Raw genomic sequence first — 56,915 nt, forward strand, 5'->3', positions numbered from 1 at the left:
CTCGGGGTTTTTACAACCCTAAACCTTTACCTGCAACCCCCTCCCGATACCCTTCAGCAACTCATCTTCGGTAGCCCCTGGCAACTCATCTGCCACTTATCTTGGACAGCAGTGGGCCTTGGCCGGGACCCAAGTTGCGTGCAGGCCACCGGTCAAACCGACAGCCGACATGGATGATCAGTGACGGAAGTGCCTTACACCCGTATACAACATCACCACGCCACGCTCATCCGCCGCATCGATCACTTCCTGGTCGCGCATCGAGCCGCCCGGATGGATCACGCAGGTCGCGCCGGCATCGACCACCACGTCCAGCCCGTCGCGGAACGGGAAGAAGGCGTCCGAGGCCACGGCCGAACCGCTCAGGGACAGACCGGCGTTCTGCGCCTTGATCGAGGCGATGCGGGCCGAATCGATGCGGCTCATCTGCCCTGCCCCGACGCCGAGGGTCATGCCATTGGCGCAGAACACGATCGCGTTCGATTTCACGAACTTGGCCACGCGCCAGGCGAACATCAGGTCTTGCAGTTGCTGCTGGGTCGGCTGCTTCTTGCTGACCACGCGCAGTTCGCCGAGACCGACATTCTTCGCATCCGGCGCCTGCACCAGCAGGCCGCCGCCGACGCGCTTGACGTCGTAGGCGTTCTGGGCCTCGCCCAGCGGGATCTCGAGCAGGCGCACGTTCTGCTTGGACGCCATGATCCGGCGCGCCTCGGCCGTGAACGATGGCGCGATCAGCACTTCCACGAACAGCTTGGACACGGCTTCGGCCGCGCGGCCGTCGACTTCGACATTGAAGGCGATGATGCCGCCGAAAGCCGAGGTCGGGTCGGTCTGCAGCGCGCGCCCATAGGCGTCCAGGGCATCGCTGCCGATCGCCACGCCGCAGGGGTTGGCGTGCTTGACGATCACGCAGCCCGCCGGCTGGCCCAGGCCACCGAGCGACTTGACGCATTCCCAGGCCGCGTCGGCATCGGCGATGTTGTTGTACGAGAGTTCCTTGCCCTGCAGCTGGGTGTAGGCGGCCAGTGCACCGGCCCCAAGCGTCAGGTCGCGGTAGAAGGCGGCGCCCTGGTGCGGGTTCTCGCCGTAGCGCATGTCCTGGACTTTTTCGAAGCTCATGTTCAGGGTCTGCGGATAGCTGGCGCGGGTCGCGTGCAGGCGGTCTTCGCCCAGGCTGGTCAGGTAATTGGTGATGGCGCCGTCGTATTGCGCGGTGTGCGCGAACACTTTCTTGGCCAGGCGGAACTTGGTTTCGTAGCTGACCGGGCTGGCCTCTGCACCGACGCCCTTCATTTCCGCCAGCACCACGCCGTAATCAAGCGGGTCGCAGATCACCACCACGTCGCGGTGGTTCTTGGCGGCCGAGCGCAGCATGGTCGGGCCACCGATGTCGATGTTCTCGATCGCGTCTTCCAGCGAACATTCAACCTTGGCGACGGTTTGCTGGAAGGGATACAGGTTGACCACGACCATGTCGATCTGGGGGATGCCGTGCTCGTCCAGCTTGGCGACGTGCTCGGGCAAGTCGCGGCGCGCCAGGATGCCGCCGTGCACCTTCGGGTGCAGGGTCTTGACCCGGCCGTCGAGCATTTCCGGGAAACCGGTGTAGTCAGCGACTTCGGTCACCTGCACGCCGTTTTCCTGCAGCAGCTTGGCGGTGCCGCCGGTGGACAGGATGTTGACGCCGAGGCTAGCCAGGGCCTTGGCGAAATCGAGAACGCCGGTCTTGTCGGAGACGGAAATCAGTGCTTGTTTGATCATGGTGTGGCCTGTGGTTGAGAATTGGTGCGTCCGGGCGCGCGGACCTTGTACCGGCCGCGCCCCAACGCACGGCCCACGCCATGCAATGCTTAGAGCAGCCCGTGCTCCTGGAGTTTCTTGCGCAAAGTGTTCCGGTTGATGCCCAGCATCTGCGCCGCGTGCGACTGGTTGCCATCGGCGCGCGTCATCACCACTTCGAGGACCGGTTTTTCCACGGTCAGGACCATCATGTCGTAGATATTCGTCGGCTTTTGCTCGCCCAAATCATTGAAATAATCCTCGAGGCTTTTCTGGACGACTTCCTGGATACTTTCTTTGCTCATGTTCTCTGCTGCTTCATCCTGGTTAATGATTGCTCGCTGCTGGCGCAGCGTGTCCCCGTGTGTTCTAGTTTTTATGCACTGCGTATTACTGCTGCTTGCGCCATCGGTGCGAAGCGCTGGCCGGTTCAGGCCGCCAACGCCTCATCGGCAGGAAGCGCGGGGCGGTATTGTAACCGCTCCCCATGCTCGAGTTGCGATTTGAAGAACAGGTCGACTGCCGTCAGTTGCTCGGCGGTCGATTCCAGCAAATTCATGCGCTGACGGAATTCTTCCCCGCCAGCCAGGTCTTGCACATACCAGCCGATATGTTTGCGGGCCGAACGCACGCCGATGAAGTCGCCATAGAAGGCGTAATGCGCGGGCAGGTGCTCGTTCATCAGCGCGCGCACTTCTTCCACCAGCGGCGCCGGCAAATGCTCGCCCGTGCGCAGGAAATGATCGATCTCGCGGCAGATCCAGGGACGGCCCTGGGCGGCGCGGCCGATCATCACGGCATCCGCCCCGGTGTAGTCGAGCACGAATTTCGCCTTTTCCGGCGTGGTGATGTCGCCATTGGCCACCACCGGGATGCTCACCGCCGCTTTGACGGCGCGGATGGTGTCGTATTCGGCGTTGCCCTTGTAGCCGTCGGCGCGGGTGCGGCCGTGCAGGGTCAGCATCTGGATGCCGGCCTGCTCGGCAAGGCGGGCGATGCGCAGCGCGTTCTTGTTCTGCCGATCCCAGCCGGTGCGAAATTTCAGGGTGACCGGCACGTCGACCGCCTCCACCACCGCGTGCAAGATGCGCTCGACCAGGTCTTCGTGTTGCAGCAGCGCGGAACCGCACCAGCTGTTGCACACCTTTTTCACCGGGCAACCCATGTTGATGTCGATGATCTGGGCGCCGCGCTCGACGTTGAACTTCGCGCAATCGGCCAGGTCTTTCGGGTCGGCGCCGGCGATCTGCACCGCTTTCGGTTCCATTTCCCCCGTGTGGTCGGTGCGGCGCGAGGTCTTTTCGCTGGCCCACAGGCGCGGGTTCGAGGCCGCCATTTCAGACACGGCGTAGCCGGCGCCCAGCTGCTTGCACAGCTGGCGGAACGGCCGGTCCGTCACCCCGGCCATGGGGGCGACAAAGACGTTATTACGCAGGATGTAGGGGCCGATTTGCACAGCAGAAATCTCAGAAGTTTCTCGGGGAACCTATTATTTTACCTCAATCGCTGCTCAAATTATCGGCAGAATTTTTGGGGGGTGTTGTTTGTGTGATATTGGCAGGGGTGGATAGTGGGGGTAAGTGCGGGGGTTATGGGTGCATCGAGGTGATACAGGAGCGCGACGAACCTGGGTTCGCGCGAAGGCGGGAACGCAATTTTGCGCATAACACCCCTAGGTCAAATCATCCAGCACCGCCGGCTGAAGGTGCCCCACCTCGCCCCAGCTCACCAACCGCAACCCACCCTGCTCCACCACGAACCGGTTCACGCTCGCATTGAGCACCTTGAAGTCGCGCGGCGTTTCCAGTGACAGGCCCAGCGCCGCCCGGTAAGCGCATTCGAGCACGCCGCCGTGGGCCACCAGCGCCAGGGTCTTGCCGGGATGGGCTGCCGTCTGCTTGATGAGCACCGACCTCACCCGGTCGAAAAACTGCCGGAAACTCTCGCCGCGGTTCGTTCCCGGCGGCAGGACGCCGTCGACGTCACGCCCCTGCCAGGCGGCGAACTCGCGCGGGAAGCGCACCGCGATCTCGCTGTAGAGCAGGCCTTCGAAGCCGCCATAGCAGCGCTCGCGCAGCGACCGGTCGATGGCGACCGGCATGCCGCGATCACGGGCGATGGCCTCGGCGGTCTGGCGTGCCCGGGACAGATCGCTGGAAACGATGTGGTCGATCCGCTCCGGCGCCAGGGCCGCGGCAAGCAGCGCGGCCTGGCGTTCGCCCTCGGCGTTAAGGGGGATGTCGATATGGCCCTGGAGCCGGCGTTCGGCGTTCCAGGCGGTTTCGCCATGGCGGATCAGGAGGATGGTGGTGGGGTGCGCGTTGTCGTTCGAAAGCATGAGGTCCGTTCGCCCGAACCTCAGGGCGGATCTAAGAGCACCTGACGATTCCAGGTTTTGTCAGGCGCTCTATGTTGTTAATGAAGGCGCGACGGCGGGATTGAGCGAATAGATGCCGAAGGTCCGCGCTTCGTCGAGGATGTGGCCGCGGATGGCCCGCTGCAGCGTGGCGCCGGTAAACGCGCCTTCGAGCGGCAGGCGCGGGACGTCGAGCGCATACATTGTAAACACATAGGTATGGACCCGCTCGTCGTTCCAGGGCGGGCACGGGCCATCGTAGCCGTAGTATTCGCCGGCCATGTCCGGGTCGCCCGCGAACCAGCTGGTGTAGTCGTTGATTCCGTGGCGCAACTGGTGCTCGGTACCGTTCTTGATGGTGAAGGGCACGAGCGGACCGGGCTTTCCGTGGGGAGTGACCATATCGGAGAACACGCCTTCGGGGAAGGATTTCAGCACGATCGGGATATCGACCAGGGTCCAGTGGAAGAAATCGACCCGCGGCAAGGTATCCGGCACGGTCTTGCCTTCCTGGTTGACCCGGTCGCCAATGGAGGGCACGTCGGGGTCGTGGCAGGTCAGCACCAGCGATTTGGTGCCGGGTGGCACGTCGTCCCAGGCCAGGTGCGGACTGCGGTTGTTCGACAGCCTGACATGGCTGACGGGGTCGATCGCCGCAAACGCGCATTCCGGCGGGATCGCTTCGCCTTCGATAAATGAATCGCTCCAGATTCGCATACGTCCTCCCAGGCCATACTGCTATTGACTCCCTCAGCCGGCGCGCGTTTCAACGCAACTGGGCGCCAATCAGCGCAAAACCCCGACTGGATCAACCTGCAGCCAGAAAGTCACAGGGCCATCGTTGACGAGGCCCACTTTCATGTCGGCGCCGAACTTGCCGGTCTCGACGCTGCCATGGCGTTCTCTCGCCTGGCGCACGACATGGTCGAACAGGCGCCGCCCGTCTTCGGGCGCCGCCGCCGGCGAAAACGAGGGGCGAGTGCCCGATTTGGTGTCGGCCGCGAGCGTGAACTGCGGCACCAGCAGCAGGCCGCCGGCGGTATCCAGGAGGCTGCGGTTCATCTTGCCGGCCTCGTCGGAAAACACGCGGTAGCCCAGCAGCTTGGCCAGCAACAGGTCGGCTTCGCGCTCGGTATCGCCCTTCTCGGCGCAGACCAGCACCATCAGACCGGCATCGATGGCGCCGACGACCTTGCCCTCGACGCGTACGCTGGCTTCACTGACTCGTTGCAGTAGGGCAATCATGCGAAGCTGATGCGGGCGAACTTGCGCTTGCCCACTTGCATAACAAAACTGCCGGCCTCTACTTGCAGGCCCTTGTCGCTGACCACGGCGCCATCGATGCGCACGCCGCCCTGGTCAATCATGCGCATGGCTTCCGAAGTCGACGCGCACAGGCCAGCCTGCTTGAGCAATTGCGCTACGCCCATCGGGGCGCCCGACAGGCTGACTTCCGGCACGTCGTCCGGGATGCCGCCCTTGGAGCGGTGGACGAAGTCGGCCAGCGCATCGTCGGCGGCCTGGGCCGAGTGGAAACGCGCCACGATTTCCTTGCCCAGCGCTACTTTCGCGTCACGTGGGTTGGCGCCGCCGGCGACTTCGGCTTTCACGGCCTCGATTTCAGCCAGCGAGCGGAAGGACAACAGGTTGTAATACTTCCACATCATGTCGTCGGAAATACTCATCAGCTTGCCAAACATGGTGTTCGGGGCTTCGGTGATGCCGATGTAGTTGTTTTTCGATTTCGACATCTTTTCAATGCCGTCCAGGCCTTCGAGCAGCGGCATGGTCAGGATGCACTGCGACTCTTGTCCATAATCTTTTTGGAGCGCGCGGCCCACCAGGAGGTTGAATTTCTGGTCGGTGCCCCCAAGTTCCAGGTCCGCCTGCAGGGCGACCGAATCATAGCCTTGCATCAAAGGGTAAAGGAACTCGTGCACCGCAATCGGTGTCCCACTCTTGTAACGCTTGGTGAAATCGTCCCGTTCCATCATCTGGGCAACGGTATAGCGCGAGGCAAGCTGGATCATGCCCCGCGCGCCCAGCGGGTCGCACCACTCCGAGTTGTAGCGAATTTCCGTGCGCGCGGCATCCAGCACCAGCGACGCCTGACGGAAATATGTCATCGCATTTTCTTCGATCTGCTCGCGGGTCAGCGGCGGACGAGTAGCGTTTCGGCCCGACGGGTCGCCAATCATCGAGGTGAAGTCGCCGATCAGGAAGATCACCTGATGGCCGAGGTCTTGCAGTTGACGCATCTTGTTCAGCACCACAGTGTGGCCAAGGTGCAAGTCGGGTGCGGTCGGGTCCAGGCCCAGCTTGATGCGCAGCGGCTTGCCGGTCTGCTCGGAGCGCGCCAGCTTTTGGGCAAATTCGCTCTCGATCAGCAGTTCATCGACACCGCGCTTGGCAATGGCCAGCGCCTCGCGCACCTTGTCCGTCAACGGCAGGGGAGCGGAAGAATTCACCGGGGCGCTGTTACCGGACGAAACAATTAAAGTCATAAAATCTTGTAGGAAATTGGCTAAAGCGGTTGTAGGACCAGATCTTTTGGTATAATGCTCGATCCTGTTTCTATTTCCTGCAAACATCTTTGCAAGATGATAAGAAGTAGGATTCCTGGAAGTTCAGCCGCAAATTTTAACTGATTGCATGAACATTACACATAAAATTACCCCTAAAAGCCTGCTCCAGCTGGTGCCGGTAACCCGCAAGGCGCGTATCCTCAGCGCCGGTGCCGTGTTCCTGAGCGCGTGCGCTTTCAGCGCCATTGGTGTCTCGCCGATCACTGCCGACACGTCCAACGTGCCGGTCAAGTCGATCCAGCAGAACCTGGAAATGCCGAACCTGGCAGACCAGATCGCCGCCCTCCAGCAAAACGAGCAGCAATTCATTCACGAAGAGCGCATCCGCCCTGGCGATTCGCTCGGTTCCCTCTTCAACCGCCTCGGTGTCGACGACGCCCAAGCGCAAAAATTCGTTCGTAGCAATAAAACCGCCCGCCGCCTGCTGTCGCTCAAGACCGGCAAGCGCGTCCAGGCCGAAACCGATGAAAATGGCCTGCTGCTGTCGATGCGCGCCACCGTCACCGATGCCAAGGGCGGCGATGCACGCCAGGTCACGGTCGAGCGCAAGGGCGAAGATTTCGTCGCCATCGAAGCGCCGGCCAAGCTCGAGCGCCGCGTCGAGATGCGTTCGCGCGAGATCCAGAATTCGCTGTACTCGGCAACCGATTCGAACGTGGACGGCGGCAGCATGCCTGATTCCGTCGTTGGCCAGATCATCGAAATGTTCTCGACCAACATCGACTTCCGCTCGGACATCAAGCGCGGCGACCGCTTCTCGGTCGTCTACGAAACCTTCTGGCAGGACGGCGAACTGGTGAAAACCGGCCGCATCCTGGCCGGCGAATTCGTCAACCGCGGCGTGAGCTACCAGTCGGTCTGGTACGAAGACCCGGTCACCAAGCAGGGCGGCTACTACAGCCTCGACGGCAAGGCCCTGAAAAAGGCCTTCCTCAAGTCGCCGCTGGAATTCTCGCGTATTTCGTCGGGCTTCTCGATGCGCGTGCACCCGCTGTCGGGCAAGTGGAAAGCGCACAAGGGCGTCGACTACGCAGCCACCCAGGGCACGCCGATCCGCGCGTCGGCTGACGGCGTCGTCGATTTCGCCGGCAACAGTGGCGGCTACGGCAACCAGGTTGTCCTGAAGCACTGGTCGAACTACAGCACTGCCTATGCCCACATGAGCCGTTTCGCTCCGGGCATCCGCAGGGGCAGCAAGATCAGCCAGGGCCAGGTCATCGGCTATGTCGGCTCGACCGGCTGGTCGACCGGCCCTCACCTGCACTACGAGTTCCGCGTTGCAGGCGACGCCAAGGATCCGAACAAGTTCAAGTCGCTGGCCCAGCAGCCGTTGACCTCGACCGAACTGAACCGCTTCCGCATGGCCGCCGCCGAAATGAACCACCGTTTCTCGCTGCTGGCACCAAGCGGCAACGCGATGGCAGCCCGCTGATCTTCGTCTCCTGACGTAAAAAACGCCCCGCCGCATCTTGCATGCCGCGGGGCGTTTTGTTTGGCGCCAGGCGCATGGCCTGCCTTACCAGTTCGCGTAGGTTCTTCCAGCCAGCCTGGCGGTTTTTCCGGCAAGGACGGCGATCAGGGGAATACAGCAGGCCCAGCCCTGTTGCTGGAATGCCCAGGCAAGGGCTGCGATCCGGCTCGCTGCCAGCGCCACGAGCGGCGACGACAAGGGATTGTGCCAGCCGGTGGCCGAGAATCCTGTTACTGCTGCATAGCCGTGGTCGAGGCGCATATCGGTACTTTCTAGTGAATCATTTCCTGAATTCTCAGCACGAGGTCATGCAAGGGTGGAAATGCCGGAGCGCGTTTTATTAGCAGCGTTTTTGCTTCCGTTGATTCACTATCTACCTCTACAGGAGGCCGTTCTGTTCGGTAGCGCGCTCAGCTTCCTTTATATATTGCGGGCCAGATAGTTGTAGGTGTAAGGTAAGTCGCATGCTACCCTGATCCTTAATCAGGCTTTACCGACTGAACAATAAGGCAACATGCAATCTCGGCAAGACCCCAACCAGAACCAGCTTCTCGCTGCCCTGCTCAACGAAGAGTACGACCGCATCTCTCCTCACCTCGAGCTCATACCACTGCTCCTAGGCGATGTCCTGTCCGAATCCGGTGCCAAACCCGATTACGTCTATTTTCCGACGACTGCCATTATTTCGATCCACTACCTGCTGGAAAACGGCGGTTCATCGGAGATTGCCGGGGTCGGTAACGAGGGCATGCTGGGCGTGTCCCTTTTCATGGGCGGCAGCACCACGCCGAGCCGCGCCGTGATCCAGACCGGCGGCTTCGGCTTCCGCCTGCCAGTGCGGATCCTGGCGGAAGAATTCGACCGTGCCGGTCCGGCGATGCGCATGCTCCTGCGCTACACCCAGGCCTTGCTGACCCATATGTCGCAGACGGCCGTGTGCAATCGCCATCATAGTGTCGAACAGCAATTGTGCCGCTGGCTGCTGCTCACGCTTGACCGACTCGGATCCGGCGAACTCAGGATGACACAGGAGTTGATCTCGAACATGCTGGGCGTACGGCGCGAAGGCGTCACCGAGGCTGCCGGCCGGCTGCAGATTCGTGGCTTTATCAGTTCCCGGCGCGGCCACATTACTGTGCTCGACCGGGTCGGCCTCGAAGGCCAGGTGTGCGAATGCTATGGGGTGGTCAAGAAGGAATTCACGCGGCTGCTACCGGACGTACGGCAACGCCTGCCCGACGGCCGGCCCGTGCGCGCCTCTTGAGCGCTTCTTTATTGCGGTCACCTCCCGGCGCCGGATGGCGTCCGTTGTCCCATTTTAGTTAGCACCAATGCAAAACAAGCGACATCTCTCAGTCGAGCGCCTGATGGCGGCCGGCTTTACTGCCACCTTTATCGTGCTGCTCCTGGTCAGCGCGGTGGCCCTCGACGAGGGCGCCGTCAGCAGCGCGGCTGCACTGCGCATCGGCGCCAGCCTGGGCTTGCTGCTGTGCGTGCTGGCCGGCTTGCTGGTCGTGGCCAGGCGCCAGGCGCGCCAACGCAAGATCATGCAAGAACAGGAGCCGGCGCCGGCCGGGTCCCTGCTGAAAGCCGGCGCGCTGCAGGATGCCATTTTTAACAGCGAAAATTTCTCCAGCATCGCCACCGATGCCGAGGGCGTGATCCAGATCTTCAACGTCGGCGCCCAGCGCATGCTCGGCTATGCCCCGAAGGACGTGGTCAACAAGCTGACCCCGGCGAGCATTTCGGATGCGCAGGAACTGATCGAGCGTGCGGCCGCGCTGAGCCTGGAATCCGGCGCTACGATCCGCCCGGGCTTCGAGGCGCTGGTCTACAAGGCCGTGCGCGGCATCGAGGACATCTACGAGCTGACCTATATCCGCGCCGACGGCACCCGTTTCCCGGCGCTGGTGTCGGTCACCGCCCTGCGCGGCGCCCGCGACGAAGTCATCGGCTTCCTGCTGATCGGCACGGACAATACCGCCCGCAAGCAGGTCGAAGCCGAACAGGAACTGCTCGACCAGCGCCTGCGCGACCAGCAGTTCTATACCCGCTCGCTGATCGAATCGAACATCGACCCGCTGATCACCACCGACCCCTCCGGCATCATCAGCGACGTCAACCACCAGATGGAAATGCTGACCGGCCGTACCCGCGACGAACTGATCGGCGCGCCCTTCAAGAGCTGTTTTACCGAGCCGCAGCGTGGCGACGAAGCCATCGCCCGCGTGCTCCAGGAAGGCAAGGTCAGGAATTACGAACTGACGGTGCTGGCTTGCGACGGCAAGGAGACGGTGGTCTCGTTCAATGCGACCACGCTCCACGACCGCGACCACAAGCTGCAGGGCGTGTTTGCGGCGGCGCGCGACGTTACCGAGCGCAAGCAGTTCGAACACGCGCTGCAGGAAACCAATGTCGAGCTGCACGCCGCCAGGGAAGCGGCCGACAAGGCCAACCTGGCCAAGTCCGAATTCCTGTCGAGCATGAGCCATGAGCTGCGCACGCCGCTCAATGCGGTGCTCGGCTTTGCCCAGCTGATGGGCTCGGAAGTGCCGCCGCCGGATCCGCGCCAGCAGCGCTCGATCGACCAGATCCTGAAAGGTGGCTGGTACCTGCTGCGCCTGATCAACGAGATCCTCGACCTGACCATGATCGAGGCGGGCAAGGTGACGATGTCGCAGGAATCGATGTCGATCAACGAGGTGCTGCAGGACTGCAAGGGCATGATCGAGCCGCAGGCGATCAAGCGCGGTATCGGCATGAGCTTCCCGTCGCCCGACAACGTGTTCTACGTGCATGCCGACCGCACCCGCATCAAGCAGGTCATGATCAACCTGCTGTCGAACGCCATCAAGTACAACGGCCTCGGCGGCAGCGTCATCGTCCAGTGCGCCAACAGCGGCACCGAGCGCGTGCGCATCAGCGTCAAGGATACCGGCGCCGGCCTGTCGGCCGAGCAGCTGGCGCAATTGTTCCAGCCATTCAACCGCCTCGGCCAGCACGACAGCGTCGAGGAAGGCACGGGCATCGGGCTGGTGGTGACCAGGCAACTGGTCGAGCTGATGGGCGGCCAGATCGGCGTCGACAGCATCGTCGACGTGGGAACGGTGTTCTGGGTGGAGTTCGCGGCCTCGGCGCCGCCGACCCTGCTGCTGGACAATATTGACGAAGAATCTCTGGAGCGCCGTCCGGTCGTCCCGAAGGAACTGGGCGACCAGCCGACCCTGCTGTACGTCGAAGACAACCCGGCCAACCTGGCCCTGGTCGAGCAGCTGATCGCGCGCCGTGGCGACCTGAAGCTGCTCACGGCCATCGATGCCCACCTCGGCATCGAACTGGCGCGCGCCTACCTGCCGGACGTGATCCTGATGGACATCAATTTGCCGGGCATGAGCGGCTACGGGGCACTGAAACGCCTGCGCGAGGATCCCCTCACGGCGCACATTCCGGTGCTGGCGCTGTCGGCCAATGCCGTACCGCGCGATATCGAAAAAGGGCTGGAAGCGGGCTTCTTCCGTTACCTCACCAAGCCGATCCGCGTGCACGAATTCATGAATGCGCTCGATCTCGCGCTGGTGCACGCCGCCGCCTACTGCCCGACCCCGCCTGACGAGGTCCCACCTCACCACGACGATCACCACCCAGGGAACTGCCATGCTTGAAGCCAGCGAAATTTTGAACGCCACCATCCTGATCGTGGATGACCAGGAAGCGAACGTCATGCTGCTCGAGATGATGCTGCACAACGAGGGCTACCAGAACATCACCACTACCCAGGATCCGCGCACGGTGCGCGCCCTGCACCAGGAACAGCGCTTCGACCTGATCCTGCTCGACCTGCAGATGCCCGAGATGGACGGCTTCGAGGTGATCGAGGCGCTCAAGGAGATCGAAGACGGCGGCTACCTGCCGGTGCTGGTGATCACGGCCCAGCCGGCGCACAAGCTGCGCGCCCTGCAGGCTGGCGCGAAAGACTTCGTCAGCAAGCCTTTCGATTTCGTGGAAATGCAAACCCGCATCCACAACATGCTGGAAGTGCGCCTGCTCTACCGCAGGCTGAACGACCACAACCGCCTGCTGGAGCAGACCGTGCTCGAGCGCACGGCCGAGTTGCGGCAGAGCGAAGCGCGTTTCCAGCGCTTCACGGAGCTGTCGTCGGACTGGTATTGGGAGCAGGATGCGACGGGCAAGCTGACGCAATTCTCGGGCCCGGTGGAAGAGATGCTCGGCATCAGCCATGGTGCAACAGCCGAGGAACTGGCGGCGGCCGGCTGGAACGTCGAGGAACGGGCCACGCTCGACGCCCGCATTGCGAACCGCCAGCCCTTCCTCGACTTCGTCTATAGCCGTACCCTGCCGGACGGCCGGATCCAGTACCTCCAGGTCAGCGGCGAACCGATGTTCGACGCAGCCAGTGCGTTCGTTGGCTACCGCGGCATCGGGCTCGATATCAGCGAGCGCATGCAGCGAACCGGATAAATGAAAGGCCGCCGCCTGCGTCCTGCACGGCGGCGGTGTTCTGTGTTCGGTTCCGAACGGAACTGCTTCAAGCGGAGGAGCATGATGGTCCTACTCCCCGCTACCGCCCCTCCCCCGGTCACCTGACCTGGGGCAGCGCCTCCCGGCCGATTTCCCCTCCCGCCACGCAACGCTGCCCGACGCCGTCGAGCCGTTCGCCTGCTGCGGCGCACTACCCCAAACAAGGATTTACCATGAAACATTCCCTCATTCTGCTCGCCCTCGCCGCTACCTTCACCCTGTCGGCCTGCCAGCGCGAAGCGCCGCCTCCAGTTGTCCAGGTAATCGCCGGTCCTGCCGGCGCGCCTGGTGCGACCGGCGCCACCGGTGCAACCGGCGCCGAAGCCCAGGCTGGTGCAACCGGTGCGACCGGCGCCACCGGTGACACCGGCGTCACCGGCGCCGAAGGCGTGCAGGGCGACACCGGCGCGACCGGCTACGACGGCGCCAAGGGCAAGACCGGCGACACCGGCGCCCAGGGCTACGATGGCGAAAAAGGCGACAAGGGCAAGACCGGCGACACGGTGATCGTGGTCCCGCAGCGCTGATGGCAAGCTGGCGGCCCCGCCGCCAGCTTCGCATGGCAGAAGCCGAGATGCGCGATACCCGTCCCATACAAGGAGATAAGCATGATATTAATAGCAGACGATGATTCGGACCTGGCAGAAAACTGCTCGATGATGCTGGAGTCCCACGGCTATGACGTCAGCGTCGTATTGAGCGCTTCGGAGGCACTGGCGAGAATCTCGCGCCAGCAGCCCGATCTGCTCATATCCGATTGCTGCATGCCAGGCATGACCGGGCTGCAGTTGAGCGAGCAACTCAAAACGAGTCCCGTCGATGGGCAGTTTCCCATCTTGCTGATGAGCGGTTCCTTGCAGTGCAAGGTTGCTGGCGGAAACGCGTACGACGCCTTCCTGCGCAAACCGTTTTTGGCAGAAGAACTATTACTGCAGGTGCGCACGCTACTACAGAACAGCGCGCGCACCGCCCAGGCACATACAGGAAATCAATGAAATTATCAGACTTTATCCGCAATAATCTTGAATGCATCTTGCAGGAGTGGGAAGATTTCGCGTCGACCCTCGAACCAATGGCAGATGCAGATAAAAAAGAACTGCGGGACCATGCTGCGGCCGTCCTGAAAGTCGTCGCCACCGACCTGGACACACCCCAGGCCGAGCATGAGAGCATTGCCAAGTCCAAGGGCCAGGGCCCGCAGGCGACAGACGATACCGCGGCCGAGATCCACGCAGCCGACCGGGTCGCCTCGGGCTTTACCGGCGAGCAGGTGATGGCCGAATACCGGGCCCTGCGCTCGAGCGTACTGCGCCTGTGGGCGCGCCAGGCCGAGATCACGACGGCCGGCGACGTCCAGGACATGATCCGCTTTAACGAGTCGATCGACCAGGCCCAGACCGAATCCATGGCGCGCTACGCGAAGATGCTGCGCGAAGCCCAGAACCTCTTCCTGGCCATTCTCGGCCACGACGTCCGCACCCCGCTTGGCGCCATCAGCATGGGCGCCCAGGTGCTGCTGCAGGACCAGACCCTGCCGGCGAAAGTCCTGAAGGTTGCCCTGCGCATTTTCAACAGCTCGAAACGGATGGACGCGATCGTCCGCGACCTGCTGGACTTTTCGACGACCCACCTTGGCGACGGCATTCCGGTCGATCCGTACACCGTGGACCTGGCAGAGATCGGCCAGGGTGTTGTCGAGGAAGCGCGCACCTTCCATCCGGACCGCAGGATCGACCTGCTGGTCGAGGGCGACCTGACCGGCGCCTGGGACGGCGCGCGCATGTCGCAGGCCTTCTCCAACCTCATTTCGAATGCCGTCCAGCACGGCCGGCCGGACGCAGCGGTCAAGGTGGCCTTGCGCGGCTTCCCGAAGGAAGTCATCTACGAGGTGCGCAACCAGTCCGATCCCATTTCGCCGGCCAAGCTGCGCACGCTGTTCGACCCGGTCAAGCGTTTCGCCATCCGTCCGGCCAGCGAGCGCGCCAGCGCACGGACCCAGAACCTGGGGCTGGGGCTATATGTGGTGAAGCAGATTGTCGCGGCGCACGAGGGCGAAGTCTCCGTGATCTCGAACGAGGATGAAGGCGTCGTCATTTCCGCGCGCCTGCCGCGCGTCGTGCCCAATCGCAGGAACGATGATTGACCGGTAACTGCTGCACACCTGTACGCGTCAAGGCGACGGATTCGAATAATAGAATAAAAAGGAAAATCACAATGAACAGCACCAAAATCATCGGCATCGTCCTCCTCGTCGCAGGCCTGCTTGGCGCCGCACTGGGCGGCTTCAGCTTTACCCAGGACACGCACAAGGCCAGCCTGGGACCGTTCAACCTGTCGGTCGCCGAAGAAAAAAAGGTCAATATTCCCCTGTGGGCCAGCCTGGCTGCCATCGTGGCGGGTGCGGCGGTATTGATCGCCGGCGGCAAGCGCTAGACGCAACACGACGTAAAACGCCCCGCCGCATCATGCATGCCGCGGGGCGTTTTTCATTGAAGCTGCCGGGAGACCTGCGCCTTACCGCCTGGCGCCCTGCTGCCACTCGCGGATCGCGGCGCTGATCGAGACTGCTTCGCGCAAGATGTCTTTGAGCTCCGCTTCGGGCGGCTTGATCTCGCCATGCAGGATCCAGTCGAACTTCTGCGCCATGGCGCGGGCGCGTCCGGCCAGTTCCGGCGGGCCGCGCCGGGCCAGTTCAGGGTCGTTCATCTGTTTAATCGAGACGCCTTCACGGTGGTAGCCGTAGATGAAACGTCCAAGCACCTCATAATATGGCGCCTTTGGCGGTTCCTGAACCGCAGGCGCAGCGCTGCCGAGCAGCCCGTCGTCCATGTCGGGGCAGGCAGTTGCCACGTTATAGTCCAGCGCAAGCGCGTAAGCATTCGCGGGCCAGGCAGCACACAACTTGTACGGCAATGCCGGCCTTGTTCATATCTCACTCCGGGTAGTTCCGCTCAGGGTAACAGAACGGCAGGCGGGCAAATACGTGGATTACCACGCGGCGACCGCGCCCCGGCCTGCCTTCCGCTTTTCCGGCGCACCGTTTAGTATGCAGGGGCGCCGGCACGGCCGGCGCTGTCCCAAGTCAATCGAGCGAGAACGCATATGAGCCAGTCCCCTTCCCTGTACATCGGCCTGATGTCCGGCACCAGCCTCGACGGCGTCGACGGCGTGCTGGCCGACTTCGCGGGCGGCAGCATCCGCTCGATCGCCGCCGCCTTCACGCCTTTCCCTGCCGCCTTGCGCAGCGAATTGATGGCGCTGCAGGCCGCCAGCGAGAACGAGCTCGAACGCGAGGCGCTGGCCGCCAACGGCCTGGCGCTGTGCTACGCCGAATGCGTGCGCCAGCTGAAGCCCTCCGCCGGCGCGCCGATCGCGGCCGTGGCCGTGCATGGCCAGACCATCCGCCACCGCCCGGAACTGGGTTTTACGCGCCAGACCAATAACCCCGCGCTGCTGGCCGAGCTGACTGGCATCGACGTGATCGCCGATTTCCGCACCCGCGACGTCGCGGCCGGCGGCCAGGGCGCGCCGCTGGTGCCGGCCTTCCACGAAGCCGCCTTCGGCAAGCCGGGCACCGTGCGCGTGGTGGTGAATATCGGCGGGATCGGCAATATCAGCGTGCTGCATGGCGATGGCCGCGTAACCGGTTTCGATACCGGCCCCGGTAATGTCTTGATGGATTTGTGGATCGGCCGCCACCTGGGCAAGCCTTATGACGAAGACGGCGCCTGGGCCGCAAGCGGCACCGTGCATGCGCCGCTGCTCGAAGCGCTGCTCGACGAGCCTTATTTCCGCCAGCCGGCGCCCAAGAGCACGGGCCGCGACCTGTTCCATGACCAATGGCTGGACAGGAAGCTGGCGGGATTCGCCGACGTGGCGCCGCAGGACGTCATGGCGACGCTGACGCGCCTCACAGCCACCACGATTGCGGAATCGATTCGTGGCGAAAGCGCAGGCGTGGAAGCCATCTATGTCTGCGGCGGCGGCGCCTATAATGCGACCCTGCTGAAAGACATTGGCGCGGCGCTGGGCGGGGTGCAGGTGGAGTCGACAGCCGTGCTGGGCGTTGCGCCGAACCGGGTCGAGGCGCTGGCCTTTGCCTGGCTGGGCTACCGCTTCAGCCGGCGTGAACCGGGCAACCTGCCGGCCGTGACCGGCGCACGCGGGCCGCGCATCCTGGGCGCACTGTATCCGGCGTAAGGGGCAGGCCAGAAATAGAAACGGCCCGGATCAACCGGGCCGTCGACTGCCCGGATCACCGGGCGGCCTGGGGAGTGATGGCCGTACAGAGGCCGTCACGCCGAGAACGAGGAGCCGCAACCGCAGGTCGATTGGGCGTTCGGGTTCTTGATCACGAACTGGGCGCCTTCGAGGTCGTCCTTGTAGTCGATTTCGGCGCCGACCAGGTACTGGTAGCTCATCGAGTCGATCAGCAGCTGGACACCGTTCTTTTCCATCGTGGTGTCGTCTTCGTTGACGATTTCGTCGAACGTGAAGCCATACTGGAAGCCGGAGCAACCGCCGCCCTGCACGAAGACGCGCAGCTTGAGGTCGGGATTGCCTTCTTCTTCGATCAGCTGTGCAACTTTTTGTGCGGCGCTGTCGGTGAAGTTGATCGGGACGGGGATCGTGTCAAGGTCTTGCACTTCGACGACTGCGGTCATGGGGAACTCCTGGTGAATTTCGAATTACGCCCATTATAGACCCTAGCCGCAACTCATGCTGCGGACCCTGCCTCGGCGTCGGTCAGATGAAACACCGGCTCGCCGGCTGGTTCGTGGGTCAGTTTCCCCGTCACGAGGGCGCCGCCATGCATCTCGAGCAAGCGGTAATGGACATCACCATGTATGCGGCCTTTCGGCTGTAATTCAAGCAGTTCCGACGAATACACGGAACCGGCGATGTAGCCGTTGACCACCAGGCTGGCGCAGCGCACCTCGCCCTCGATGCGGGCATGTTCGGACACGATCAGCATGCTGTCGGCGCCATCGGCCGCGACCACGTTGCCGTGCACTTCGCCGTCAATGCGCAGTCCGCCGGTAAAGCACAGGTCACCTTCAATCCGGGCCGAGATGCCGACCAGGCTGTCAATCTCGCTCTTTACTTGTCGACCGAACATGTTCCACCCCTCCTGAATGGCGCGCGCGGCGGCTGCCGGGGCGCGGAATCGCCAGTGCATTGCAACCTGTGCATTGGTCAATTTACCGCGCTCAACAAGAGTGGCCTTGATCTAGATCGGGTCGGTAGGAAAGCGCCTTCCCGATCCGGCATTGCGGCAATCCGGCACGAAAAACACCCCGCAATGTGCATGGTCGCGGCGCCGCCTGTTGCTTTCCGGTCGCCCCGTTCCTCCCGACCGCGGCCTTCAGCCCTCGCCCGGTTGCGCCGCCTCTGCTTCCAGCAAGGCAGCGCGCGGCCCCCCTGCCGGGGGATCGAGAATGAAGCGGGGCAGCGAGATCACCAGGCCGGTGTGGGGCAAGCTGGCATCGCGCACACCGCCCGACTGCGCCCGTCTGGCTGCCCCGCCGGTACCGGCCAGCGTGGCGAACCCAAAGTCACGCATGACGTTGGCAAACAGGATGGCCGAAGAATAGGTTCCCGGCCCGATCCGCACGCTCAGCTTGCCGCCGAAATGCAAAGGGTGATCTGCTTGCGGCTCGCGCCACGTGGCGATCTCTCCGTTCGACACTGCGCCGGGGGTGCCGGGCGCGGCGCGCGACATTGCCGTGTACGTCGAGCCGGTACGATACGGCTTGGTGGCTAGATAGGGCATGAGGCCGTCCAGCCACATGGCATCGTCGCCACCGCCGTTGTTGCTGATATCGATGACCAGGTTCTGGATGCCCTCTTGCCGGATCCGGGCGAAGGCCTCGCGCGTGAAGGAAAGGAAGCGCGCCGGATCGGCCGGGCCGAAGGTGCCGACAGTGAGCACGGCGCTGACGCCGGGCTGGATTGCAAGCTGGAACTGGCGTTCGAACTGCGCTTCCTCGCGCATGAAGAGGGGCAAGGCGCGGCTGCCGGGCAGGTCGATGGTCCGCCTCTGTCCGTCCTGTTCCAGGACCAGGCGGTAGTGGCGGGGCGCCCCGTAGGTCTTCCAGTAGAACAGCCACCAACGCTGGGCCAGCAGGTTTGCCCGGAACCGCGGTGTATCGCCATGGACCTTGTTCAGCAGAGTATGCAGCATCGTATCGGCATCGATACCGTTGATGGACACAATGCGCGTCGGCGCAGCCGATGGCGTAGCGCGGCGCAGGTACAAGTCCTTGCCCGGGCCGAGCTCCACGTCGACCGGGAACAGGCTGCCGCCCTTGGCGAGCCACGCACGCGTGTCGCCGCGCCAGTCAGGATAGCCAACGAAGAAATGGGCATCGGCAAATAGCGGGTTGAGCGAGGCCAGCCGCCTCCATGCCTCGTCGCGCGACAGCGTCGGCGGCACGTCCCGGCCCAGCTGGTCGAGTGCCGTGCGCACGGCCCCGGCGTCGACGGAAAAACCCGGATCGGGATGCATCCGCGCGATCGTTTCGCGCATGAAAGCGAGGTCTGCGCGGAACTCGCCGGCGGTGACCTGCCGCGGGATCTCGGCTGCAACCGGCCCTGGCACGCAGAGCGACAGTGCGGCGAACAGCCACAGGAGTTGCATTCGCAAGATGGTCATTCTCGTTTCCTTGTTGTCGAGGCATTGTCGAAGTATCGTTGAAATAATATACTAGTTTTTCAACAATAACCCATCACGAGGAAAATGATGCCGGATGAATATTGGCAGGTGGACGAACCGGCCCTGATCGAGATGCTGGCCTCGCCCATCCGCCAGGAGATCGTCGATACGCTGGGCGCCCTGGGCGGACCGGTCACCGCTGCCGAGCTGTCCCTCCAGCTCGGCAGGCACGCCGACGGGCTGTACTACCACCTGAAGCTGCTCGCAAAGTCCGGCCTCGTCATCGAGTCCGGGGAGGGCCAGGATGATGCGCGCCGCTACGCCTTGCCCGGCGCGCGCACGCAGGCACTGCAGCTCGCCTATCGGACCGATACCGAAGCTGGCAAGCGGGCATTGCGCAAGTTCACGCGTGCGATGCTGAAAGTGGCGCAGCAGGATTTCGACGACGCGCTCGAGTTGCCGGGTGTCGTCACGAGCGGAGCCGCGCGCCAGCTATGGGCGGCGCGGAACAAGGCGTGGATGAGTAGCGAAGAGGTGGAGGAAGCGAACGCGCTGTTGCTGCGCCTGTGTGACCTGATGAGCCAGCCGCGCACGCCGGAGCGCAGGCAGCTGCTCAGCTGTGCGTTCGTGCTGGCGCCGCACGTGGCGCGCGCCAAGCGCAGGGGGAGCGACGACGATGCCGATGGTGTAGCGGACGGCAGCTGAAGCGACCACTGGTCTTGCCCGGGTGAGATGGCGGACAGCCGCCCCACCCTTGCTGCCTTTGAATCAGGGCAGCAGCGCGATCTGCTTCAGGCCGGTGGTTTCATCCAGGCCGAACATGAGGTTCATGCACTGCACGGCCTGGCCGGAAGCACCCTTCACCAGGTTGTCCTGCACCACCAGGATGACGACGGTATTGCCGCCATCGGGACGATGCACCGCCAGGCGCAGCATGTTCGAGCCGCGGGTCGAACGGGTTTCCGGGTGCGAGCCGAAAGGCATCACGTCAACAAAAGCGCTGTCCCTGTATTCGTTCTCGAACAGGGCCTGCAGGGCGGCATCGTCGATGTCCCTGGTCAGGCGCGCGTACAGGGTCGCGTGCATACCGCGGATCATCGGCACCAGGTGCGGGGTGAACACCAGGCCGACTTTCTGCTCGGTGTAGCGGGCCAGCTGGGCCGAGGTTTCCGGCGTGTGGCGGTGGCCGCTCACGCCGTAGGCCTTGAAGTTGTCGCTCGACTCCGAGAACAGCGTGCCGATCTCGGCCTTGCGGCCGGCGCCAGAGACGCCCGATTTCGCGTCGGCGATCAGGTTGCCCGCATCGATGACGCCGGCCTTGAGCAGCGGGTAGAAGCCCAGCTGCATCGTGGTCGGGTAGCATCCCGGGTTGGCGATCAGGCGCGCGCCCTTGATCGCTTCGCGGTTCAGTTCCGGCAGGCCGTACACGGCTTCCTCGAGCAGCTCGGGCGCGGTGTGCGGGATCTTGTACCACTTCTCGAACGTGGCCTGGTCCTTCAGGCGGAAGTCGGCCGCCAGGTCGATCACCTTAACGCCGGCCGCCAGCAGCGCCGGGGCCTGCGCCATCGCCACGCCGTGCGGGGTGGCGAAGAACACTACGTCGCACTGGGTCAGGTCGGCCTTGTCCGGGCTCGAGAAGGCCAGGTCGACGACGCCGCGCAGCGACGGGAACATGTCGGCTACCGGCAGGCCGTCTTCCTTGCGCGAGGTGATCGCGGTCAGCTGCACGTCGGGACGCACGGCCAACAGCCGCAGCAATTCCACGCCCGTGTATCCGGTTCCGCCAACGATGCCAACTTTGATCATGTTCTGTTCCTCGTGATGTAAAAATGACCTTTTCAGGACGAGGCTGCATTTTAACAGTCATGAAACATGCGTGCGGCGCGGGCGGCGCCGGGGCATCGCAGCCGTGCAAACAATATTTGCACCCCAGGCCCCGGGTGCAAATATTGTTTGCTCATGTGCCGACCCCGGTTTATTCCGTCGAGCCCGGCTTAATCGATTTGCTGACCTTGCCCTGCTCGTCCAGCATCTGGATCTCTGCCTTGCCGTCGGCGGCGACCAGCAGCATCATGCGCGTGCGCCCCTTGGCATCCTTCAATTGCAGGGCCGAGCCCTTGTCGCGGGTATTGCCGAGCCAGATGCGGTTTTCGCTCAGGCGCCCTTCCGCAGACAGTTTCTTCCAATACACATCCTGCTCCGCCGCCGGCAGCTTGCCGCCTTCCTCGCTGAAGCGTTTCATGTCGTCCATCGAGGTGCGCTGGAAATGCGGCACGTCGTTGATCCGGATGCCGGTCATCTGGTGGCTGGCGCTGTCGTTGTTCATGAGCTGCAGGGCCTGGTCCTGGCGGAAACGGTCGAAGGTCAGCGACAGGCCGGACGAGATCTTGCCATCCGGGCCGATACTGCCTTTCTGGATCAGGCCGCCGTTTTCCGTGCCTTCTTCGTTGATGAACAGGATGCCGGCGAAGGAGCGCCGGTCCGGGCGCGCGCCTTCCTTGCCCTGCTGGAAGTCGCCGGGGAACTGCGCCTTGTTGGACAGGATGAGGCGTCTGGTGCCGTCCGGCTCGACGATGTTGATGCGCCCGACGGTGATTTCGTCGAAGCTGGCGCGGCGTCCGGGATCGGTGGCGCCGGTGAGGACCACGACGGCGGTCAGGGCGGCGGCCATGGTGGTGGCGCCGGCGAGGAAAGTTCGGAGCTGGGACATGCGTTTCCTTCAGCGTGATGAACGCAGTGTGTTTCTCAGGCGGCGCAGCCGCCATTCGATGAACAGGCCGACGAATCCGCACAGGATCACGATCGCGCCGAGGAATTGCAGGATGCGGTTGCCCGGCGCCTGCACATGGGTGGTATCGACCAGATCGAAGCGGCGCCGGCCGTTTTCCACCTGTTCGGTATACACAGTGCCGCGGCTGGCTGGCCATTCCACCGTCACCGGCCGGACCCGGTCGGACTGGAACGCTTCCAGCTGCTTCGCCACGTCGGCATGCGTGATGGTCTGGGCCAGCATCTTGAGCGTCAGGATCTCCTTGTAGTTCTGGAAGATGTTTTCCGCCTCGCCGGCGCGCAGTACACCGGGAGAGGTGTACTTGTAGAGCTTGTTTGAAAAGAAGATGCCGTCATTGGCCGCCAGCATCATGGCGAATCCGAGGATCCACGCCGCCGCCGAACCGTACAGCCATTGCTTCGTATGGTTCACCTGTACGGCCACCGTACTGGCGGTAAACTGGGTGACTGCCGGGATATGGCGCAGCGTCGTGGCCAGCACGTCCCGGTCGACTCCGCTCAAGAACCTCGCCTCGTCCACGCCAAGACCGGCCAGGATGGTGGAAAACATATCGGCCGAGGGTACCGACTTGTCGTTTTCCAGCTTCGACAGGTAGGACTGCTCGATGCCCGCCGCCTGCGCAAACTGCGGCTGGGTCAGGCCTTTGTCGGTCCTGAGCTGCTTGAGTCTTTCTCCAAAATTCATCGCAAACCTTTCCTGAACATCAATGGAAAGGCCGTATTCTTGGCCATTCATGCAAGACTTGGAAGATGAATATGCGCGAATAAGGATGAATCTTGCAAAAAAACCGGCCCGGAAAACAAAAAACCGCCCACCTTGCGGAGGACGGCTTTTTCGCAGCAGCGGCTTGGCGCCGCTGTCGAAGTCGAAATTAACGCTTCGAGAACTGCTTTGCGCGGCGTGCTTTACGCAGGCCGACTTTCTTACGCTCGACTTCACGGGCGTCACGGGTGACGAAACCGGCACGTGCCAGGTCGCCCTTGAGGCCTGCGTCGTAGTCGATCAGTGCGCGGGTGATGCCGTGACGGACGGCGCCTGCCTGGCCCGACTCGCCACCGCCGTGCACGTTGACCTTGATGTCAAAACGCTCGACGTTGCCGGTCAGTTCCAGCGGCTGGCGGATGACCATCAGGCCGGTTTCGCGCGAGAAGTATTCGTTCGCAGGCTTGCCGTTCACGATGATCAGGCCGGTGCCCGCTTTGATGAACACGCGAGCGACTGCACTCTTGCGACGGCCGGTGCCGTAGTTGTAGTTACCGATCATGTCAGTTCCTTAGAGGGTCAGTGCTTGTGGTTGCTGTGCTGCGTGCGGGTGCGAACCTTCCGCGTACACTTTCAGCTTCTTGATCATTGCATAGCCCAGCGGGCCCTTCGGCAGCATGCCTTTGACAGCTTTTTCCAGGGCACGGCCCGGGAAGCGCTGTTGCATTTTCAGGAAGTTGGTTTCGTAGATACCGCCCGGGTAGCCCGAGTGACGGTAGTACGTCTTGTTGGTGGCCTTGGTGCCGGTCACGCGCAGCTTGCCTGCGTTGATGACGACGATAAAGTCACCGGTGTCGACGTGCGGAGTGAATTCTGGCTTGTGTTTGCCGCGCAGTCGGAGTGCCACTTCGCTGGCAACACGTCCGAGGACCAAGTCCGTCGCGTCAATCACAAACCAGTCGCGCTGGACTTCATGGCCCTTAGCGGAAAAAGTTTTCATGTTGACTTCCTAATTAAAAGTGCTCACTGTGGTGGTTCCGCCCTTGCTGCAGCGGACTCTGCCTTATTATCTTCCCCGAGCAAAGGGAAAGCCCACGATGATAGCCGATCCACGGTAGAGGCGTCAATCCGCATGCCGGCCTGCTGTGGCTTTTTCCGCTCCCTCGCCTGCCGACCCTGCCCGCTTCCGCGCCAATCAAGCCCTCTCGCATAATTTCGTGCGAGGGTGCAACTAAGTTATTGACCGGCAAAACGATGACAACCTACTATGCAGGCAACCCCTGAGGAGATAGTGTGAAGACAAGATCGTTCCTGCCCGCCGCCGCCTTCTGGCTGGCGGCATCCACCGCCACCGCGGCAGCGCCCACCGGCGCCACGCCCGCCGGCCCTGCAGCCAAGCCTGCCCCCGCCGCGACCCGCAGCTGCCACCTGCCCGGCGCCACCGATGCGCTGCGCTGCGTTTCTCTCAACGTCCCGGTCGACCACGCCAACCCGCGCGCCGGCAGCATGAAGCTGCACGTCGCCGTGGCGCCCGCCCACCGCGACGGCACCCGGGGCGACCCGCTGTTCGTGCTGGCCGGCGGCCCCGGCCAGGCCGGCAGCGACGTGGTGCAGCTGCTCACGCTGGCCTTCGGCCGGGTGCGCGCCACCCGCGACATCGTCTTCATCGACCAGCGCGGCACCGGCCTGTCGGGCAAGCTCGATTGCAAGAACAAGCCCGAGCACGAGACCATGACCGAAGAGCAGCTCGAAGGCGAGCTGCGCGCCTGCATCGCCGCCAACAAGGCGCCCTGGAGCGCCTACACCACCGATGCCGCCGCGCGCGACATCGAACTGGTGCGCCGCGCGCTCGGTTACGGCGCCGTCAACGTCTGGGGCGCCTCCTACGGCACCCGCCTGGGCCAGGCCTATGCGCGCCTGTACCCGGCCAGCCTGCGCAGCATCGTGCTCGATGGCGTTGCCGCGCCCGACCAGGTGATCCCGGCCGGCGCCCGTGACGCCCAGGCCGCGCTCGACAAGACCTTCGCGCTGTGCGCCAGGGATGCCGCCTGCAACAAGGCCTTCCCGACCGTGCGCGCCGACTTCGACGCCCTGGTGGCGAAACTCGCCGCCGGCCCGATCAGCCTGTCGATCACCGATCCGCGCACCGCGAAACCGCTCGCGCTGTCGATGACCTCGGCGCGCTTCCTCGGCACCGTGCACAACATCCTGTATTCGCCCGCTGACGCACGCCGCCTGCCCTTCCTGGTGCAAAACGCCGCCCAGGGCCGCTGGCAGCCTTTCGTGGCGCGCCAGAACCTGGCCAGCGACTTCGGCGCCGAAGGCAACATGGCGATGCTGATGCACCTGGCGGTGGTCTGCGCCGAAGACGTCCCGCGCATCACGCCCGAGCTGCTCAAGTCCGATGCCGGCCAGCTGACCAAGACCCTGGCCGACAAGATGCCGGCCGTGTGCAAGGCGATGAACGTGCCGGCCGTGGCTTACCGTACGCCGGCCCCGATCGCGACCCCGGCCCTGCTGCTGTCCGGCGCACTCGATCCGGTCACGCCGCCGCACCGCGCCGCCACCGCCGCCAAATACATGACGCATGCCCAGCAGGTGGTCGTGGCCAATGCCGGCCATGGCGTCTCGCAACTGGGCTGCGCCCCGCGCCTGCTGCGCGCATTCCTCGACAAGCCGCAGGCCACGCTCGACGCGACATGCCTGAACGAGATCCCGGCTCCCACCTTCCAGCTCGGCAGCGCCGGCCCGCAACCTTAAGGCGACAGACATGATTGAAGTCCACGATGTACGCAAACAGTTCGGCGCCGTCAAGGCGCTGGGCGGCGTCAGCTTCACCGCGCGCGATGGCCAGATCACCGCGCTGCTCGGCCCCAACGGCGCCGGCAAGACCACCCTGCTGCGCACCCTGGTCGGGCTGCTCAAGCGCGACCACGGCAGCATCTCGATCGACGGCGTCGACCCGGAAAAAGACCCGATGACGGTACGCCGCTCAATCGGCTTCCTGACCGACCAGTTCGGGCTCTACGAGCGCCTCTCCACCCGCGAATACCTCACCTATTTCGGCGAGCTCAATGGCATGGACGGCCCCGCCATCGGCCGGCGCATCGATGAAGTATCCGCGCTGCTCGGCATGGAAGACATCCTGGCGCGCCGCAGCAAGGGCTTCTCGCAGGGCCAGCGCATCAAGGTCGCGCTGGCGCGCACCCTGCTGCACCGGCCGCGCCACCTGCTGCTCGATGAACCGAGCCGCGGGCTGGACGTCATGAGCACGCGCGCCCTGCGCACCGCCCTGGGCGCGCTGCGCGCCGACGGCTGCTGCGTGATCATGGCCACCCACGTGATGCAGGAAGTCACCGCCCTGTGCGAAGACGTGATCGTCATCGCCGGCGGCCACACCGTGGCCCAGGGATCGCCCGAAGAACTGTGCCGGCGCACCGGCATCGCCAACCTGGAAGACGCCTTCGTCAGCCTGGTCGGCACCGAAGAAGGAATCGCATGAAATCCCGGCTGCTGATCGTCTACCTCAAGGAATTGCGCGAAACCCTGCGCGACAAGCGCACGCTGGGCATGCTCGCCATGTTCACGCTGCTGTACCCGCTGATCATCGGCCTGACGATGCACCAGCTGATCGAAAAAAGCACCAAGACCGAGCGCGAAGGCGTCGACCTGGCGGTGATCGGGGCTGCCCGCGCCCCGACCCTGATGGCCCAGCTGGGCCAGAAGAACATCACCGTCAAGGACACCGCGCCGATGGACGAAGTGGCCATCGGCGAACTGCTGCGCACCAAGAAGGTGGCGGCGGTGCTGCGCCTGCCGGACGACTTCAGCGAGAACTACTATGCGATGCGCCCGGCCCGGGTCGAGGTCTGGTACGACTCGGCCGCCGAGAGCAATTCGCAGCGCCGCGAAGTGCAGGACGTGCTCGATGCCTACGGCTCGAACGTGGCCAGCGCGCGCCTGCTGGCGCATGGCGTCTCGCCTGCGGCGCTCACGCCGATCCACGTGCAGCGCTACGACACCGGCACCAACGCCTCGCGCTCGGCCATGCTGGTCGGAAGCATCATGGGCGTGCTGTTCCTGCCGGCCTTCATGCTGACCATGTCGGCCTCGGTCGACAGCACCGCCGGCGAGCGCGAACGCCGCTCGCTCGAAGTGCTGATGGCGCAGCCCGCGCACACCTGGGAGCTCATCGGCGGCAAGTGGCTGGCGGCCAGCCTGCTGGGCGTGGTCGGCGTGACCCTGGAACTGGTGCTGGCCCACATCATGCTCATGTGGCTGCCCCTCGAGGAGATCGGCATGTCCTGGAGCCTGGGCTGGGGCGACCTGGCGCTGGTCTGCATGGTGACGGCGCCGCTGTCGCTGCTGGCGGGCGCCCTGTACGTGGCGCTGGCCATGAATTCCAAGACCTTCAAGGAAGCGCAGACCATCCTGAGCTTCGTGATCATCCTGCCGATCGTCCCGGGCATCATCGTGTCCTTCCTCGACCTCAAGACCGCACTGTGGATGTATGCGGTGCCGATGCTGTCGAACCAGACCCTGATCAAGGAACTGTCCAAGGGCGGCGACCTCGGCGCCCTGCCCTTCCTGCTGACCTTCCTGTGCTCGGCGCTGCCGGCGCTGCTGATCGTGGCCTTCGCCAGCTGGCGCATGAAGAGCGAGCGCTACGTGCTGGCGGTGTAAGCGCTGTAGAAGTCCAATCCGCGGGGTGCCGGCAAGGGCGCCCCAGCTGCCTTACAATCACCGGCACTGGTTCAATAGCGGAGAAATCGAATGGAAGTGAAAGTCAGCTGGAACGGCCCGTCGGGCATGAGTTTTCGCGCCGAAACCGGCACCGGCCACATGGTGGCGATGGATGGCGCGCCCGAGGCCGGCGGCCACAACCTGGCGCCGCGCCCGATGGAGATGGTGTTGGTAGGCACCGGCGGCTGCACCGCCTACGACGTGGTCCTGATTCTCAAGCGCGGCCGCGAGGACGTGCGCGGCTGCGACGTCACGCTGCAGGCCGAGCGCGCGGAAACCGACCCGAAGGTGTTCACGAAGATTAACTTCCACTTCACGGTCACGGGACGCAACCTCAAGCCGGCGGCGGTGGAGCGCGCGGTGACGCTATCGCACGACAAGTACTGCTCGGCGTCGATCATGCTGGCGAAAACGGCGGAGATTACGCATTCGATCGAGATCGTCGAGGTTTGAGCGCAGGTTTCACGCGAGCTAAAACCTGGCCCCTAGCTTCAAGACCGTCATTGCCCCCACTGGGGGCAATGACTTCCCCGCGCAGGCGGGAATCCAAGTTCGTCGAGCAGCCGTAACGCACACAAAATTGGGTACCCGCCTTCGCGGGTACGACGGTTCATACGCCGCGGGCCCTATCAAATGTGATACGCCGTCGTCGTCATCACCTTCGACATCGCCGTCATCGCCATCCGCACCGGCGCCGGCATCTCGGAGGCGCCCAGCGCCTGCGCCGACGCGCCGTGGGCGATTTCATCGACCCGCATCTGCTCGACGATCGCGCGCGATTTCGCATCCTGCGGCGGCAGCTGTTCGAGATGATTGTCCAGATGGGCCTCGACCTGGCGCTCGGTCTCGACCACGAAGCCCAGGCTGTGCGGGTCGCCCAGCTTGGCCGCGATGCTGCCCATCACATACGAGCCGGCATACCACAGCGGATTGAGGATGCTCGGCTGCGAGCCCAGTTCCGACAAGCGTTCGGCGGTCCAGGCCAGGTGGTCTTCTTCCTCGCGCGCCGATTTCTTGAACTGGGCGCGGATCGTGTCGCTCTTGCCGAAGCGCGCCTGCGCGTCGTACAGCGCCTGGGCGCAGACTTCGCCGACGTGGTTCACGCGCATCAGGCCCGCGCTGTGGCGGCGCTCCTCGTCGCTCAGTTCGCAGTCGGTGGCATGCATGCCCGGGTTCGGGCGCGAGGAGGCGGCCACGCCGCCCACCACGCGCAGGGCCTTGTCGAAACCGGTGATCAGGCTGTCGAGGGGAGAGTTGGAACGGTAAGCGCTCATGGTGTGATCGATGCAGAATCCGAAAACATCATTATAGGCGCAGCGCCCGGGCGGCGACGCCCGGCTTGGCGTTTGCTCAGGCGCTGCCCTGCCCTGGGGCCAGCGCCTTCTGGCGCACCACCCAGTCGGCCAGCGGGCCATCCGGCTCGAGCCCCGAGATGTTCTTCGCCACGCCCAGGTTCAGCTCGAGCAGGAAGGGAATCGATTCGATGGGCAGGTCCGGGCAGTGGCGGCGGAAGGCTTGCGTAAAACGCGCGGACTCCACGGTCGGCATCACCTTCTCGCCGCTCATGTACTGCAGCACGCTGGCGATGCTGTGACCCTTGCCCAGCGAGTGGTAAATGAAGCGGTTGAACGCGCGGTCGACCACCTTGAAGTCGATCTCTTCCTGGGTCATCAGGCCGGCCAGGTAGTACAGCCCCAGCCCGACCCGGAACCAGTCGGTCGCCTCGCCCCGGTCGCGGCCTTCGCGCATCAATGCCAGCAGCTTGTCCTGGATGACTTTGTTCATGCCGTCATTATCCACGTTTCAGTCGCCAAGGCGAGCAATGTTTGCATACAGAAACTACTGGTGCGCCCTATCACCGGATTATGCAGTCTGGACCATTGAATTGTCCGTGCGTCGCAGAGAGGCCACAGATGGCGAGACAATTTAATACAATGCAAGTGTTGAAGGAAGTTTACACGCGTACATTGTTGTGGCGTCATGGAGCAAGCATGGAATTACGTATCCGCAATCTGTCGAAGACTTACGCCAATGGCGTGGTGGCGCTCGACCGTGTCACGCTGACCATCCCCGCCGGGATGTTCGGCCTGCTCGGCCCGAACGGCGCCGGCAAGTCGACGCTGATGCGTATCCTCGCCACGCTGCAGGAATGCGATTCCGGCTCGGTCTTCCTGGACGATATCGATGTCCTCGACGAGAAGGACGAGGTGCGCCGCATGCTCGGCTACCTGCCGCAGGATTTCGGCGTCTACCCGAAAGTGACCGCTTACGAACTGCTCGACCATTTCGCCCAGCTCAAGGGTCTGTCGCACAAGGGCCGCCGGCGCGAGGTGGTCGACGGCCTGCTGCAGCAGACCAATCTCTGGGAAGTGCGCAAGCAGCGCCTCGGCACCTATTCCGGCGGCATGCGCCAGCGCTTCGGCATCGCCCAGGCGCTGCTCGGGGACCCGCGCCTGATCATCGTCGACGAGCCCACCGCCGGCCTGGACCCGCAGGAACGGGTGCGCTTCCATAACCTGCTGTCCGAGATCGGGGAGGACAAGACCGTCATCCTGTCGACCCACATCGTGTCCGACGTGGCCGATTTGTGCGCCAACATGGCCATCATCAACAAGGGTCACGTGCTGCTGTGCGGCGACCCGCAAGACCTGACCTACGAGATCGAAGACTATATCTGGGCGCGCTTCGTCACCCGCCAGGAGCTGCCGCTGTTCCAGAAGCGCCACCAGGTGATTTCCACCCGCCTGCTCACCGGCCGCACCCTGATCCACGTGTATGCCGAGAGCGACCCGGGCGACGGATTCGAGCCGGCCCGCGCCAGCCTGGACGACGTGTATTTCGCCACCATCGCCGGCCGCCACAACGCAGCGGCAGCGACTTGCTGAAGCAATGAGCCCGCTCTTCGCCATCGCCCGCTTCGAGGCGACCCAGCGCCTGCGCCTGCTCTCGACCTGGATCTATTTCGGCATGTTCCTGGCGCTGGCGCTGCTGTGGATGGCGGCGGCCGGCGGCGTGTTCCGCGACGCCATGGTCACCTTCGGCGGCCGGCTCCTGATCAACGGGCCGCGCCAGGTCGCGCTGACCGCCTCCTTCCTCGGCTGCTTCGGGGTGATCGTGGTGGCGGCCGTGATGGGCCGCTCGGTGCAGCAGGACTTCGAGTACGACATGCACCATTTCTTCTTCAGCGCGCCGATCCGCAAGCACCACTATGTGCTGGGGCGCTTCCTGGGGGCCTACGCCACGCTGGCGGTGATCCTGTCGAGCATCGTGCTGGGCGCCTGGCTGGGCAGCTTCATCCCGGGCGTGGAAGCCGACCGCCTGGGCCCGGCCCCGCTGTCGACCTACCTGCTGCCCTACCTGTTCACGCTGCTGCCCAACACCTTCATCTTCGGCGCCCTGTTCTGGGTGCTGGCTGCACTGTCGCGTCGCATGCTGCCGGTCTACGTGGCCAGCATCGTCATGATGATCGGCTACATCATCGCGCCTTCGCTGGCGCGCGACCTCGATTACAAGACCTTTGCCGCGCTGATCGACCCCTTCGGCACCACGGCGCTGATCCGCCTCACCGAATACTGGCCGATCGCCGAGCGCAATAGCCGGCCCGTCCTCCTGGAGGGCGTATTCCTGGTCAACCGCCTGGGCTGGGTGGCGTTTGGCCTGACCGTCCTGCTGCTGGGCTACTGGCGCTTCCATACCACGGGCAGCATCGACCCGCGCCACAAGAAGGGCCAGGTGCTGGCGCCTGAAGAAACGCCGGCGCCGCTGTCGCATGCCGCGGCGAACACGCGCGAAGCGCCGGACTTCGCGCACCGCAGCCTGGCCTTCCTGCTCGTCAAGTCGGCCTGGTACAACCTGCGCGAAGCCACCAAGAACATCTACTTCCTGGCGCTGGCCCTCGCCGGCGGCCTGATCCTGGCGGCCAGCGCCATCGACCTCGGTTCCATCTACGGCACCTCCACGCAGCCGGTCACCTACATGGTGCTGGAGCTGATCCGCGACGTGTTCGAGCTGTACATGCTGGTGGTGACCACGCTGTTCGCGGGCGAACTCGTATGGCGCGAGCGCGAGGCGCGCATGTCGCAGATGCTCGACGCCCTGCCCGCGCCGACCTGGCTGCCCTTGGGGGGCAAGACGCTGGCGCTCATCAGCCTGCAGGCGCTGCTGCTGTTCATGGCGATGGTGGTGGGCATGCTGATCCAGCTGTTCAAGGGCTATTTCGGGCTTGAACCTGGCCTCTACCTGCGCTTCCTGTTCACCGTGCTGCTGCCGCAGTACGCTCTGCTGGCGGTGGTGGCGATCGCCATGCAGGTCATCGTCAACAATAAATACCTGGCCTATTTCATCCTGATCGCCCTGTACCTGATCGCCGGCACCGCCCAGGGCTATGGGCTGGACCACCCGATGCTGGTCTACGGCTATACCCCGCCCTTCACCTATTCGGCGATGAACGGCTTCGGCCATTACCTGGTACGCGAGCACCTGTTCCAGCTCTACTGGGCCGGCCTGGCCTTGATGCTGATGGTGGCGGCGCGCGTGCTGTGGGCGCGCGGCGTGGACAGCGGCTGGCGCGAGCGCCTGCGCCTGGCGCGCCGCAACCTGTCCGTGCCGGTGCTGGCGGGCTTCGGCCTCGGGCTGGTGGTGTTCGCGGGCACCGGGGCTCTGCTGGCGTATGAACTGTGCGCCGGCGGCTACCAGACCACGGTGCAGGTGGAAAAAACGCGCGCCGAATACGAGCAGCGCTACCGCCGCTTTGCGCAACTAGCGCAGCCGCGCATCACCGGCGTGAAACTCGACGTCGATATCCGCCCGGAACACCGCAGGCTTGGCGTCAAGGGCGTCTACCAGCTCGAGAACCGTAGCGGCAAGCCGGTCTCCGATATCGTCCTCTACCAGCAGCGCGGCGCGACCCTCTCGGTGCGCTTCTCGCGGCCGGCCCGGCAGGTAGCCGGCGACCCAGAGCGCGGCTTCTATCATTATCGCCTGGCGACGCCTTTGCAGCCGGGTGGGCGCATGGCGCTGGCCTTCGGCCTGGGCTACGCGCCACGCGGCCTGCTGGGACTGGGCAGCGAGACGCCGGTGGTGGGCAACGGCAGCTTCTTCACCAACGACGTGATGCCGCGCATCGGCTACCAGCCGGCGGTCGAGCTGCTGGACGACCGCGACCGCAAGCGCCATGGCTTGCCGCCGAGGGCCGCGATGGCCGCGCACGACGACGCGGCCGGGCGCGCCAACAACGGCCTGGGCGTGGACGCCGACTGGATCGGCTTCGAAGCCACCGTCAGCACCACCCCGGACCAGGTCGCGATCGCACCGGGCACGCTGGAACGGGAATGGATGGACAAGGGCCGCCGCCGCTTCCACTACCGGATGGACCGGCCGATCCTGAACTTCTACGCCTTCCAGTCGGCCAGGTATGAAGTGCGCCACGACCGCTGGCAGGACGTGACCATCGACGTGTATTACCACCCGGGCCACGACTACAATGTCGAGCGCATGATCCGCGGCGCCCAGGCAGGGCTGGACTACGCCTCGCGCCGCTTCGGCCCCTACCCCTTCCGCGAGCTGCGCATCGTCGAGTTCCCGCGCTACGCGGGCTATGCGCAAGCCTTCCCGGGCACCATCCCGTTCTCGGAAAGCATGGGCTTCATCGCGCGCATCGACAGCGATTCGCCCAAGGACATCGATTACCCGTTCTACGTCAGCGCGCACGAAACGGCGCACCAATGGTGGGGCCACCAGCTGGTGGGCGCCAACACCCGCGGCGCCAGCGCGCTGTCGGAGAGCCTGTCCGAATACACGGCGCTGATGGTCATGAAGCGCACTGTGGGCGCACAGAAGATGCGCCGCTTCCTGCGCTACAACCTCGACGCCTACCTGATGGGCCGCGCGATGGAGCGCCGCAAGGAACTGCCACTGGCGCAGAACGAGAACCAGGATTACGTCCACTACCGCAAGGGCGGCCTGGCGCTCTACCTGCTGCAGGACCTGCTGGGCGAAGACACCGTCAACGGCGCGCTGCGCGGCCTGCTGGCGCAGCACGCGCTCAAGGGCGCACCCTATCCCAGCGTCACGGTGCTGGTGGACGCCCTGCGCGCCGTGGCGCCGCTAGATAAGGCCTACCTGGTGAGCGACCTGTTCGAATCGATTGTCCTGTACGAGAACCGCGCCGACACCGCGGTCGCGCGCCAGCGCAAGGACGGCAAGTTCGAGGTGACGATCAAGGCCCGCGCCGGCAAGGTGCGCGCGGGCGAGCTGGGCGACGAGAAGCCGGCGCCGTTGAAGGATTACATCGAATTCGGCGTCGACGACCGCAACGGCAACCCTTTGGTACGCGAGCGGCGCCTGGTCGACCGGGCGGCGCAGACCGTGACGCTGGTCGTGAATGCCCGTCCGGCGCGGGCCGGCATCGATCCCGACAATAAGCTTATTGACAGAAAACCAACAGACAACATGGTTCCAGTCGACAACCTTTGATTCTCACGTTATTATCGAACCACTGTTTATTCGAAGGATCATCATGTCAAACGTGGTTGCCGAGATCGCTGAAAAGATCCAGCTGCTGAGCGAAGAGGAAAAACATACGCTGGTGCGTCTACTGCTTCAGGATATCGATGGTCTCGACGAGGACGCGGACGAAGCCTGGCGCAACGAAGTCGTGCGCCGCGTGAAGGCGATCCGCAACGGCGAAGCGGCCATCCGCGCGCTGCAGGAGTGGCAGGAGTAAGCTTCCAGACGCGCCATGTGGGCATCATGAAAAAACCGCGGCCCGACCGCGGTTTTTTTATTACTCTGCGGCGTGCTCCGCACCGACGAACTGACTGCCCTGTTCCGCAATGAAAGCGTAGTGCAGTTTGATCATTGAACGTCTTCAGCGAACGGAGAGGCGGACAGGTTGAGGGAAATGGTCGTGCATGGACTTATGAATTCCCCACAGGGCAAGGCACACGCGTCCGTCTCGACTTTAAGAATCTCATCGGCGCCTAGCATTTGAATTGCATCGCATGGCGGAAATCAAGAATATTGGAGGAAACGTGTTATTCAATAACTGTGTGAATAGATCGCAGCGAATATGAGCGTAAGGTGCGTGCATCATGTCTCGCCTTCTTTCCGAACGGGAGCCGTATGATCTGGCTCTGCAAGAGACGTGCACCATCCATCTCTGAAATTGAAGTGGTTTAGCAATGCCTATTTAGCCCAATGCAACGCGCGCAGATAATCCGGACTGTCCGAGATCGAGTTATGCCCGGTTTCCGGAATCACCTGCATGGTCGCCACGCCCTCGTTGAAATGCGCCAGCAGCCGCTGCGTGCTGTGGGCCGGGATGATCTCGTCGTCCGAGGCGGCAACGATCAGGGTCGGCGCCTTCACTTGCGGCGCATGGCGCCAGGTGTCGTAGCTGTCGCGCAGCAGCCAGCGCACCGGGAAATACGGGAACTGCCGGGCGGCGAGCCCGCGCAGGCTGTCGAAGGGCGTCACCAGCACCAGCTTGCTCACCGGACGCCGGCCGGCTATCTGCACCGCTACGGCGGCGCCCAGGCTGCGCCCAAGCACCACGATGTCATCATGCTTGCCCGCCAGCTGGTCCAACAGCGCCAGCGCATCGGCCACCAGCGCGTCTTCCGCCGGGTAGCCGGTGCTGCCGGCATAGCCGCGATAGTGCAGCAGGTAAAGGGAACGATCCGGATAGGCATGGTCCAGCAGCGGCAGGCTGACGCTGACGTCTTCGGCGTTCCCGCCTAGGTAAATGAGCGCCTTGCTGCCTGGAGCAGGCCGTTCCGAGACCTTAATGGTAGCGCCGGGGACGGCAAGCGCCGAGACCCTGGGAGCCTCGAAGGCTGCGGATCGGGGCGGAAAATAGATCAGCGAACGCTGCAGCAGAAACAGCGCAAGGCAGGCCGCTGCATACGCTCCCAAGGCCAGCAACAGGATGATGCCCAGAATCTTTTGCATGCAGCCAGCTTTATGCTTGTGACGATCGAAGGTACGTTATGCAATCAGTCATGCAGTCCAGCTTGGTAGAGGCCATACCTTCATTGCCCGGCCGAGCAACACGTCGCCGCGTTCCGCAATGTCTGCCTCGCTCCAGCTCCCTTTACTTTGCAGATAGGCATTCAGATTAAGCAGGCTGTATTTGCATATTTGCATATTTGTGTCTTTTTGCCTTCGACAATTTTGTCATCTTTGTGCGAGCGTGTATCGAGGAATGGCCCGTTGCTGACTGCACTATTCAAATTTTGCGTCAACAGGGTAAGGTTTCCGAAGCACTGGACAGCCAGATTTCGTAGGGCTAATTCTTCGTCTGATTCGTTCGCCAGAGGATAATGGGTCGTCCCCGCCCATCCTTGCGGCAAGATGTGTTCGACGCTGAGCTCGTCGACTGTCGCGGCGGCTCGCCACTCATGCTTTGCTGTTCGTTCCGCCACCTCAAGGGCGCGTAATACAGCTGCCGTCTTCGCCGGGCGTAATTCCTTATATACCTCCTGGCGATGGATCCAGGTTTCTGCCCGTTCTTCAATATCGGCCCACAATGGTGCCACTTGCTTTTCCAGCCTCCATACGTATCCGCGCTGGAAAACGGGAATGACATACTGCAACGGTGAGCTGAAAAACCGAACTGCTGAAGTTTTTTCTGGTTGCATTGGCTGTTCCTGACTTGACGCTGTGGCCCGGATTTTTTATGTCATGTACGCCATCGAGTTGTACTTTTCTGGCGCTTCCGACTGAGTCTCATTCTGTTGTAACGACCTCGGGCACCATCGAAACGATGTCCCGCTTGGCTTCCACTGCGGGGCGTCGATGTGGCAGTACCGCATTGACCATGGACTGTCGCAGCGACAGTTTTGCCGGCGCCTCCTGCGCCAGCTGGAAGGTCCCCACCAGCTGGGCCAGCCCGCTGGCCTGTTCGCGCATCGCGGCCGCGGCGGCGGCGGCCTGCTCGACCAGCGCAGCGTTCTGCTGGGTCACCTGGTCCATCTGCACGATCGACTGGTTCACCTGCTCGATGCCGTGGCGCTGTTCCTGGCTGGCCGCGGCGATCTCGCCGATGATGTCCGAGACGCGCTTGACGCTCGCCACCACTTCGTCCATGGTGCGGCCGGCCTGGTCCACCAGGCGCGAGCCGGCTTCCACGCGCGACACCGAGTCGCCGATCAATCCCTTGATTTCCCGGGCCGCGGCCGCCGAGCGCTGCGCCAGGTTGCGCACTTCGCCGGCCACGACGGCGAAGCCGCGTCCCTGCTCGCCCGCCCGCGCCGCCTCGACTGCGGCGTTGAGCGCCAGGATATTGGTCTGGAAGGCGATGCCGTCGATGACGGTGATGATGTCGGCGATCTTGCGCGAGGCCTGGTTGATCGAGTCCATGGTCACCACCACTTCGGCCACCACTTCGCCGCCGCGCAGGGCGGTGTCGGCTGCGCTCGCGGCCAGCTGCTTGGCCTGGCGCGCATTGTCGGCGTTCTGTCTGACGGTCGAGGTCAGCTCTTCCATCGATGACGCCGTCTCTTCCAGCGAACCGGCCTGCTGCTCGGTGCGTGCAGACAGGTCCTGGTTGCCGGCCGAGATTTCCTGGGCGGCGATTTCGATCGCCCCGGTGCCGGCCCTGACCTTCGAGACGATCGCCACCAGCGAGGCGTTCATGGCCTTGAGTGCGGCCATCAGTTCGCCTGCTTCGTCATTGGTGCGCACCTTGACCTCGGCGGTCAGGTCGCCCTTCGCCACGCGCTCGGCCAGCGTGACGGCGCGGCGCAGCGGGATACTGATGTTGCGGCCCAGCTGGTAGGCCATGAAGACCGCCAGCACGGCCGCAATCATGCCGCCGCCGACCAGGGTGCGGCGCATGGCCGAGCGGGCGACGACGATCGCCTCTTCGCGCTGCGCCAGCAGGCCGTGTTCGGTCGCGCGGATCTGTTCGACCAGACCGCGCATCGCATCCATGCCGGCCTTGCCCTTGCCTGCCTGGACCATGGCGACCACCGCCGCCAGGTCGTCGCCCACCGCCGCGCGGCGCAGGGCGATCACGGGATCGATGGCCTGGGCCAGCCAGGTGCGCTGGTGCCCTGCAAGCTGCTTCAGGCGCTCCTGCTGGACCTCGTTGTCGCCCATGAGCGCCAGCGCCATGTCGATGTGCTGGCCGAAGGCCTGCTTGCCCGCAAGATAAGGCTGGAGCGCGCCTTCCTGGCCGGTCAGGGCGTAGCCGCGCTCGCCGGTTTCGATATTGACCAGCGCCTGCATCGCCCCGTCGACCTCGACCAGTGACTGGTAGGTGCGCACGTTCGCATCGGTGGCGGAATCGAGCGCGGAAACGTTCGCATAGGCGATGGCGACGACGATGCCGGTGATGCCGATCAGGATGCCGTAGCCGAGATACAGCCGGGTCGCGATTTTCAGGTCGGAGAGCTTCATGGGTTCAGACAAATAAATAGTTATAAGAGTAATGCCCGGGGACCGGGCAGGCCACATGATAAAACTTCAAGCTTTAAGGGCTTGCCTGATTATTACTTGAAGAAGTGATACTGGAAAGAAAAATATTGCTTACTGGTAGTACAAGCTGTTGTAGGGAATGCACGCTTTGCGTGGCGAATAAAATGGCGATGGGGGGTGTGCGCAGGACTCGGCCGGGCGTCATTGCCGCCAGTGGCGGGAATGACGGTTTTAGGGTAACGGTCATGGTCGAAGTCGCCGGCTGCGAAATGATCCACCCCTCACCAGCATCGCCCCGGCGAAGGCGGAAACCGCGGGTGCAAAAAAAAACGCGAACCCTCAGGTTCGCGTTTTTCGATGGAGCAGTGCTGCTTATTTCTTCAGCGCCGTCGCAATCTTCTTGGCCGCCGGTTTGCGCGCCGCCGCCTTCTTGGCTGCCGGCTTGGCCGCAGCCTTGGCCTTGGCCGGCGCCTTGCGCGCCGCCTTCACCGGCGCCGCGCCCTCGCCTTCGGCACCGTCGGCGCCATCGGCAGCACCCGCCTTGGGCTTGGCCCCCGGCTTGGCCTTGCGCTCCTCGAACTCGAAGCTGACCTTGCCGTCCTTGCCGCGCACCAGGAAGGCCTTGAACGCGCGGCGCGTACGCTGCGACACGAAGCCCGGCAGCAGGTCGGTCTTGCCGTCCACCAGCAGCTTGGCCATCTGTTCCGGCAGGATTTCCTGCTGCAGGATGATGCGTCCGCTGCGGAAGTCACAGGTCTTCGGCTTGGCCATGCTGTGCTCGCACACATAGGCCAGGCCCATCTCGAACACGCCTGCCGCGCACTTCGGGCACGGGCCCAGCGCGGTCTGGCCGGTGAAGTCCACGCCCTCGCCTTCCTCGCCTTCCTGGTCCTGGCCGAAGTCGAATTCGAGCTTGAAGTTCTTGATCTCTTCGTCACGCACGATACGCAGGATAGCCGCGAACGGACGACCCATCTTGGAACGGAAACCCTGCAGCGGACCGATGGTGCGGTTCTTCAGCAGCTCTTCGACTTCATTGATCTCGAACTGGCGGCTGCCCGGCGTCTTCGACATCGAGAATTCGCACTTGGTGCAGGCAAAGCGCCGGTAGTTTTCCTTGACCACGCCGCTGCAGTTCGGGCACGGCGTCTGCAGGGTAGCGTAATCGCCGGGGATGGTGTCGTTGCTGTATTCCTTGGCGCGCTTGACGATAATCTGGGTCATCTGCGCGATCTCGCGCATGAATTCCTCGCGCGAGATCTTGCCCTTCTCCATCTGCGACAGCTTGAATTCCCATTCGCCGGTGAGCTCGGGGGCGGTCAGTTCGTTCACGCCCAGGCCGCGCAGCAGCGTCATGAGCTGCGAGGCTTTCGCCGTCGGGATCAGCTCGCGGCCTTCGCGGATCAGGTATTTCTCGGTCAGCAGGCCTTCGATGATGGCAGCGCGCGTGGCCGGCGTGCCCAGGCCCTTGCCGGCCATGGCGTCGCGCAGCTCGTCGGAGTCGACCAGCTTGCCCGCGCCTTCCATCGCCGACAGCAGCGTCGCTTCGGAGTAGCGTGCAGGCGGCTTGGTGACCAGGCCATTCGCGGTGATCTTGTCGGTCAGGACCTTCTCGCCCTTCTGCACCGGCACCAGGTTGGCGCCATCCTTGTCGTCGGTCTGGGATTCCTTGCCATACACCGCCAGCCAGCCCGGATTGGTCATGACCTTGCCTTCGGTCTTGAACTGGTGGCCCGACACTTCGGTGTAGCGGGTCGTGACCAGGAACTCGGCCGGCGGGAAGAACACGGCCAGAAAGCGGCGCGTGACCAGGTCGTAGAGCTTCTGTTCCGGCTCGGTCAGGTTCTTCGGCACCACGCCGGTCGGGATGATCGCGAAGTGATCCGAGATCTTGGTGTTATCGAAGATGCGCTTGTTTGGCTTGACCCAGCCGTTCTTGGTGACCTGCTTGGCGAACTGGTTGTAGTTGTTGGTGTCGGCCAGCGCACCCATCGTGTCCTTGACGGTCTGGACGTAGTCTTCCGGCAGGTGGCGCGAGTCGGTACGCGGATAGGTCAGCACCTTGTGCTTCTCGTACAGCGCCTGGGCCAGGCCCAGCGTGTTCTTGGCCGAGAAGCCGAAGCGGCCGTTGGCCTCGCGCTGCAAACTGGTCAGGTCGAACAGCGCCGGCGCCATCGAGGTGGTCGGCTTCGATTCCTCGGTGACCACGCCCTGCTTGCCGCGACAGGCAGCCGCGATCGAATCGGCGGCAGCCTTGCTCCACAGGCGCTCGGCGCGCTTTTCCGGGTCGTTCTCGTCCTTCTTGAACGCCTGGTCGAGCCAGCGGCCTTCATAGACGCCGGCCGCGCACACGAATTCGGCGCGCACTTCCCAGTAGTCGCGCGAGACGAATTTCTTGATCTTCTCTTCGCGCTCGACCACGATTGACAGGGTCGGCGTCTGCACGCGGCCCACGGTGGTCAGGTAGAAGCCGCCCTCTTTCGAGTTGAAGGCGGTCATGGCGCGGGTGCCGTTGATGCCGATCAGCCAGTCGGCTTCCGAGCGGCAGCGCGCGGCATCGGCCAGCGGCAGCATTTCGTCATCGGTGCGCAGCTGCTTGAAGCCTTCGCGGATCGCATTGGCCGTCATCGACTGCAGCCACAGGCGCTTGACCGGCTGCTTGGCCTTGGCGTTCTGCGCGATCAGGCGGAAGATCAGTTCTCCTTCGCGGCCCGCGTCGCATGCGTTGATCAGGGTGGTGACGTCCTTACGCTTGATCAGCTTGTTCAGCACCTTGAGGCGCGACTCGGTCTTGGCGATCGGGTTCAGCGCGAAATACGGCGGGATCATCGGCAGATGGGTAAAGCTCCACTTGCCGCGCTTGACGTCGTATTCTTCCGGCACCGCGATCTCGAGCAGGTGGCCGACGGCCGACGACAACACATATTCGTCGGATTCGAAATACTCATCGTGCTTGGTGAAGCCGCCCAGCGTCTTCGCGATGTCGTTCGCGACCGACGGCTTCTCGGCGATGATGAGGGATTTGGTCATAGTTTTTCGTACTTGCTTATATATAGTGTGGGGCCCGGCTTGGCCGGTCGGCCACGCGCATCATACATGCTTGCGAGCCTGTCGGCGGTTCAACGCCGTAGTGTCTGTATGGTAACTGTCTGGATTGAGCGGCCAATGATAAGCGCGATGATGCGCATACCGCAAGTGCACATTCGGCAGGTGTCGCGCAGCATGGCGTGGCCAGGATGCGCGTCAAGGGTGCGCCAGAAATGAAAAACGGGGCTCGAAGCCCCGTTGTGTATTCTGTCGCGCCGCCTAGTGCAGCAGCCGCGGTTCCTGCTCGTCGTCGTCGCCGAACAGGTCGTCGAACATGAGCGCATCGGGTTCCTTGCCCTGGCTCCACAGCACCATCAGCACGATGATCTTGAGCTTGCCCAGCGCCACCGGCGACTCGTCGCAGGCCAGCGCGCGTTCGATGACGATCTCGCGCTGCGTCGGGCTGAGCACCTTGGCGCTCTCGAGGAACTGGATGAAGCCGATCGCGGCGCTGCCCAGCTCGATGTATTCCTCGTCCACGTAATAACGTGTGCCGGTGCAGGCATCGATGGCGTCGGTAACTTCCGCTTCGGTCAGCCCGGACAGCCAGTCCAGCGCTTCGGAAATTTCGATGTCATCGAAACCGACGGCGGACAGCTTGCGTGCCAGGGCCGCCGGCTCGGGGCAGGCGTCAGGACGATAGTACGTCTCGTAGAGGTAGACCAGGATGTCAAACATAGTGTCGCTACTGTAGCAGCTAAGCTCATCGCGGCACAAGAGTGTCTCGCAGCGGGGCGCGCGGCCGATAAAAAACGTTGTATCGAGGCCTTATCCGTTCGTACAGTTTTCCTTGTTTACTGCCGAATCAAGGCCAACCATTCCACCTCAGCATCTCAGGAAGAATACGCTTTTTCGCATCAATCCATGCAGGATGAATATGGGAGAACCGGCATGCTAAGTGGTTCAAGCGATCCGGACCACCCGCTGCACCCGGCCGCCAGGCAAGCGTTCGACCAGCCCGGCCAGCTCCAGCGCCAGCAGTTCGCCCGCCAGCAGGGCCGCATCGCCGTCGGTGCAAGCGAGCAGTTCGTCCGGCTCAACCGGATCGTGGCCCAGCGCATCGAGCAGCGCCCCGTTGCCGGACAAGCCTGCTGGTGCGGGGCGGCGCGCCAGCGGTGACATCTGCATGGCCTCCAGCACCTCGTCGACGGTCTCGACCAGGCGCGCGCCTTCGCGGATCAGCTGGTGACAACCCTTGGCCAGTGCCGAGTGGATCGAGCCTGGCAGCGCGAACACGTCCCTGCCTTGCTCGGCCGCCAGTTGTGCCGTGATCAGGGAACCCGACTGCGCCGCCGCCTCGATGACGAGCACGCCGGCGGTCATGCCGCTGATGATGCGGTTACGGCGTGGGAAATTCCCTGCCATCGGCGGCGTGCCGATGGCATATTCGCTGAGGATGCAGCCTTCTTCGGCGATGCGGTGGGCGAGTGCGCGGTTGCGCGCCGGATAGACGCGGTCGATGCCGGTGCCAATGACGGCGATCGTGGAGCCGGCCCCGCGCAGCGCGCCTTCGTGCGCCGCGGTATCGATGCCCAGCGCCAGGCCCGACACCACGCACAGGCCGGCCTCGGACAGCGACCGCGCAAACCCTTCCGCGTTCGCGCGGCCTTGCGTGCTGGCATTGCGGCTGCCGACCACCGCGACCATCGGCGCATCGAGCAGCGCGCGCCGCCCTTTTATATAGAGCAGCAAGGGCGGATCGGGAATATGCCGCAGCAATTCGGGATAGCCCGGGTCGTGCAGGGTGAGGATGTGGTGCAGCGGCTGGGCCAGCCAGTGATGGGTGGCATCCAGCAATTGCGCGAGTTCGGGCGACATGGGCCCGCACAGCGCCGCGGCGGTTGCCGCCGGCACGTGCGCGGCGAGCGCCGCATGGCCGGCACGGAAGATCGCCGCGGGCGAACCGAAGGCGCCGAGCAGCAGGTGGGCCGTCCGGCACCCCACCCCGCTCGCCTGCTCCAGGCGGATCCAGTCGGCGACGGGTGAAGGAGAGGCGCCACTGCTGGCGGGATGGGGGGCCGTGTCCTGCACGGTAGGGTTTACTCCGGTGAGCGGGCCACGTCGCCGACTTCCACCGGCGCTGTCACTTGCATGATCAAGCCGTACGAGACGTTCTTGAACACACGGAAAATGAACAGGCTGCCATATTGCTCGTCGGGCAGCTTGATGTTCTGCTTGCCGATGCCGAGCACGCCTTTATGGGCCGGGTCGACCATCGTTCTCCCGAGATGATAAAGCTGCAGCACGGAGCCGACATCGAGTCCGTCAAGCGAACCCCGATTGACAGTGATCACCTGGCTCTGGCCGGCATAGGTCACGCCGGCGTAGATCGACATCACGCGTGCGTCGACCGGCTGGAGCGGCGGGTGCGGCATGTAGTTGCGCACCGGCGCCGGCGGCATCGGGATCAAGAGATCGCCCACGCCGATTTCCTGGCGCGTTTCGGTGACGCGGAAGGTGTGCACGTCCACGCCCGGTTTTGCCTCGGTATCGAGCGCCACGCTGCCCAGGTAGGCGGCTTCGCGCGCCAGCACCTTGCGGGTCTGGGGATCGCGCAGGATGCCGCCCGGACGGAAGACCTGGAAGCTGGTGCCGCCCTGCAGCGTGCCCTTCACATACACGCGGTCGCCGGCGCCGAGAAAGACGCGGCCTTCCTGCGAGGCCACGATGCGCGGCGCGCCAGCCAGTTCATCGGCCTCGACCACGAGCGGCTGGGTCAGGTAGGGCTCGATCATGCCGGCCGGGATCGATTGCACAGCGTCGCGCCCGAGCGATTCGGTGCGCACCTGGGGCGAGAGTTTCGTGATTGGCGGCTCACCGCGGCCATCGCCGCCCGGGCGGGTCAGCGACAGGCGGCCGCGCGCGCGGTCGAAATAGATGACCTGACCGGGATAGATCCAGTGCGGATTGCGAATTTCGTCGCGGTTCATGCCCCAGACCTGAGGCCAGCACCACGGGTTCTGGAGGAAGGTGCCGGAAATATCCCAGAGGGTATCGCCCTTGACCACGACATGCTGGTCGGGCGCATTCGGGCGGAACGCGCACTCGGCGGCCTGGACCGGGCTGGCCATGCTTGCTGCCGTCGCGGCACATGCAACGAGCGCCACTGCAGCAGCGCGGGTCACGACTGTGCTAAAATTTTTCATTGAGACGTCCGTTGTTGCGTCCGTAAATTGCGGCTTTTACACCGGATCGCTGGCAGCGTGCGTCACCAGACCCCAGCAAATGCGGAGCCCGACAGCACGATGCGCCGCTCCCTGATCGTAAAAGGGTTGCCGTACTGAATCAAATTCTGCACACAATTCCCCGAACTAGCAAGACAAACCGCGTCCTGCAAGGCCGGACGAGTGTTGCATTTTTGGTCGAGCCGCAACCCGATTAAACACCACCTATTCCTGAATCTCCCTGACTATGGCCTTACTGAATATCCTCCGCTACCCCGACCCGCGCCTGCACAAGATCGCCGCTCCGGTCACTGAATTCGGCACCGAGCGCCTGCGCCAGCTGGTCGCGGACATGGCCGCCACGATGTACGACGCACCCGGCGTGGGCCTGGCCGCCACCCAGGTGGACGTGCACGAGCGCGTGATCACCATCGACGTCTCGGAAACCAACGACAACTTGATGGTCTTCATCAACCCGGAAATCACCTGGGCCAGCAACGACAAGCAGGTCTACGACGAAGGCTGCCTGTCGGTGCCGGGCATCTACGACGGCGTCGAGCGCCCGTCGCGCGTCAAGTGCAAGGCCTTTGACGTCGACGGCAAGGAATTCGAAGTCGAAGCCGACGGCCTGCTGGCCGTGTGCATCCAGCACGAGATGGACCACCTGGTGGGCAAGGTCTTCGTCGAATACCTGTCGCCGCTCAAGCGCAATCGCATCAAGGCCAAGCTGCAGAAGGAAGAACGCGGCATGGAGCGCGAGGCCGCGCTGAAGGCCGCCGGCCGCCGCTACTGATCCCGGCGCCCCCATGAAAGTCGTTTTTGCGGGCACCCCCGAGTTCGCCGCTTGTGCCCTGCGTGCCCTGCACGAGGCCGGCTTCGAGATTCCCCTGGTCCTGACCCAGCCCGACCGCCCTGCCGGGCGCGGCATGCAGTTGCAGGCATCCAGCGTGAAACAATATGCGCTGGCGCACGGCATGGACGTCGCGCAGCCGCTGTCCCTGCGCATGGATAGCAAGGACCCGCAGCGTGGCCTCGAGGCGCGCGCCGCCCACGAACGCCTGTTGGCGCTGGACTACGACGTGATGGTGGTGGCGGCCTATGGGCTGATCCTGCCGCGTGCCACGCTCGACATCAAGCCCTGCATCAATATCCACGGCTCGCTGCTGCCGCGCTGGCGCGGCGCCGCGCCGATCCACCGCGCCATCGAGGCCGGTGACGTCGAGACCGGCGTGACCATCATGGGCATGGAGGAAGGGCTCGATACCGGGCCGATGATGCTGATCGAGCGCGTGGCCATTCAAGACAGCGACACCACCGGCAGCCTGCACGACAAGCTCGCCGAGCTGGGCGGTCGCATGATCGTCGAGGCGCTGCGCAAGCTCGAACAGGGCGCTCTGGAGGCAGTCCCGCAGCCGGAAGAAGGCGTGACCTATGCGGCCAAGATCACCAAGGAAGAAGCGAAACTCGATTTCAGCCTGCCGGCCGGACTGCTGTGGCGCCGGGTGCGCGCGTTCAATCCCTTCCCGGGTGCGCACGGGCTGGTCGACGGCGTGACGGTGAAGATCTGGAATGCCGAGCTGGCCACAGGTAGTGGCGCACCGGGGCAGGTGCTGGCCGCGGATGGGCAGCAGGGGATCGTGGTGGCGTGTGGAGAAGGTGCGCTGCGGTTTACTGAATTGCAGAAGCCGGGTGGCAAGCGTTTGCCTGCGGTGGAATTCCTGAAAAGCTTCCCGTTAGCCGGGTTGAACTTTTCATAGCGTGGGCGGCTGCGCCGCCCACGCGGTCAACACGCGGTAGCACGGACGTGCTGTGGCGTGAATGGGTTACCTATCACCGCGCGGGCGGGAGACCCGCCCACCCTACGGTACACCGATTACTCGGCATATTTGGGCCTACGCCCCATCACATCACTTGTCGTATTCCGCCGCAGCAGCGCGCTGCGCATCCATGTGCTCGCGCAGCACCTGGTTGATACGGGTCTGGTAGCCCGGACCGGCAGCCTTGAACCATTCCAGCATGTCCACGTCGAGGCGGATCGTTACGATCTGCTTCACGCCATTGATCATTTGCTGCTTCGGTGCCACCGCCGGTTCGTCATCACGCATCACCGCTTGGTCCCAATCCGGTACATATTCTTTGTTCATACTTTATCCCGTTAAAAGCATCGCCAACAATGTGTCGATGGAGTAATTGTCGTCCGTGTCTGTAACGTAAAGATTGCGGATACCCCGGGTTTTGTAACGTCATGTATCAGTTCACGTTTTACTTACATAAAGATACAAACACAAAGCCACAAATCGGCGCCTCCAGAGGAAATGGGCGCCTTGACGTATAATTTCAGACCGCCCAACAGTAACGGCCCCCATCAGCTCTCCTTGCCGCTTGTCCAGAAAGTCGCCCACCATGAACGCCCGCCACGCCAACATTTCCCCGATCGACGCCCAGCTGCGCGAGATTCTGTCGCGCCGCATCATGATCCTGGATGGCGCGATGGGCACCATCATCCAGCAGTACAAGCTCGATGAAGCGGCCTACCGCGGCGAGCGTTTCGCGGACTTTGCCGCCCCCGAAGGCGTGGGCAACCGCGAGCTTTTCGTGAAGGGCAATAACGAGCTCTTAACACTCACCCAGCCGCAGATCATCCAGGAAATCCACGAGCGTTACCTGGCTGCCGGCGCCGACCTGCTCGAGACGAACACCTTTGGCGCAACAAGCGTGGCCCAGGACGACTACCACATGGCGCATCTCGCCTACGAGATGAACGTGGAAGCGGCCAAGCTGGCGCGTGCGGCCTGCGACAAATACTCCACGCCGGACAAGCCGCGTTTCGTGGCCGGCGCGCTCGGGCCGACGCCCAAGACCGCATCCATCTCGCCGGACGTGAACGACCCGGCCGCGCGCAACGTCACCTTCGACCAGCTGGTCGCCAGCTACCATGAGCAGGTAGCAGGCCTGGTCGATGGCGGCGCGGATGTGCTGCTGGTCGAGACCATTTTCGACACCCTGAACTGCAAGGCCGCGCTGTTTGCGATCGACCTGTATTTCAACGAGCGCCCGGAGCTGCTGCGCCTGCCTATCATGATCTCGGGCACCGTCACCGATGCCTCGGGCCGCATCCTGTCGGGCCAGACCGTGCCGGCCTTCTGGAACTCGGTACGCCACGCCAAGCCGCTGACCATCGGCCTGAATTGCGCGCTGGGCGCGGCCCTGATGCGTCCCTATGCGGAAGAGCTCTCGCAAATCGCCGATACGTTTGTCTGCATCTACCCGAATGCCGGCCTGCCCAACCCGATGAGCGACACCGGCTTCGACGAGCTCCCGGCCGATACCTCGGCCCTGCTGCGCGAATTCGCCGACGCCGGCTTCATTAACATCGCCGGCGGCTGCTGCGGCACCACGCCCGAGCACATCGCCGCGATCTCCAGGATTCTCGAAGGTCACGCGCCACGTCAAATTCCGGAAATCCCGGTCGCGATGCGCCTGTCGGGCCTGGAGCCCTTCACTGTCGACGACAGCTCTCTGTTCGTCAACGTCGGCGAGCGCACCAACGTCACCGGTTCGAAAGCGTTTGCGCGCATGATCCTGAACGAGCAGTTCGACGAGGCGCTGTCGGTGGCGCGCCAGCAGGTCGAGAACGGTGCACAGGTCATCGACATCAACATGGACGAAGCGATGCTCGACTCGCAGGCAGCCATGACACGCTTCCTGAACCTGATTGCCTCCGAACCCGATATCTCGCGCGTGCCGATCATGATCGACTCGTCCAAATGGAGCGTGATCGAAGCGGGCCTGAAATGCGTGCAGGGAAAGGCCATCGTCAACTCGATCTCGATGAAGGAAGGCGAGGATGAATTCATCCGCCAGGCGCGTCTTTGCCGCAGCTATGGCGCCGCCGTAATCGTGATGGCGTTCGATGAGAAGGGCCAGGCCGACACCTTCGCACGCAAGACCGAGATCTGCGGCCGCGCCTACAAGGTGCTGGTCGAGCAGGTGGGCTTCGCGCCCGAAGACATCATCTTCGATCCGAACATTTTTGCCATTGCCACCGGCATCGAAGAGCACAACAACTACGCGGTGGACTTCATCGAAGCCACCGCCTGGATCCGCAAGAACCTGCCGCACGCGAAGGTGTCGGGCGGCGTGTCGAACGTCTCCTTCTCCTTCCGCGGCAACGACCCGGCGCGCGAGGCGATCCACACCGTCTTCCTGTACCACGCGATCAAGGCCGGCATGACCATGGGCATCGTCAACGCCGGCATGGTCGGCGTCTACGACGACCTGTCGCCCGAGCTGCGCGAGCGCGTCGAGGACGTGGTGCTGAACCGCCGCGAGGACGCCACCGAGCGCATGATCGAATTCGCCGGCACCCTGAAAGCCGGCGGCAGCAAGCAGGAGCAGAACCTCGAGTGGCGCAACGCGCTTGTGGAGAAGCGCCTGGCGCACGCGCTGGTGCACGGCATCACGCAGTGGATCGTCGAGGACACCGAAGAGATGCGCCAGCAGGTTCTGGCTGCCAACGGCCGCCCGATCCACGTGATCGAAGGCCCGCTGATGGACGGCATGAACATCGTCGGGGACCTGTTCGGCCAAGGCAAGATGTTCCTGCCGCAGGTGGTGAAATCGGCGCGCGTCATGAAGCAGGCCGTGGCCCACCTGGTGCCCTTCATCGAAGAAGAAAAGGCGCTGGAAGAAGCCCGTACCGGCATCGTCGCCAAGCCCAAGGGCAAGTTGGTGATCGCCACGGTGAAAGGCGACGTGCACGACATCGGCAAGAACATTGTCTCGGTGGTCCTGCAGTGTAATAACTTCGAGATCGTGAACATGGGGGTGATGGTGCCCTGCTCGGACATCCTGGCCCGCGCCAAGGCGGAGAACGCCGACATCGTGGGCCTGTCCGGCCTGATCACGCCTTCGCTGGAAGAGATGGCCCACGTGGCCCGCGAGATGCAGCGCGACCCCTATTTCCGCGAAAGGAAAATCCCGCTGCTGATCGGCGGCGCCACCACCAGCCGCGCGCACACGGCCGTGAAGATCGCGCCGCACTACGACGGCCCGGTGGTCTACGTGCCGGACGCCTCGCGTTCCGTCTCGGTGGGCCAGTCTCTCCTGACGGACGACACGCGCGACGCCTACATCATCGAGCTGGCGCAGGACTACGAACGCATCCGCATCCAGCACGCCAACAAGAAGGCGCTGCCGATGCTGACCCTCGAGCAGGCCCGCGGCAACCGCGCACGCCTCTCGTTCTCGCCGGTGAAACCGAAGTTCATCGGCCGCCGTATCTTCAAGAACGTGGAGCTCGCAACCCTGGCGCGCTACATCGACTGGGGCCCGTTCTTCCAGACCTGGGACCTGGCCAGCCCCTACCCTGCCATCCTCACCGACGAAGTAGTCGGCGAGGCCGCCAGCAAGGTGTTCGAGGAAGCGCAGGCGATGCTCAAGAAGATCATCGACGGCCGCTGGCTGACCGCCAACGGCGCCATCGCGCTGCTGCCGGCGAATTCGGTGAACGACGACGACATCGAGATCTATGCGGACGAGTCGCGCAAGGACGTGGCCTTCACCTGGCATGGCCTGCGCCAGCAGGGCGTCAAGCCGGTGGTCGATGGCGTGCAGCGCCCGAACCAGTGCTTGGCCGACTTCGTCGCGCCGAAAGACTCCGGCGTGGCCGACTATATCGGCATGTTCGCGGTGACCGCGGGCCTGGGGATAGAGAAGCACGAGCAGCGTTTCGAAGCGGCCCACGACGACTATTCGTCGATCATGCTCAAGGCCCTGGCCGACCGCCTGGCCGAGGCCTTTGCCGAATACCTGCACGAGCGCGTTCGCACCGATTTGTGGGGCTATGCGGCGGGCGAAGACCTGAGCTGCGAAGCCCTGATCAAGGAAACCTACAGCGGCATCCGCCCGGCGCCGGGCTATCCGGCCTGCCCGGAGCACACCGTGAAGGCCGAGCTGTTCAGCACCCTCGAGCTTGAGGAGATCGGCATGGAGCTGACCGAGTCGTATGCGATGTACCCGGGCGCGGCCGTGTCGGGCTTTTACTTTGCCCACCCGGAATCGAAGTATTTCGTGGTCGGCAAGATCGGCGACGACCAGGTCGAGGACATGGCCAAGCGCCGCGGCATTGACAAGGCCGAGCTCGAACGCCATCTGGCGCCGAACCTGTAATTCCCTTACCTGCCGCCGGCCCCAAGCCGGCGGCACGGCAGCTTTTTTGTTCCCGCGCGCCGGCGCACGGGAACGTCTGCACACCCCGGCTTGTCTAAGCTTCCATCATCGCCCCGACCTTGGCGAAGGAGCTCATCATGGCAATGCATCTGTCGACCAGACGCTGGCAAGACCAGCTGATGGTGGTGATCGGCGTCTGGCTATTCGTTTCGCCCTGGGTATTCGCTTACCCGCCCGGTTCGCCGGTGGCGTGGAATGCCATCCTGGCCGGCGCCATTATCGGCATTCTGGCGGCCTTCGACCTGTACAAAACTTATGTCTGGGCCGTGCTGTTCAATATTATCGTGGGCGCGTGGGTGACGATCTCGCCGTGGATGGTGGATGCGGTGAACGACGTGGCGATGACCTGGACCCTGGTCGTTGCGGGCATCGCGACCATCGTGCTGGGCTTGTGGGAGTTGCGCAGCGATCCGGAGTTGTACAGCCAGTGGCGGTCTGGCGCGACGGGGTGAGGTTTTTCAGGGTTGGCGCAGCGTGAATAGCCGCGCGACTGTTCATCCACTGGTTGAGCGCGTGGGCAGGAAACCTGCCCACGCTACGATTCGCGGCAAATCCAATATGACCGATAAGCGCGTGCGGCTTATCGCGCTTCAGATGGCGTAACGAACGACCTTGTCGCTCCACTCGAAGGCCGACACTTCCAGCTCGGCCAGGTCGTCGCCATTGATCGACAAGCTGTTCAGCGCCGGCATCACTTCGTCTTCCGTGTCTTCCATGCGCTCGATCGATTCGGCCAGGCGCAACAGTTCGCCGAAGAAGCCGCCGCGTACCAGCAGGGCGTGGCGTACTTCGTCGATCACGGGAATCTGTTCGACGATGTCCTGCATCGGAATGCAGAACAGCGTATCCATCAGCGACATCATGCCGACCGTGAAGGCAATGTCCGAGACGTTGCGCTGCGCGGGACGCAGGCGCTGGGCCAGCAGTTCCATCAGGCGCGCGCGTGTGGTGGCCAGCATCAGGAGCGGGCTCAGGTTGTGGCCGCGCACGCCCGGCTCGGCGTACAGCAGGATCTGCAGCCAGCGCTGCAGCTGGCGGCGGCCCAGCAGCATCAGGGCCTGGCTGATCGACTCGATGCGGCGCCCTGCCCCGGCGGCCGGCGTGTTCACCAGACGCAGCAGGTTCAGGCCGAGCGTGATGTCCTTCTTGACGGCGCGCTCGATGACGGCATTGTCGGCATCCGAGGTCACCAGGTTCATCAGGTCCAGCACCGCCGCCTGCGAGGGCGACAGCTTGCGGCCGGCGATGACGGTCGGCTTGGCGAAATAATAGCCCTGGAAGTAATCGAAACCGATGTCCAGGCAGGTGCGGTATTCGTTGTGGGTCTCGACCTTTTCGGCCACCAGGCGCTTGCCCGTGCCGCGCAGGCGCGGGGCCAGCGACAGCAGGGTCACGATCGGCAACTCGCGCAGGTCCATCTTGACGAAGTCGATCACCGGCAGCAGGCGGGCCAAAGAGGCGCCGTGCGCCGAAGCCTCGGCCGCGAAACGGAAGCCATGGGTGGACAGTTCGGTCATGCGCTGGATGACGGCATCGGTCGGCTCCACCGTGCGCACGATCTCGAGCACGGTGCGCTCGCGCGGCAGGAAGGCGAACATGTCGCTCATCAAGACATCGGTGTCGACGTTCAGGAAGGCGGTGGCGTCGCCGATCGCGCGCGCCAGGCCCAGCTGCGAAGCGTGGTGGATGACGCTGGCGCTGGCCGAGATGCCGGAATCGATCTGCGCCGGTCCCTGGGCACTGCCGCGGAACAGCAATTCATAGCCGAACAGCGCCTGGTTACGGTCGAGCACCGGCTGGCGCCCGAGGTAGAAATTACGCAGGCGCAGGGGCTGCGCGGACTGGTCAATGCTGGCGGTATCGGTCATGTCGTCTGGTTGGGCTCGCGAACACACCTACTTTACCGTATTCGTCAGAATTAGTGGCTTCTTGGCATTAATTTACTAGCGGAATGATACTTAACTGTCATGACAGGGGCATTACTGTGGCAACCCGTCCACGAACAGCTTCAATTCGCCCGGCGCGAACTGGGTCCAGGTCTCGTTGGTGGTGAGCGGTTCGGTCACGATGATGGCGACCCGGTCGTCGGGCGTGGTCACCTGCGAGAAGTCCACCGACAAATCTTCGTCGGACAAAGAGGCGGTCACGAACGGGTATTTGCGCAACACGTAGCACAGCTTGGTCGAGCAATGCGTGAACAGCGCGGTGCCGTCCGACAGCATCATGTTGAACGTGCCGTGCGCAGCCACTTGCGCCACCAGGCGCTCCAGAGTAGCGCGCAGCGCCGGCAGTGAAGGTAGCGTGTCGCCGAATTCCGCGCGCAGGCTTTGCATCAGCCAGCAGAAGGCCAGCTCGCTGTCGGTGTTGCCGACCGGGCGGAACGGCCCGGTAAGCTGCGGCGCGAAATCCTTCAGGTCGCCGTTGTGGGCGAAGACCCAGTAGCGGCCCCACAGCTCGCGTACGAAAGGGTGGCAGTTCTCGAGCGCGACTTGCCCTTGCGTGGCCTTGCGAATGTGGGCGATGACATTGGTGGACTTGATCGGGTAGCGCTTGATCAGTTCGGCGATTGGCGAGGCGACCGCGGCCTGGTGATCGACGAAGTGGCGCACGCCGGCGCCTTCGAAGAAAGCGATGCCCCAGCCGTCGTGGTGGGTGTCGGTGCGGCCGCCGCGGTGGGCGAAGCCGGTGAAGGAGAAGACGATGTCCGTGGGGACGTTGCAGTTCATTCCGAGGAGCTGGCACATGGCGCGCAGCTTACCACGCCAGGGGCGTGGGGGGCGCCATCGCCGCGTCCAGCGGCAATGGCGGATTCAGGTTCAATGCAGGACGACCGGCTGGCTCATAAGCGTGTCGTAGGAGCCCAGGAAGTCGTCGATTTCTTCCATGGTCGGCTCGCTCGCGATGAGGTTGTTGACGTCGCGGCGGAACGATTGCGCCAGCTTGCCGCCGATGAAAGCTTCGCGCCGCCCGGCCTTGTCGACGATTTCATAGCCGCCGAAGCGCAGCGCTTCGAGTTCGCGATCCACGCCGAACTCGACGACGCTGTACTGTTCGCTGTTATAGATCATGTTCATGATGACTCCTTCTCTCGATCAGACTGGTTGTGCGTACCAGCCGCTCGGCGGCGGGCGACTGGCTGTTCACTTCGGTTAAGAAGTGGGGCTTTCCGGACCGATTTCAAGTGAGACAACCGGTTCCAGGGCCAACAGCTGATCGTATGGTGGGTCTTGCAACCACGATCGCAACTGATCAAGGTGTTCACTGCTTGCCAAACCGATGAACAGGCGTTCCGGCCCTTGGCGTAACAGTCGATTCAATGTTACACGCAAAACCAGGCTCCCGGCGCAGCACGGACACCCGCCCGCGAGTCGGACAAGTCTTACGGAAGAGCTTTCGGGAATCGGCGAGCTGCCGGCTGGCAGCCCGTCGAGGATGATGGCGCTCAGGCCTGCAGGGGGAACGGCGGCGAGCAGCGCGGCGATGGCGCTCTCGCGTGCGGCGGCGGACGCGCCCGTGACCAGGGTGGTCGCGACCCTTTCTACCAATCAGAGGCCTTTCTTGGCGAGCTTGCCCGGCTCGACGCCGAGTTGCTTGAGCTTGCGGTACAGGTGGGTACGTTCGAGGCCGGTCTTTTCGGCGACGCGGGTCATGCTGCCGCCTTCGCGTCCGAGGTGGTGCTCGAAATACATGCGCTCGAAGGCATCGCGCGCCTCGCGCAGCGGCAGGTCGAAGGACAGCGTGTAGCCGGCGCTTTCGCCCTGCGACATCGCATGCACCATGCGCGAGCCATTGCCCATCGGCGGGGCCGGCGGCGCGAACATCGGCGCAGCAGGGCTGGGCATAGCGCCATTGCCGGCGCCGTTCTCCATCATCGGCATCGCGGTAGTCACGGCCGGACGCGGCGGCGCCAGCGGCGCGCGCGCCACTTCCTGCGCGCGGTTCAGGCCCTGCTGCACGGCCTTGAGCAGCTTTTGCAGCGCGATCGGCTTCTCGAGAAAATTCAGGGCGCCGATGCGGGTGGCCTCGACGGCGGTATCGATGGTGGCATGGCCGGACATCATGATGACCGGCATGGTCAGGAGGCCGTCGCGCTGCCATTCCTTGAGCAGGGTGACGCCGTCGGTGTCCGGCATCCAGATATCGAGCAGCACCAGGTCGGGCGCGCCGGCGGCCCGCGCCTCGCGTGCCTGCTGCGCGTTTTCGGCCAGGGTGATGGCGTGGCCTTCGTCGCCCAGAATTTCCGAGAGTAATTCCCGGATGCCCATTTCATCATCAACTACGAGTATATTCGCCATCTGTATGCCTTCCTGATCTTACCCGGTCAGTGCCTACTCGCTTAGTTCGTGGCATCTGCTGCCTGCCGCTAGCGGGATTCTATGCCCCTATTATATTTCGGACAAGTTCGCCTCGGGGGCTAACTTTAACAGCAAAATGAATACCGACGCGCCAGATCCATCCGATTGGTTGCCGATGTCGATCCGGCCGCCATGTTCGTCGATGATCTTCTTGACCATCGGCAGTCCCAGCCCGGTGCCGCGCGCCTTCGAGGTGACGTAGGGCTCGAAGGCGCGCGCCAGGATGCGCGATGCGAAGCCGGGGCCATTGTCCAGGATCGCCAGGCGCACCGCGGTGCCGGTGGCGCCGTCCGCGCCTTCGTAATGAATGGCTTCGGTGGTGACGTCCACCCGCGGCGGCGCGGCGCCGCCGACGCGGTCGGCCAGTGCATCCTGGGCATTCTGCACCAGGTTGTGGATCACCTGGCGCAGCTGGGTTGCGTCGCCCATCACGCGCGGCAGGTTTGGCGCGAGCGCCGCGTGGATGATGTCGGAGCCGTCCTCGGACAGGTACAGCCGCAGGATCTCGCCGATCAGGGCATTCAGGTCGAGCGGCTCGAGCATCGCCGGCGGCGTGCGCGCATAGTCGCGGAAGTCGTCCACCATTCGCTTCATGGCGTCGACCTGGTTGACGATGGTGGCCGTGCTCTTTTTCAGCAGCTCGGCTTCGCGCTCAGGCAGGCAGCCTTCGAGCTTCATCTGCAGGCGTTCGGCCGAGAGCTGGATCGGGGTGAGCGGGTTCTTGATTTCGTGCGCCAGGCGGCGCGCCACCTCGCCCCAGGCCACCGAGCGCTGGGCCGAGATCACGTCCGAGATATCGTCGAACACCACGATGAAGCCGTGACCGTTACCGACCGGCAGGCGCGAGCCGCGCGCCAGCAGCGTGATGTCGTGGTCATGCTCGTCGCCGGTGCCGCGGCGCGGGATCTCGATCTCCTGCTGCCAGTGTGCGCGCCGGCGGCGGTCGTCGCTGCCGCTGCTGCCGGCGGCGCTTTGCGCGCTCTGCGCCGAGATCGCGCGCGTGATGCAGTTGTAGAAGGTCTCCAGGCCCGCGATGCGCGCCAGCGGGCCGGCCAGCGCGCCCGGCTCGACCTGCAGGATGCGGTAGGCGGCATCGTTCGAGTTCACCACGCGCCCTTCCGCATCCAGCACCATCACGCCGGCCGACATATTGGCCAGCACCGATTCCAGGTGGGCCTTGGCGTTCTGCAGCGCGGTGCGGTTGCGCTCGACGGCGCTGCGCGCCTCGAACAGCTGCCCGGTCATGGCGTTGAAGGAGCGCGTCAGGGTGCCCAGTTCGTCGTTGGTCTCGATGATCGGGCGCGGCGACAGATCGCCCTCGGCCACCGCCTGCGTGCCTTCGGCCAGCACCAGCAGCGGCTGCGCAAGGTTGCCGGCGATGAGGAAGGCGCTGCCGATCGCCCCGAAGATCGCCAGCAGCAAGGTCAATGTCAGGGTTACGATGTACATCTTGCGCAGGCCGGTCCGGGCCTGGGCGCGCGAGCGGTATTCGTCGGAGGCGCTGCGCAGCACCACCGCATTCGAGGCCAGGTTCACCGGCACCGCCTGCAGCAGCTGCAGGTAGCGCGGCTCCATGCCGGACGTTTCGGGAACCGCCAGCAGCACGCGCAGGCGCAGGCCGGTGGCCGCATCGAGCGCGTTCGGCCCGGCCGCGGAGGCGTCGCTGCTGCCTTCCGGGCGCGCATAACCGCCCGGCAGCGCGGCCGACTTGAGCATGTCGGGCGACGGGCGGTCCATCTCGATATTGGCGTTGCGGTCCTGCGCGCTCGAGGCCAGCACGGTGCCGTCGGCGGCCAGCAGCATCGCGCTTTGCATGCCGCTGATGTCGTTGACCAGGCCGCTCAGGACGCCCTGCACCATCACCGCATCCTGGCCGGCCAGCGTGGCGGCCGCGGTCTGCCCGGTCGCGCCCAGTTCGGCCACCGCTTCGTCGAGCGCGGCGCGGCCCAGGTTCAGGCCCGATTCGATCGCGGCCTCGATCTTGACGTCGAACCAGGAATCGATCGAGTGCGACACGAACTGCACCGACACCATG

At 63.9% G+C, this 56,915-nt stretch carries 53 protein-coding genes (1 of these 53 running past the window's edge); 21 read left to right on the forward strand and 32 right to left on the reverse strand.

The window, feature by feature from the left end; all coding sequences use genetic code 11:
- Positions 1-177 precede the first annotated feature (177 nt).
- The 7 genes from purH to tyrS all read right to left on the reverse strand — a co-directional run bounded on the left by purH (position 178) and on the right by tyrS (position 6,642).
- Entirely contained in the window at positions 178-1,764 is a 1,587-nt protein-coding gene (purH, locus tag AC56K1_RS19320; RefSeq protein WP_497159418.1) for a bifunctional phosphoribosylaminoimidazolecarboxamide formyltransferase/IMP cyclohydrolase, read from the reverse strand.
- A gap of 89 nt (positions 1,765-1,853) precedes the next feature.
- Entirely contained in the window at positions 1,854-2,087 is a 234-nt protein-coding gene (locus tag AC56K1_RS19325; protein ID WP_027865797.1) for a helix-turn-helix domain-containing protein, read from the reverse strand.
- A 125-nt stretch (positions 2,088-2,212) separates the two neighbouring features.
- Positions 2,213-3,238: a tRNA dihydrouridine synthase DusB gene (gene dusB / locus AC56K1_RS19330; protein ID WP_497159419.1), complete on the reverse strand. Its 1,026-nt coding sequence runs from the start codon at positions 3,236-3,238 to the stop codon at positions 2,213-2,215.
- Between the two features lie 216 nt (positions 3,239-3,454).
- Complete coding sequence (locus tag AC56K1_RS19335; RefSeq protein WP_497159420.1) at positions 3,455-4,120, reverse strand: histidine phosphatase family protein; 666 nt, start codon at positions 4,118-4,120, stop codon at positions 3,455-3,457.
- A gap of 69 nt (positions 4,121-4,189) precedes the next feature.
- On the reverse strand, positions 4,190-4,855 hold the full coding sequence (locus AC56K1_RS19340) for a YbhB/YbcL family Raf kinase inhibitor-like protein (RefSeq protein WP_497159421.1): 666 nt from the start codon (positions 4,853-4,855) through the stop codon (positions 4,190-4,192).
- A 69-nt stretch (positions 4,856-4,924) separates the two neighbouring features.
- The gene (gene dtd / locus AC56K1_RS19345; protein ID WP_497159422.1) at positions 4,925-5,383 is read right to left on the reverse strand and encodes a D-aminoacyl-tRNA deacylase; all 459 of its coding nucleotides are present in this window, start codon (positions 5,381-5,383) and stop codon (positions 4,925-4,927) included.
- Positions 5,380-6,642, reverse strand: coding sequence for a tyrosine--tRNA ligase (gene tyrS / locus AC56K1_RS19350; RefSeq protein ID WP_497159423.1), 1,263 nt, complete (start codon positions 6,640-6,642; stop codon positions 5,380-5,382). The genes dtd and tyrS overlap by 4 nt, the downstream gene beginning before the upstream one ends.
- A 148-nt stretch (positions 6,643-6,790) precedes the next feature.
- Between tyrS and AC56K1_RS19355 the strand changes: the two genes are divergently transcribed.
- Complete coding sequence (locus tag AC56K1_RS19355; protein ID WP_497159424.1) at positions 6,791-8,155, forward strand: M23 family metallopeptidase; 1,365 nt, start codon at positions 6,791-6,793, stop codon at positions 8,153-8,155.
- A gap of 84 nt (positions 8,156-8,239) precedes the next feature.
- Here the strand turns inward: AC56K1_RS19355 and AC56K1_RS19360 are convergent, their stop codons facing one another.
- Positions 8,240-8,455: a hypothetical protein gene (locus AC56K1_RS19360; protein ID WP_497159425.1), complete on the reverse strand. Its 216-nt coding sequence runs from the start codon at positions 8,453-8,455 to the stop codon at positions 8,240-8,242.
- Positions 8,456-8,708: 253 nt separating this feature from the next.
- Between AC56K1_RS19360 and AC56K1_RS19365 the strand changes: the two genes are divergently transcribed.
- The 7 genes from AC56K1_RS19365 to AC56K1_RS19395 all read left to right on the forward strand — a co-directional run bounded on the left by AC56K1_RS19365 (position 8,709) and on the right by AC56K1_RS19395 (position 15,166).
- Positions 8,709-9,458 (forward strand): Crp/Fnr family transcriptional regulator, encoded by a 750-nt coding sequence (locus AC56K1_RS19365; protein WP_497159426.1) that lies wholly within the window; start codon positions 8,709-8,711, stop codon positions 9,456-9,458.
- Between the two features lie 283 nt (positions 9,459-9,741).
- Entirely contained in the window at positions 9,742-11,856 is a 2,115-nt protein-coding gene (locus AC56K1_RS19370; protein WP_497159508.1) for a PAS domain-containing hybrid sensor histidine kinase/response regulator, read from the forward strand.
- Positions 11,849-12,673 (forward strand): response regulator, encoded by an 825-nt coding sequence (locus tag AC56K1_RS19375; RefSeq protein WP_497159427.1) that lies wholly within the window; start codon positions 11,849-11,851, stop codon positions 12,671-12,673. Before AC56K1_RS19370 ends, AC56K1_RS19375 begins: the two co-directional genes overlap by 8 nt.
- Positions 12,674-12,906: 233 nt before the next feature.
- Entirely contained in the window at positions 12,907-13,260 is a 354-nt protein-coding gene (locus AC56K1_RS19380) for a collagen-like protein (RefSeq protein ID WP_497159428.1), read from the forward strand.
- 81 nt (positions 13,261-13,341) lie between these two features.
- Positions 13,342-13,728, forward strand: coding sequence for a response regulator (locus AC56K1_RS19385; protein ID WP_497159429.1), 387 nt, complete (start codon positions 13,342-13,344; stop codon positions 13,726-13,728).
- A 77-nt stretch (positions 13,729-13,805) separates the two neighbouring features.
- Entirely contained in the window at positions 13,806-14,876 is a 1,071-nt protein-coding gene (locus AC56K1_RS19390) for a sensor histidine kinase (RefSeq protein ID WP_497159430.1), read from the forward strand.
- 71 nt (positions 14,877-14,947) lie between these two features.
- Positions 14,948-15,166, forward strand: coding sequence for a hypothetical protein (locus AC56K1_RS19395; RefSeq protein ID WP_497159431.1), 219 nt, complete (start codon positions 14,948-14,950; stop codon positions 15,164-15,166).
- An 81-nt stretch (positions 15,167-15,247) separates the two neighbouring features.
- On the opposite strand, the gene AC56K1_RS19400 is transcribed toward AC56K1_RS19395, so the two are convergent.
- Positions 15,248-15,583 carry a hypothetical protein gene (locus AC56K1_RS19400; RefSeq protein ID WP_497159432.1) on the reverse strand — a complete coding sequence of 112 codons (336 nt, stop codon included), beginning with the start codon at positions 15,581-15,583 and terminating at the stop codon, positions 15,248-15,250.
- A gap of 252 nt (positions 15,584-15,835) precedes the next feature.
- Between AC56K1_RS19400 and AC56K1_RS19405 the strand changes: the two genes are divergently transcribed.
- Positions 15,836-16,933 (forward strand): anhydro-N-acetylmuramic acid kinase, encoded by a 1,098-nt coding sequence (locus AC56K1_RS19405; RefSeq protein WP_497159433.1) that lies wholly within the window; start codon positions 15,836-15,838, stop codon positions 16,931-16,933.
- Positions 16,934-17,028: 95 nt separating this feature from the next.
- On the opposite strand, the gene erpA is transcribed toward AC56K1_RS19405, so the two are convergent.
- From erpA to AC56K1_RS19420, 3 genes are all read right to left on the reverse strand, one after another.
- Complete coding sequence (gene erpA / locus AC56K1_RS19410) at positions 17,029-17,397, reverse strand: iron-sulfur cluster insertion protein ErpA (RefSeq protein WP_489875586.1); 369 nt, start codon at positions 17,395-17,397, stop codon at positions 17,029-17,031.
- Between the two features lie 53 nt (positions 17,398-17,450).
- The gene (locus AC56K1_RS19415; RefSeq protein WP_497159434.1) at positions 17,451-17,852 is read right to left on the reverse strand and encodes a bactofilin family protein; all 402 of its coding nucleotides are present in this window, start codon (positions 17,850-17,852) and stop codon (positions 17,451-17,453) included.
- Positions 17,853-18,098: 246 nt separating this feature from the next.
- Positions 18,099-19,388 carry a S41 family peptidase gene (locus AC56K1_RS19420; protein WP_497159435.1) on the reverse strand — a complete coding sequence of 430 codons (1,290 nt, stop codon included), beginning with the start codon at positions 19,386-19,388 and terminating at the stop codon, positions 18,099-18,101.
- An 84-nt stretch (positions 19,389-19,472) separates the two neighbouring features.
- Between AC56K1_RS19420 and AC56K1_RS19425 the strand changes: the two genes are divergently transcribed.
- Positions 19,473-20,093, forward strand: a complete 621-nt coding sequence (locus AC56K1_RS19425; RefSeq protein ID WP_497159436.1) for a winged helix-turn-helix domain-containing protein — start codon at positions 19,473-19,475, stop codon at positions 20,091-20,093.
- A gap of 63 nt (positions 20,094-20,156) precedes the next feature.
- Here the strand turns inward: AC56K1_RS19425 and argC are convergent, their stop codons facing one another.
- From argC to rplM, 5 genes are all read right to left on the reverse strand, one after another.
- On the reverse strand, positions 20,157-21,194 hold the full coding sequence (gene argC / locus AC56K1_RS19430; protein ID WP_497159437.1) for an N-acetyl-gamma-glutamyl-phosphate reductase: 1,038 nt from the start codon (positions 21,192-21,194) through the stop codon (positions 20,157-20,159).
- A 169-nt stretch (positions 21,195-21,363) separates the two neighbouring features.
- Positions 21,364-22,098, reverse strand: coding sequence for a hypothetical protein (locus tag AC56K1_RS19435; protein WP_497159438.1), 735 nt, complete (start codon positions 22,096-22,098; stop codon positions 21,364-21,366).
- Positions 22,099-22,107: 9 nt separating this feature from the next.
- Positions 22,108-23,118 carry a helix-turn-helix domain-containing protein gene (locus tag AC56K1_RS19440; protein ID WP_497159439.1) on the reverse strand — a complete coding sequence of 337 codons (1,011 nt, stop codon included), beginning with the start codon at positions 23,116-23,118 and terminating at the stop codon, positions 22,108-22,110.
- On the reverse strand, positions 23,051-23,443 hold the full coding sequence (gene rpsI / locus AC56K1_RS19445) for a 30S ribosomal protein S9 (RefSeq protein ID WP_259211456.1): 393 nt from the start codon (positions 23,441-23,443) through the stop codon (positions 23,051-23,053). Before rpsI ends, AC56K1_RS19440 begins: the two co-directional genes overlap by 68 nt.
- A 9-nt stretch (positions 23,444-23,452) precedes the next feature.
- Entirely contained in the window at positions 23,453-23,881 is a 429-nt protein-coding gene (rplM, locus tag AC56K1_RS19450; RefSeq protein ID WP_091874105.1) for a 50S ribosomal protein L13, read from the reverse strand.
- A 293-nt stretch (positions 23,882-24,174) separates the two neighbouring features.
- Here rplM and AC56K1_RS19455 point away from each other — a divergent pair, with 293 nt between their 5' ends.
- The 4 genes from AC56K1_RS19455 (at position 24,175) to AC56K1_RS19470 (ending at position 28,077) form a co-directional block, all read left to right on the forward strand.
- Positions 24,175-25,641 (forward strand): alpha/beta fold hydrolase, encoded by a 1,467-nt coding sequence (locus AC56K1_RS19455; protein WP_497159440.1) that lies wholly within the window; start codon positions 24,175-24,177, stop codon positions 25,639-25,641.
- 10 nt (positions 25,642-25,651) lie between these two features.
- On the forward strand, positions 25,652-26,383 hold the full coding sequence (locus AC56K1_RS19460; RefSeq protein WP_497159441.1) for an ABC transporter ATP-binding protein: 732 nt from the start codon (positions 25,652-25,654) through the stop codon (positions 26,381-26,383).
- Entirely contained in the window at positions 26,380-27,564 is a 1,185-nt protein-coding gene (locus AC56K1_RS19465; RefSeq protein WP_497159442.1) for an ABC transporter permease, read from the forward strand. The genes AC56K1_RS19460 and AC56K1_RS19465 overlap by 4 nt, the downstream gene beginning before the upstream one ends.
- Before the next feature lie 90 nt (positions 27,565-27,654).
- Entirely contained in the window at positions 27,655-28,077 is a 423-nt protein-coding gene (locus tag AC56K1_RS19470; protein ID WP_497159443.1) for an OsmC family protein, read from the forward strand.
- 176 nt (positions 28,078-28,253) lie between these two features.
- Here the strand turns inward: AC56K1_RS19470 and coq7 are convergent, their stop codons facing one another.
- Positions 28,254-28,898: a 2-polyprenyl-3-methyl-6-methoxy-1,4-benzoquinone monooxygenase gene (coq7, locus tag AC56K1_RS19475; protein ID WP_497159444.1), complete on the reverse strand. Its 645-nt coding sequence runs from the start codon at positions 28,896-28,898 to the stop codon at positions 28,254-28,256.
- Positions 28,899-28,974: 76 nt separating this feature from the next.
- A complete protein-coding gene (locus AC56K1_RS19480) occupies positions 28,975-29,409 on the reverse strand; it encodes a hypothetical protein (protein WP_497159445.1) in 435 nt (144 codons plus the stop codon).
- 206 nt (positions 29,410-29,615) lie between these two features.
- Here AC56K1_RS19480 and AC56K1_RS19485 point away from each other — a divergent pair, with 206 nt between their 5' ends.
- From AC56K1_RS19485 to AC56K1_RS19495, 3 genes are read left to right on the forward strand one after another with little or no spacing between them, the layout of a single operon-like run.
- Entirely contained in the window at positions 29,616-30,509 is an 894-nt protein-coding gene (locus AC56K1_RS19485; RefSeq protein WP_497159446.1) for an ABC transporter ATP-binding protein, read from the forward strand.
- Between the two features lie 4 nt (positions 30,510-30,513).
- The gene (locus AC56K1_RS19490; protein WP_497159447.1) at positions 30,514-34,098 is read left to right on the forward strand and encodes a M1 family aminopeptidase; all 3,585 of its coding nucleotides are present in this window, start codon (positions 30,514-30,516) and stop codon (positions 34,096-34,098) included.
- Between the two features lie 43 nt (positions 34,099-34,141).
- Positions 34,142-34,348 (forward strand): addiction module protein, encoded by a 207-nt coding sequence (locus AC56K1_RS19495; RefSeq protein ID WP_497159448.1) that lies wholly within the window; start codon positions 34,142-34,144, stop codon positions 34,346-34,348.
- A 461-nt stretch (positions 34,349-34,809) separates the two neighbouring features.
- On the opposite strand, the gene AC56K1_RS19500 is transcribed toward AC56K1_RS19495, so the two are convergent.
- From AC56K1_RS19500 to AC56K1_RS19530, 7 genes are all read right to left on the reverse strand, one after another.
- Positions 34,810-35,574, reverse strand: coding sequence for an alpha/beta hydrolase (locus tag AC56K1_RS19500; RefSeq protein ID WP_497159449.1), 765 nt, complete (start codon positions 35,572-35,574; stop codon positions 34,810-34,812).
- A gap of 161 nt (positions 35,575-35,735) precedes the next feature.
- Positions 35,736-36,263: an HNH endonuclease family protein gene (locus tag AC56K1_RS19505; RefSeq protein WP_497159450.1), complete on the reverse strand. Its 528-nt coding sequence runs from the start codon at positions 36,261-36,263 to the stop codon at positions 35,736-35,738.
- 88 nt (positions 36,264-36,351) lie between these two features.
- Entirely contained in the window at positions 36,352-38,025 is a 1,674-nt protein-coding gene (locus AC56K1_RS19510) for a methyl-accepting chemotaxis protein (protein ID WP_497159451.1), read from the reverse strand.
- 390 nt (positions 38,026-38,415) lie between these two features.
- The gene (locus tag AC56K1_RS19515; protein ID WP_497159452.1) at positions 38,416-41,073 is read right to left on the reverse strand and encodes a DNA topoisomerase III; all 2,658 of its coding nucleotides are present in this window, start codon (positions 41,071-41,073) and stop codon (positions 38,416-38,418) included.
- A 276-nt stretch (positions 41,074-41,349) separates the two neighbouring features.
- Positions 41,350-41,808: a Smg family protein gene (locus AC56K1_RS19520; RefSeq protein WP_497130143.1), complete on the reverse strand. Its 459-nt coding sequence runs from the start codon at positions 41,806-41,808 to the stop codon at positions 41,350-41,352.
- Positions 41,809-42,033: 225 nt separating this feature from the next.
- Complete coding sequence (gene dprA / locus AC56K1_RS19525) at positions 42,034-43,161, reverse strand: DNA-processing protein DprA (RefSeq protein WP_497159453.1); 1,128 nt, start codon at positions 43,159-43,161, stop codon at positions 42,034-42,036.
- Between the two features lie 8 nt (positions 43,162-43,169).
- Positions 43,170-44,276 carry a LysM peptidoglycan-binding domain-containing protein gene (locus tag AC56K1_RS19530; RefSeq protein WP_497159454.1) on the reverse strand — a complete coding sequence of 369 codons (1,107 nt, stop codon included), beginning with the start codon at positions 44,274-44,276 and terminating at the stop codon, positions 43,170-43,172.
- Positions 44,277-44,541: 265 nt separating this feature from the next.
- Here AC56K1_RS19530 and def point away from each other — a divergent pair, with 265 nt between their 5' ends.
- Together def and fmt are read left to right on the forward strand one after the other, a co-directional pair.
- On the forward strand, positions 44,542-45,087 hold the full coding sequence (gene def / locus AC56K1_RS19535; RefSeq protein WP_497159455.1) for a peptide deformylase: 546 nt from the start codon (positions 44,542-44,544) through the stop codon (positions 45,085-45,087).
- 13 nt (positions 45,088-45,100) lie between these two features.
- Complete coding sequence (gene fmt / locus AC56K1_RS19540) at positions 45,101-46,051, forward strand: methionyl-tRNA formyltransferase (RefSeq protein WP_497159456.1); 951 nt, start codon at positions 45,101-45,103, stop codon at positions 46,049-46,051.
- Positions 46,052-46,201: 150 nt separating this feature from the next.
- Here the strand turns inward: fmt and AC56K1_RS19545 are convergent, their stop codons facing one another.
- Entirely contained in the window at positions 46,202-46,438 is a 237-nt protein-coding gene (locus AC56K1_RS19545; RefSeq protein ID WP_497159457.1) for a BrnA antitoxin family protein, read from the reverse strand.
- 259 nt (positions 46,439-46,697) lie between these two features.
- Between AC56K1_RS19545 and metH the strand changes: the two genes are divergently transcribed.
- A complete protein-coding gene (metH, locus tag AC56K1_RS19550) occupies positions 46,698-50,465 on the forward strand; it encodes a methionine synthase (RefSeq protein ID WP_497159458.1) in 3,768 nt (1,255 codons plus the stop codon).
- A 137-nt stretch (positions 50,466-50,602) separates the two neighbouring features.
- Complete coding sequence (locus tag AC56K1_RS19555; RefSeq protein WP_497159459.1) at positions 50,603-50,977, forward strand: SPW repeat protein; 375 nt, start codon at positions 50,603-50,605, stop codon at positions 50,975-50,977.
- A gap of 138 nt (positions 50,978-51,115) precedes the next feature.
- Here the strand turns inward: AC56K1_RS19555 and AC56K1_RS19560 are convergent, their stop codons facing one another.
- The 5 genes from AC56K1_RS19560 to AC56K1_RS19580 all read right to left on the reverse strand — a co-directional run.
- On the reverse strand, positions 51,116-52,393 hold the full coding sequence (locus tag AC56K1_RS19560) for an EAL and HDOD domain-containing protein (protein ID WP_497159460.1): 1,278 nt from the start codon (positions 52,391-52,393) through the stop codon (positions 51,116-51,118).
- Positions 52,394-52,504: 111 nt separating this feature from the next.
- The gene (locus AC56K1_RS19565) at positions 52,505-53,269 is read right to left on the reverse strand and encodes a class II glutamine amidotransferase (RefSeq protein ID WP_497159461.1); all 765 of its coding nucleotides are present in this window, start codon (positions 53,267-53,269) and stop codon (positions 52,505-52,507) included.
- Between the two features lie 72 nt (positions 53,270-53,341).
- Positions 53,342-53,599: a BTH_I0359 family protein gene (locus AC56K1_RS19570; protein ID WP_159696519.1), complete on the reverse strand. Its 258-nt coding sequence runs from the start codon at positions 53,597-53,599 to the stop codon at positions 53,342-53,344.
- 471 nt (positions 53,600-54,070) lie between these two features.
- Complete coding sequence (locus AC56K1_RS19575; protein ID WP_497159462.1) at positions 54,071-54,820, reverse strand: response regulator; 750 nt, start codon at positions 54,818-54,820, stop codon at positions 54,071-54,073.
- Between the two features lie 90 nt (positions 54,821-54,910).
- A protein-coding gene (locus tag AC56K1_RS19580; RefSeq protein WP_497159463.1) for a sensor histidine kinase crosses the window boundary here: on the reverse strand, positions 54,911-56,915 show its 3' portion. Its footprint extends 314 nt past the window's final position; the window shows 2,005 of its 2,319 coding nt (coding positions 315-2,319); its start codon lies off the right edge, out of view; its stop codon occupies positions 54,911-54,913.

Source organism: Telluria sp. ZB4P37 (assembly GCF_059685855.1).

Bases quoted from the DNA above. Each gene is read 5' to 3' on its own strand.
- purH (WP_497159418.1), bottom strand. From the start codon at position 1,764: ATGATCAAACAAGCACTGATTTCCGTCTCCGACAAGACCGGCGTTCTC.
- AC56K1_RS19325 (WP_027865797.1), bottom strand. From the start codon at position 2,087: ATGAGCAAAGAAAGTATCCAGGAAGTCGTCCAGAAAAGCCTCGAGGAT.
- AC56K1_RS19335 (WP_497159420.1), bottom strand. From the start codon at position 4,120: ATGCTTTCGAACGACAACGCGCACCCCACCACCATCCTCCTGATCCGC.
- AC56K1_RS19340 (WP_497159421.1), bottom strand. From the start codon at position 4,855: ATGCGAATCTGGAGCGATTCATTTATCGAAGGCGAAGCGATCCCGCCG.
- dtd (WP_497159422.1), bottom strand. From the start codon at position 5,383: ATGATTGCCCTACTGCAACGAGTCAGTGAAGCCAGCGTACGCGTCGAG.
- tyrS (WP_497159423.1), bottom strand. From the start codon at position 6,642: ATGACTTTAATTGTTTCGTCCGGTAACAGCGCCCCGGTGAATTCTTCC.
- AC56K1_RS19355 (WP_497159424.1), top strand. From the start codon at position 6,791: ATGAACATTACACATAAAATTACCCCTAAAAGCCTGCTCCAGCTGGTG.
- AC56K1_RS19360 (WP_497159425.1), bottom strand. From the start codon at position 8,455: ATGCGCCTCGACCACGGCTATGCAGCAGTAACAGGATTCTCGGCCACC.
- AC56K1_RS19365 (WP_497159426.1), top strand. From the start codon at position 8,709: ATGCAATCTCGGCAAGACCCCAACCAGAACCAGCTTCTCGCTGCCCTG.
- AC56K1_RS19370 (WP_497159508.1), top strand. From the start codon at position 9,742: ATGCAAGAACAGGAGCCGGCGCCGGCCGGGTCCCTGCTGAAAGCCGGC.
- AC56K1_RS19375 (WP_497159427.1), top strand. From the start codon at position 11,849: ATGCTTGAAGCCAGCGAAATTTTGAACGCCACCATCCTGATCGTGGAT.
- AC56K1_RS19380 (WP_497159428.1), top strand. From the start codon at position 12,907: ATGAAACATTCCCTCATTCTGCTCGCCCTCGCCGCTACCTTCACCCTG.
- AC56K1_RS19385 (WP_497159429.1), top strand. From the start codon at position 13,342: ATGATATTAATAGCAGACGATGATTCGGACCTGGCAGAAAACTGCTCG.
- AC56K1_RS19390 (WP_497159430.1), top strand. From the start codon at position 13,806: ATGGCAGATGCAGATAAAAAAGAACTGCGGGACCATGCTGCGGCCGTC.
- AC56K1_RS19395 (WP_497159431.1), top strand. From the start codon at position 14,948: ATGAACAGCACCAAAATCATCGGCATCGTCCTCCTCGTCGCAGGCCTG.
- AC56K1_RS19405 (WP_497159433.1), top strand. From the start codon at position 15,836: ATGAGCCAGTCCCCTTCCCTGTACATCGGCCTGATGTCCGGCACCAGC.
- erpA (WP_489875586.1), bottom strand. From the start codon at position 17,397: ATGACCGCAGTCGTCGAAGTGCAAGACCTTGACACGATCCCCGTCCCG.
- AC56K1_RS19415 (WP_497159434.1), bottom strand. From the start codon at position 17,852: ATGTTCGGTCGACAAGTAAAGAGCGAGATTGACAGCCTGGTCGGCATC.
- AC56K1_RS19420 (WP_497159435.1), bottom strand. From the start codon at position 19,388: ATGACCATCTTGCGAATGCAACTCCTGTGGCTGTTCGCCGCACTGTCG.
- AC56K1_RS19425 (WP_497159436.1), top strand. From the start codon at position 19,473: ATGATGCCGGATGAATATTGGCAGGTGGACGAACCGGCCCTGATCGAG.
- argC (WP_497159437.1), bottom strand. From the start codon at position 21,194: ATGATCAAAGTTGGCATCGTTGGCGGAACCGGATACACGGGCGTGGAA.
- AC56K1_RS19435 (WP_497159438.1), bottom strand. From the start codon at position 22,098: ATGTCCCAGCTCCGAACTTTCCTCGCCGGCGCCACCACCATGGCCGCC.
- rpsI (WP_259211456.1), bottom strand. From the start codon at position 23,443: ATGATCGGTAACTACAACTACGGCACCGGCCGTCGCAAGAGTGCAGTC.
- rplM (WP_091874105.1), bottom strand. From the start codon at position 23,881: ATGAAAACTTTTTCCGCTAAGGGCCATGAAGTCCAGCGCGACTGGTTT.
- AC56K1_RS19460 (WP_497159441.1), top strand. From the start codon at position 25,652: ATGATTGAAGTCCACGATGTACGCAAACAGTTCGGCGCCGTCAAGGCG.
- AC56K1_RS19465 (WP_497159442.1), top strand. From the start codon at position 26,380: ATGAAATCCCGGCTGCTGATCGTCTACCTCAAGGAATTGCGCGAAACC.
- AC56K1_RS19470 (WP_497159443.1), top strand. From the start codon at position 27,655: ATGGAAGTGAAAGTCAGCTGGAACGGCCCGTCGGGCATGAGTTTTCGC.
- coq7 (WP_497159444.1), bottom strand. From the start codon at position 28,898: ATGAGCGCTTACCGTTCCAACTCTCCCCTCGACAGCCTGATCACCGGT.
- AC56K1_RS19480 (WP_497159445.1), bottom strand. From the start codon at position 29,409: ATGAACAAAGTCATCCAGGACAAGCTGCTGGCATTGATGCGCGAAGGC.
- AC56K1_RS19485 (WP_497159446.1), top strand. From the start codon at position 29,616: ATGGAATTACGTATCCGCAATCTGTCGAAGACTTACGCCAATGGCGTG.
- AC56K1_RS19490 (WP_497159447.1), top strand. From the start codon at position 30,514: ATGAGCCCGCTCTTCGCCATCGCCCGCTTCGAGGCGACCCAGCGCCTG.
- AC56K1_RS19495 (WP_497159448.1), top strand. From the start codon at position 34,142: ATGTCAAACGTGGTTGCCGAGATCGCTGAAAAGATCCAGCTGCTGAGC.
- AC56K1_RS19500 (WP_497159449.1), bottom strand. From the start codon at position 35,574: ATGCAAAAGATTCTGGGCATCATCCTGTTGCTGGCCTTGGGAGCGTAT.
- AC56K1_RS19505 (WP_497159450.1), bottom strand. From the start codon at position 36,263: ATGCAACCAGAAAAAACTTCAGCAGTTCGGTTTTTCAGCTCACCGTTG.
- AC56K1_RS19510 (WP_497159451.1), bottom strand. From the start codon at position 38,025: ATGAAGCTCTCCGACCTGAAAATCGCGACCCGGCTGTATCTCGGCTAC.
- AC56K1_RS19515 (WP_497159452.1), bottom strand. From the start codon at position 41,073: ATGACCAAATCCCTCATCATCGCCGAGAAGCCGTCGGTCGCGAACGAC.
- AC56K1_RS19520 (WP_497130143.1), bottom strand. From the start codon at position 41,808: ATGTTTGACATCCTGGTCTACCTCTACGAGACGTACTATCGTCCTGAC.
- AC56K1_RS19530 (WP_497159454.1), bottom strand. From the start codon at position 44,276: ATGAAAAATTTTAGCACAGTCGTGACCCGCGCTGCTGCAGTGGCGCTC.
- def (WP_497159455.1), top strand. From the start codon at position 44,542: ATGGCCTTACTGAATATCCTCCGCTACCCCGACCCGCGCCTGCACAAG.
- fmt (WP_497159456.1), top strand. From the start codon at position 45,101: ATGAAAGTCGTTTTTGCGGGCACCCCCGAGTTCGCCGCTTGTGCCCTG.
- AC56K1_RS19545 (WP_497159457.1), bottom strand. From the start codon at position 46,438: ATGAACAAAGAATATGTACCGGATTGGGACCAAGCGGTGATGCGTGAT.
- metH (WP_497159458.1), top strand. From the start codon at position 46,698: ATGAACGCCCGCCACGCCAACATTTCCCCGATCGACGCCCAGCTGCGC.
- AC56K1_RS19555 (WP_497159459.1), top strand. From the start codon at position 50,603: ATGGCAATGCATCTGTCGACCAGACGCTGGCAAGACCAGCTGATGGTG.
- AC56K1_RS19560 (WP_497159460.1), bottom strand. From the start codon at position 52,393: ATGACCGATACCGCCAGCATTGACCAGTCCGCGCAGCCCCTGCGCCTG.
- AC56K1_RS19565 (WP_497159461.1), bottom strand. From the start codon at position 53,269: ATGTGCCAGCTCCTCGGAATGAACTGCAACGTCCCCACGGACATCGTC.
- AC56K1_RS19570 (WP_159696519.1), bottom strand. From the start codon at position 53,599: ATGAACATGATCTATAACAGCGAACAGTACAGCGTCGTCGAGTTCGGC.
- AC56K1_RS19575 (WP_497159462.1), bottom strand. From the start codon at position 54,820: ATGGCGAATATACTCGTAGTTGATGATGAAATGGGCATCCGGGAATTA.